The following is a 57,671-nucleotide window of genomic DNA, read 5'->3' on the forward strand; positions in this document are numbered from 1 at the left end:
GCCAGCAGGTGATCATAGATGTACTTGGCACATTATACCAAGAGATTTATTCCTGAATTTGATGCGGAATGTCGGTTGTAGCGCTGAGAATAGTCGATTTCTCTGTCTAATACTGTGATCGGTTGAGCTAAACGTTGTTGTTCTAGCTGAGCTGCAAGATTAGTGGGAATAAGCACATGTCGAATCAAGCCTCCTTTACCAACTACTGTGTAAAGATCACCATTTCGGCCATGCCATTTTGACTCTAGAGTAGGGCGTTTATCGGGATCTCGTTCATCAGATTTGGCAAGTGTTAGTAGCTCATGGGCTCGTAGACCGGCCGCATAAGCGATTTGTGTTGCGAGTTGATTTCTTTCCGTTTGTCTAAGTGAAATAGCTTTGGCTTGTTCTGTGGTGTTGTAAACCTCCAACATAAATTGCAGCTCCTCCCTTGACAAACCGCTTAACTCTTACTAGTTATATTATGCCGCGTGGTATGACAATGGAAGTTGTTACGTAGTATTTAGCACATTGAACATGGCTTAGATCTAAAACTACGGAGACAAAAATGGAAATTAAAAAATACAGCACTTTTCAAAAAGAAGCGGCGGAAGACTTAAGACTTACCCACAACTCTTCCCAATTACCAACAATTTTTAAAAATGAAAGTTATAACGAAACTGGTGTTGCCGTCACAGGATACGGTAAAGGACAAGTGACGGGAACAGTTTACACCATTCCTGCTCATGGTGAGATAACTGTGGACTTCAAATTAAGGTTGATGTGCGTAACACCTGAAAATGTTCAGAACCTCACCGACCTAATTAAATCGATGCTAGACGCTTCAAGACAGGAATACTTCAGAGAGTTTGAGCGGACTCACGTATCTGGAGGAGCCAGCTTTTTTGGAATGTTTGGTTGGGGTGGCGGCAGAGCATCATACACAAAAACAAAGGAAGTAATGGAGTCAATGGGTCTGAGCGAAGAAAATCAAAGGACTATTGTAGGTAAAATGGTTGAATTAGCTAATGAGTGGTCAGAGTTTAATTACAGTGGAACGATCTACAATAAAAATAATTCATACAGCGTATATGGAAGTCTATTCGGTATAGTTATGGATGCTGACATAAAACAAGACAGCTACAATAATCAATTACGATTTCTTGCTCCTAATGTTCATATGCAAACTAACGAAGGACAAATACTAGAGTCTCGTGGAAAATTATATGAACTGAATAACTAGAAATGAAAATGACCGCTATAATTAATAGGTGCATCATATATTTTTTTTTCTTGGTTAGTCTTTTTGGTTGCACATCTACTAAGTATAGCGGTCAAACTCCCAAGCCTTCTGAGTTAGAAGTAATAGAAGTAATAGAAATTGAAAAAGATAGTAGAATTGGCTCTAATAACAGTAGATACTCTTTTAAAAACTTATCACCAAATAGCAGTTACAAATTTATCGACGGAAAAAAAACAAGTGCATCTGTAGATTTTGAACTGGACGGCGGCGGCGAGGTAGAAATATACCTATCGATAAATAGAAATACACTGGAACCCTATACCTTTAAAAATATCGGAACAATACAAAGTATACAAACAAAAGTTAGACCAACTTGGGAAGTAACACCAAGAGGCAACTCCATAGAAATCTCGTCATCATTATTTGTTATTTCCAGAAACGATAAAAAAACAACGAAAACCTTGTTAAAAAAAATAAAACAAGCCCACCCCGTCTATTGTAACAATGATGATTTTTTTTTGGTTCTTTGGTTAAAGAGAACATTTAACTACTGTCTATTCGAAAAACCTATAGATTAATTTGCTATTAAAAATAATGGGCTGCAAAGCAGCCCTAAAGTAACTCAACCTGCTCAGCCCACTCATCAATGGCTTCGGCTGAAAAGTAGCGATTTTTCGTTACACCGAAAACATTTTCAAACTCTGCATCATCAACTTCATCTGAACTGATGAAACCAAAGATCTGAAGCTCAAATAGTAAGAACAATAAGCACCTCTCAGATGGCTCGAAATATTTCTTCCTGAACTCTTCTGGAAACTGATTAGCGAGACCATCGGAGATAACGAACCCATTCGTAACAAATTGCTCGTTCTTATGTTCGTACACATAGTCCAGAGTTTCTGGATTGAAATACCAGCAAACACGAAATTTGTCGGGCCATTCAGTTCGTGTACTGCGTTTGAATTGATGAATAAACGTGATTTGCAGATCAGTGTTATTTGTCTTCTTAGTCATAGTTAAGTCCTCAGTTTGTAAACCTCAGAGATAACTAGTTTCGTATCAGGAGAACTTTGCTATTTCAGACCTGCATAAATCTTGCGTACCTGCAAAATAGAACTATTGAATTGCATGTTGAAGCAATAAAACAATGATGTGAATCGTAAGACTAACGACTACTGTATATTATGACAATTATGGGACAGTTTTGGGACGCTCTTTACAAGAGCAATCAATGATTAGGGCAAGTCATTGAAAAATATGAGAAGTTGGTCGGTGTGAGAGGATTTGAACCTCCGACCCCTGACACCCCATGACAGTGCGCTACCAGGCTGCGCTACACACCGACCGAAAGAGCGAGTAATACTACTCATATTTGTTCACAATGCAACGGAATTTAGCAATAAGCCTGTTTAAGCGCTCAATTGCTAACCATCTTCGCAAATTTCTGCATTAAAACACTTAGTTGCAGGCAAGTTAACATCAAGCCAAGGTAACGTAGCACACCGCAGTCACGACTAGCGCCACCAGCAGGTTCAACATTATTCCTTCTCTTGCCATGGTTTTAATATCGAACTTTTCCGTGGAATAGGCAATGGCGTTAGGTGCTGTTGCTACAGGCAGCATAAAAGCACAACTTGCGCTAATGGCCGCCGGTATCATAAGTAGTTTAGGGTCAACGCCTACCGCTAAACCTGCCGCGGCCAATATTGGCATTAGCAATGTAGATGTTGCTGTGTTTGAAGTAATTTCCGTAAGGAAAGTCACGAACAAGCAAATACCCAGTACTAGTAATAACACCGGCAAGGTAGCGAGCCCAGTTAACCACGAGCCCATAAGAACACTTAAGCCTGATGACATAAATGCTTTGGCAATACAAATGCCGCCAGCAAACAATAACAACATGCCCCACGGAATATCGTTTGCGGTTTTCCAATCAAGCAGTTTGTCGTTGTTTCCTTTTTCGTCTACTTCACCGTTATCGTTTCCGCTGTTGGTAAAGAACATAGCCGCAACACCCGCCACGGCAATAGTACTGTCACTTATCGTGCTTATGCCTATCCAAGCAGTCCAAAAAGGTCTGAAAATCCAAGCTAAAGCGACAGTGCCAAAAATAGCAAGAACACGCTTCTCGGCTCTTGTCCATGTGCCTGGGACAGGTAAATCGATGTTCCCCACTTGTTTAATACCGCGCGCTAACCATAAGGCCATAATAGGTACGCCTAGTATTACGATTGGTACGCCTGTTTTCATCCAGTCGATAAAGCTGTATTCAATACCTTGGGTTTCTTCATACACGCTCATAAAGATAATATTAGGTGGCGTCCCAATCGGTGTCCCTACCCCACCTAAGCTTGCCGAATAAGCGATACCAAGTATAAGCGCCACGCCAAATCGGGGATTGTCTACTGCGTTGATAATAGCGATAGCCATTGGCAACATCATTAGGATTGTTGCCGTATTACTAATCCACATACTGAGTACTGCGGTTGTTAACATGAAGCCCAGTACCAGTTTGAGCGGGCTGCCGCTGCCCGTTATACGCAACATGTAAATGGCGAAACGCTTGTGTAAGTTAGCGCGCTCCAACCCTTTTGAAAGCATGAAAGCAGCCATTAATAGAATGATAACGTGGCTTCCGAGAGCAGAGGCAGCTTCGCTGTGAGACAACACACCAAATAGCGGGAATAGCGCGAAGGGTAAAAGTGAGGTAGCGGGAATGGGGAGCGCTTCAGTCACCCAGAGCACAGCGACAAACAGCGTAATTGCTGCGGTAAAAATGATCTCGCTGGGCTGATCAATGGCCCACAATCCCAAGCCACATAGTACTGAAGCGATAAAGGCAAATAGAATTATACTGTTTTTACGTGTTGGCTTTCGTTGTAGAGTTTCTGAAGAAGGTTCAGAGTTTGTGTGCATTGCGCTTCCCGTTACTAATAGCTTTATTATAAGTGCTAGTTATTGCTCTTATATTTTCTATCAGTAATTAGCGGGAAACGCACTACGCTTTTGCGAAAAAACGTGTTTTTAAGACGGTTTCTTTTATTTACTCTCGTCGTCTGACGAGATTCGGCTTGCAACTGCGCCTGCTTGGCCTTTGTATTTAGCGTCCACTCTTGCGTTGTACGGTTTTTCAGCTGGCGCTGACAACACTTCGAAGCTAAGCGCCCCTATTTTCATTTTAGGGCGAAGCGCCAGCGGTAACTTACCACTGTTGTAAAACTCAAGAACGATGTTGCCCGACCAGCCTGGATCTATTCGATGCGCGGTCACGTGAACCATTAAGCCCAAACGCGCAAGCGAAGAACGCCCGTCTAACCAACCTACGATGTTGTCAGGCAAGGTTACTGACTCGTGGGTAATGGCAAGCGCTAGCTCCCCAGGGTGTAGAAAGAAGGCTTTACCCTCTTCTAGTTCAATTTCATCGCTCATAACATGGTCGAGCGCTTCTTGAACCTGTGCTTTCGGCCCACTTAAATCGATAAACGGCGCTTGGTGATCTTCAAACACGCGAAATTTATTACCTAGGCGGATATCTACCGTTACACCACTTATTTGATCGTAGCTGGGTGTAGGGTCAATTTTAATTTTTCCATCTTGCAGATGTTGGTAGATATCGCGGTCGCACAAGCGCATGGTGTATTCCTCATTTCGTTAGGCCGCTATTATGCGTATGTCGCCGCATGCATTCAACTGCTCAAAGGCTTGTTTTATCTGCTTTTGCGCAATTTTCGTATAGTTTTATCAAATTTTAAATTTAAGCAATCGAACCTGGCTATAATTCACCTTTACTACACCTGTCTGAATTTACCTATCCGTCGGGCATTCCTGATATTTGTTACCTAGGTATTTCAAGCTAGTTACTCTTTACCAACAATGCCAATAGGGTTGCCCTTAATGTGTTTTACTGCCCCTTTGCGTGGCGCAACAGTAAGGGCCAGTTGCATAGACAGAGCGCGAGCAGCCTCGCGATAACTTTCACTCAATGCACTTTCGGGCGAGGTAATTAACAAAGGCGTGCCGGCATCGCCATGCTCGCGAATATGGATATCAAGCGGTAGCTGACCTAAAAGTGGCAGTCCATGGCGTTCGGCAAGCGCCTCGCCCCCGTCTTTTGAAAACACATAGTCTTTGGTACCACAGGCTCTGCACTGGTAATAACTCATGTTTTCAATAAGCCCTAATACAGGTACGTTCACTTTTTCAAACATGCTTATGCCTTTTTGGGCGTCGGCTAGCGCTAAGTCTTGCGGCGTTGTAACTACCACAGAAGCAGTAAGTGGTACCTGTTGCGCCATCGTCAGTTGGATATCGCCTGTTCCTGGTGGCATATCTACAATTAAGTAGTCCAGCACGGGCCATAGGGTTTCATCTAGCAACTGCTTTAACGCCCTGCTTGCCATTGGCCCTCGCCATACGGCCGCGTCTTCCTGAGGCACTAAATAGCCAATTGAGTTCGCCACCAGCCCATGTGCAGTTAGCGGCTGCATGTGCTTATTATCTTCGCTTTCAGGGTGTGCATCGGGGTTGCCCAGCATAATGGGAATAGACGGCCCATAAATATCGGCATCTAAAATCCCAACTTTCGCGCCTTCTTGCATAAGCGCAAACGCTAAATTGATACTGGTTGTCGACTTACCTACACCGCCCTTGCCAGAGGCCACTGCTATGATGTTTTTAATGTTGGTGACCGGTGCTACTTCAGTTTCTCCACTCGCTACGTTTTGTTTAAACGTAAGCTGGTCATCGCCTAGCTTTCCTTTTAGCTGTTTAAGCACTTCTTGTTTAAGCGCGTCTAGCTGTGTAGCTATACAAAATGGCAAGGTAACTGTTACACCGGCATCTTCATTTTCTGGCTGGCTAAAAGCACACCATGGCAAGGTATCTTCAACATCTAAAGAAAAATACTTGGCCAAAATTACAGCAACTTTTTGAGTTACCGGCTCTGCTTTGCGAGAAAAGAACATAAAATGCCTTACTAGTAGTAGAATTGTGTGAATTACGTAATGCAAAAAACGCGGTTTTCCGCTAGTATTTGCAGCCATTTTGAAACGCAAAGAATCAATAACGTCATTATGTCAGAAAAACGCCGAATTCTGGTAACCAGTGCGTTGCCATACGCAAATGGCTCTATTCACTTAGGTCATTTGCTAGAACACATTCAAACCGACATCTGGACTCGTTTTCAGCGCCTTCGCGGAAACGAATGTTACAGTGTTTGCGCCGACGATGCACACGGTACGCCGGTTATGCTTAAAGCCCAAGAGCTTGGCATTACACCAGAAGAAATGGTGGCAAGAACGCGTGCTGAACATCACCAAGACCTTGTTGATTTCCACGTAGATTACGACAACTACTATGTAACCCATTCGCCAGAAAACAAGGCGCTGTGTGAAGAAATTTACACCCGTTTAGATAATGCGGGCTACATCAGCAAACGCACCATTAATCAGCTGTTCGACCCTGAAAAAGAAATGTTCTTGCCAGACCGTTTCGTTAAGGGTACCTGCCCTAGCTGTGGTGCAGAAGATCAAAACGGCGACAGCTGTGACGTATGTGGCGCAACGTATAGCCCAACAGAAGTAAAGAACCCGCGCAGCGTAGTATCGGGTGCTACACCAGTGCTACGTGAGTCTGAGCACTTCTTCTTTGACCTGCCAAAATTTGAAGGCATGTTAAAAGAGTGGATCCGCTCAGGTGCCCTGCAGGAAGAAATGGCTAACAAGCTGCAAGAATGGTTTACTGAAGGTCTTCAACAGTGGGACATCAGCCGTGACGCGCCTTACTTCGGCTTTGAAATTCCAGGTGCGCCGAACAAGTTCTTCTACGTGTGGGTAGATGCGCCTGTTGGCTATATGGCTAGTTTCAAAAACTTCTGCGACCAAAACAACTTAGAGTTTGATGATTTCTGGAAAGCAGACTCAGAGGCTGAGCTTTATCACTTTATTGGTAAAGATATTACCTACTTCCACTGCCTATTTTGGCCTGCCATGCTAGAAGGTGCGGGATACCGTAAGCCTACTGGCGTAAACATTCACGGTTTCGTAACCGTAAACGGTGCGAAAATGTCAAAGTCGCGCGGCACGTTTATAAAAGGCCGTACTTACCTTGACCACCTGAACCCAGAATATCTGCGTTACTACTTTGCGTCTAAGTTAGGCGACGGTGTTACCGACATCGACCTTAACTTTACTGACTTCGCACAAAAAGTGAATTCAGACCTGGTAGGTAAAGTGGTTAACATTGCAAGCCGCTGTGCAAGCTTTATCACTAAGCGTTTCGACGGCAAATTGTCTGACAATGTGATTGAGCCAGAGCTTATTGCAGAGTTCCAAAACGCATCTGAAAGCATTGCCGCACTTTTCGAGAAGCGTAAATACCACCAAGCCGTGCGCGAAATCATGGCCCTTGCTGACAAAGCAAACCAGTTCATTGATAACAATGCACCTTGGGTAACCATTAAAGACGAGACTAAGCAGCAGTTCACACACGATGTGTGCTCGCTAGGTATTAACATGTTCCGTCTGTTGGTGATTTACTTAAAGCCTGTACTGCCAGTACTTGCAGAAAAAGCAGAAGAGTTCCTAAACGACAAGTTCGACTGGAATTCACTGCAAACCCTATTGAAAGGCCACGCCATCAACAAATTTAAGCCGATGATGCAGCGTGTAGAAATGGAGAAAATCGACGCCATGGTTGAAGATTCAAAAGAAAGCCTAGCGCCAGCAGCACCGGCAATCGACCCAGACAGCCCGCTTGCTAAAGACCCTATTAGCGACACTATCTCGTTTGATGAGTTCGCCAAAGTAGATTTACGTATTGCGCGCATCGCTAAAGCTGAACACGTGGAAAAAGCCGATAAGCTTCTACGCTTAGAGCTAGATTTAGGCGGCGAAACCAAGCAAGTTTTTGCAGGTATTAAGTCGGCCTACTCGCCTGAAGCCCTAATTGGTAAGCACACAGTAATGGTGGCGAACCTCACCCCTCGTAAAATGCGTTTTGGCATGAGTGAAGGCATGGTATTAGCCGCGGGCCCTGGCGGCGACGAGCTATACATTCTTGAGCCGCATGAAGGTGCAAAGCCGGGTATGCGTGTTAAGTAAGCTGTAAAGCGCCACCTTAAAGTAAGGTGACATTCAGCGCTATAACGCGACGGGATGTCACCTTTTTATTGGGCGGTTAAAGCGGCGCTTAGATTTATAAAGCAAAAACCATATAACCAGAGTCAAAGTGCAAGCACGTAACTTGGTATGCTAATAAGCCTTATCATCTTACACTCCCCACTCACTAATTACTTACCCACTCACTAACCTTATCTGCCTAAGGCAAATCGGCTAGAAAATTCTTGTCAAAAAACAGCGCAGTTCCGTTCGGTTTGATTCAAGGCGATCTAACCCTCTTTTTTTAACGTAATCAACGTGGTTAATTAATAAAAGAGGTATTTATGGAAGATTTCTTCGGGACTAATATCGATTTATCGGAATTAACCGAAAAAGCTATTTCACTGGTGATGACTTACACCCCCAAATTATTATTGGCTATTCTTACTTTGGTGGTGGGTCTCTGGTTAGTGAATCGTTTTGTAAACCTATTAGATCATCGGCTAGGTAAAAAGGACCCCACGTTAAATAAGTTTCTGTGCGGACTTATTAGTGCGGTGCTAAAAGTAATGCTGTTGATTTCAGTTGCCTCAATGATAGGTATTGAAACCACCTCATTTATTGCCGTCGTGGGTGCTGCAGGTTTGGCCATTGGTCTGGCACTACAAGGCAGCCTGGCGAACTTTGCTGGCGGTGTGCTAATACTGATTTTTAAACCCTTTAAAGTGGGTGACACCATTGAAGCAGAGGGTCATTTAGGCTCAGTGTCAGAGATACAAATTCTTTATACTGTACTTAACACTTTTGACAATAAGCGCATTGTTATTCCCAATGGCAGCCTGTCTAATGCTACGTTAATTAACGTTAGCGTATATGATAAACGCCGTTGCGACATGACATTTGGCATAGGTTACGATGACGATATCGATAAAGCGAAGAAGGTGTTGCAGCGTCTATTTGAAGAAGATGAGCGCTCGTTGACCGACCCTGCACCAAGAATTTGTGTAGGCGGATTAGGCGATAACTCAGTCGATTTAATGTTTAGACCGTGGGTCGCCACAGATGACTTGTGGCCTTACTACTGGGATATGCAGGAAAAAGTTAAAAAAGCTTTTGACGAAGAAGGCATTAGCATCCCATATCCACAACGAGATGTGCACCTCTATAAAACGAGTAACGACTAACGTCTCAGTTAGGAGATAGCAGTCTATGCTATCTCCTATTCCCCTTTCAAACTTGCGTAAAAATGCGAAAGCCATCCGTTTTAGTTACAACATCTTGGTAAATATAGAAGATGGTAAGCGTCTGTCGCTGCTTTCAAGTTAAGAGCTTGGCGTGCTCTCTCTGCACATGGCATACTCATTAACAATACTAGCGCAGCGTGCGATTCATCGTAGAGGTCCTTACACTGGCGCCCACCGCCGAAAAACGCGGCTTCAAATTGCGTTTGGGTTTTATTGCGGTCATGGGTATAACCCGCTTTTTCGCGAGTATTACGTACACCGCACTGCACCATGGCAAATAAGATGCTAAATAGTCTTGAAGCTTAACCGCCCCTTTCCATTTTTGTTGAAAAAAGAGCGTTGAAAACATCACTTGACGTTGTTCAACAATTTCAAATCCCAGCAGCTGAAGCCAATCTTTAATGCGATAGGACGTAAAAAAGCGTGCATCGTGTAGGATATTTCCGCGCTTAACAGGTAGAAATTTGGCAATGCCGGCGAGGCTTAAGGGGTTAAAGCCACTTATGATCACATAACCGTTTTGTGTAATAACGCGGTCTACTTCTCTTAATATTTCGTGAGGGTCTTGTGCAAAATCTAATTCATTAGCAAGTAGAAAGCCATCAATGCTGTTTTCGGCGAAGGGTAAGCAGTGCGACTGCCCCACTACCGTGTTTTCTCTACTTATTTTCGGTTCGCGTTTATCACCGCCTAACGATATACCCGATGCATTGTGATTGGGAAAGCCCTCTTTCGCTTCATTGTGGTGTGGCTGCTCGCTAGCTAGGTCATTAAACGGAACGTGATTGATGTGGTGTCGGATTGGACTAGTGTCGAGATTTATATCGGCACTTAGCGAGCCTAGTTTGGCAAAGTGATACCCAAAAATTCGCTCAGCATAATCGCTACAAACTGCATTGACCGCATGTCTAATGTGCTCTCCCGCGGGGAAATCATTCCAATTTGTAGGGTAGCGTGGCGGTTTGGCTTTAAACGCCGATCTCATTAACACTGCGCGCTCTTAGGTTGCTCTGCTCTTCACAAGTCCCTATAGTAACGCATAATTCTACCTACACAAGCAGGTACTCTTATGACGGCAGAAACACTTCCTTCAGGCGTAGCCATTCATCCTATTCCCGCTTTTACCGACAATTACATTTGGTGTATTTATAACGAGAGTAGCGCTATTGTTGTCGACCCAGGTGATGCTGAGCCAGTGCTGGCCTTTATCAAAGCCAAAGGATTAACGCTAAGTGCAGTTCTCATCACTCATCACCACAGAGACCACACAGGTGGTATTGCTAAATTAGTATCTGCAGTACCAGATTTGCCAGTTATTGGCCCAAGAGGCAATCACATAAGAGGAATAACTAAATCTGTTTCTCAAGGCGATACTGTCTCGCTACCTGTTTTTAAAATGGCGCTGCAAGTAATGGAAGTGCCAGGTCATACCCTTGATCACATTGCTTTCTTCGGGCATGGCGCATTGTTTTGCGGCGACACGTTATTTTCAGCAGGTTGCGGACGATTGTTTGAAGGTTCGCCAGAGCAAATGCATCATTCACTGAATAAGTTAAAGCGACTGCCCGACACCACGAAAGTGTTCTGTACACATGAGTATACTCAGGCTAATGTCCAGTTTGCTTTAGCCGTAGAGCCAGACAATAAGGCGCTGTGTGACTACGCACAGTGGGTGGCAGAAAAACGCGCTCAAGGTCAGCCTACACTACCTAGTAATCTCAAAGAGCAAAAAAACATAAACCCATTTTTACGGGCTCATGAACTTTCTGTGAAAACTGCTGCCGAAGCCTATTGCGAAAATAACCTGGCTGACGATGTAGCGGTATTTGCTGCAGTTCGCCGCTGGAAAGATGAGTTTTGATGCAAAAGTAAGCCGATTATCGTAACATGGTCGGTTTGCAGTGCTCCACGAGGTTTCTTCATATATGCAGTTGAAGTTTTTCCCACTGTCGCCACTGATATTGGCGCTAGGTTTAACGGGTTGTCAGTCAACCGATAATAATAACGACAATGCACAATTAGAAAGTAACGAAACCGCTTCACTAGAAGCGTGCAGTGAAATTCATAACAACGAAGAAGCCATTTCTGATTGTGAAGTTGCAAGAGACGGCGTTATTGATGTTGTTCACCCCAATGATGATACGCTAGAAGAAGGCGCTGAGCTTACCGATACACCGGATATGCATACGCAGGCGGTCGTTACTGACGTATGGGAACGTGCAAGTGCGAATTTTGCCTTACCTATCCCTGACGACAAACGCATTAGCGCACAGCGTAAATGGTACCTGAAGCACCCAGAGTATATGGCTCGCGTTGTAAAACGCGCCAAGCCTTTTCTTTATTACATTACCGAAGAAATTGAAAAGCGCGACATGCCGATGGAGCTTGTGCTTTTACCAATAGTTGAAAGTGCTTTCGATCCCTTTGCTTATTCCCATGGCCGAGCGGCTGGTATGTGGCAGTTTATTCCTGGCACAGGCAAGCGCTTTGGTATGCAACAGAATTGGTGGTATGACGGACGTCGAGACGTTGTTGCGTCTACTCAAGGTGCACTTGACTATCTAACCTATCTAAACGAAATGTTTGATGGTAATTGGCTGCACGCACTTGCCGCCTATAATAGTGGCGAAGGCCGCGTTCAAAGGGCTATTAAAGCTAACAAACGCGCGGGTAAACCTACCGACTTTTGGAACTTAAATTTACCCAAAGAGACACGTGCTTACGTGCCTAAATTGCTTGCGCTGGCTGATATTCTAAAAAATAAAGATGAATATGCGTATGCGTGGCCTGAAGTTGAGAATGTAGCGGTTATCGAAGTTGTTGATATCGGCTCACAGGTCGATTTAGCGTTTGCCGCCGAACTTGCTGGTATGTCTTTAAAAGAGCTACACGGGTTAAACCCAGGGTTCAATCGTTGGGCAACGTCACCAGAAGGACCACATAGATTAATACTTCCCCTTGATAAGGCTGCTGCGTTCTCTCAAGCACTGGCTAAAATTGATCAAAAAGAGCGATTGAACTGGGTGCGCCACTCGGTGAAGCCCGGCGACAGCTTAGGTAAAATCGCTAAGCAGTATCACACCACAGTGAAAGTTCTTAAAAAAGTGAATGAGCTAGACTCGTCCATGATCCGCGTGGGTCAAGCGATAATGGTACCAGTAGCACTTCAAGAACTGGACAGCTACACATTATCTCAGGAACAGCGTCTAGCCAGCTTGCAGAACGGCAACACGTCTAAGCAAAAAGTACGTCATACCGTACAATCTGGTGATACGCTTTGGGATATTGCCCGTAAGTACAATATAGGCACTAAACAGTTAGCTAAATGGAACGGTATGGCCCCTGGCGATATGCTTCACCCTGGCAAAACCTTAGTTATCTGGCAGGAAGGTAAAGCGCAAGACGGTGTTACCAAAAAAGTGACCTACACAGTAAGAAATGGCGATTCGTTGTCTCGTATCGCCAGCAAGTTCAATGTTAGAGTAAGCGACATAGGCAAGTGGAATTCACTTAATACCAAGCGTTATCTACAACCTGGTCAGAAGCTAAAACTTTATGTAGACGTAACAAGGTTAAACGCATCAAGCTAACCTTTAATACTTAAAGTTCAATACTGTTCATGCCTAACTGCATTTACGTTACGCTTTAAGTCAGAATACAGGATAAGGAAATGCTAAGAATTAACCGAGAAAATTTGCGAAACAGTCATGAAACGCCTTGGTTAATCTTAGATTTAGTCATGTTAGGTATACTTTTTGTAAACCTAACATGGCTCATTTTCGATGCTTTATACGCCACCGACTTTGTCTATGGTCTATTGGGCACGTATTTTCCCGCTTTTCTTAGTGCTTACGATCCCGTTCACAACAACTTTCTGTTGGTCGACTTGGTGTTTATCGCCATTTTCTTCAGCGAATTTTGCTTCCGGTGGGTTGTAGCTATTGTGCGTAAAGAACACTTACGCTGGTACTTTTTTCCGTTTTTGCATTGGTACGATATCATAGGTCTAATCCCTACTGGACCTACCCGCCTATTTCGTTTCTTGCGCATATTTTCTATTTTGCACCGCCTGCACAAATTCGAAATCATCGACTTAAATCAAACCGCGGTCTTTCGCTTTTTTGCGTTTTACTACGATGTATTTGTTGAAGAGTTAAGCGACCGGATTGTTGTAAAAGTGCTCAGCGATGCGCAAAAAGACATCTCAGCAGGTTCGCCTTTATTAGACGATATCAACGCACAGGTACTGGCCCCCCGCCGTCCTGTCATTACCCAATGGATGGCTGGCGTTATCAACCATTTAGGCCAGTCAATTCAAAGCGAAGAGCACGGCGAGGTGATACGGGAGCACGTGCGCAAGAGCGTGGGTAAAGCGGTGAGAAGTAATGCACAAGTTTCTTCCCTGCATTACCTACCTGTTATCGGCAAAACCATTGAAAATACGTTGGAAGAGTCAGTCACCGATATCGTGACCACATCGCTAGTTAATCTGTTAAGCGACTTAGACGCAGAGCGCATCGACCATTTCATTTCAGTCGGCATGCACGACTATACCCCTACCGCCGATGCACTTGATAAAGAAGTACTTAACGTTGTAAACGAATGCTTAGAACTGGTGAAAGCGCACGTTGCACAGCAGCGTTGGAAGTCACATCTCACCGAAAAAGAATCGGCTATTCCCACTGGCAAGCCCGAAATTTAATTAATTTGCAAAGCGGTAGAGTCAAGGTGAACGCTAGCCAGTATTCTGTTCAGCCATTGTTCATACAAATAAGCTAATATAAAGTCCTTACGAATATAATTATAACGATTAGAGGGACTTATGATGAAAAGTAAACGCTGCCGAACGTTCAGCCGCTCATTTAACCACGCAATACTAGTAATTTGTATAGCGGCATTTGCTTCAGGCTGCATGGTGATCTTGCCGACCTCTTCTATTTCCACCAACCAAGAACCTGAAAAAATAGTTGAGCGCATTGAATACAATGCAAACCGATGCTGGTCCACACTGCATCAGCCAATCCATAGCGATATAGTCGTAAACACGTATACAATACAAAACGGCTACAAACTCACGGCCAGTCGTAAAGAAGGGAGCACCCCGCAATATCCTTTTTTACACGTCACCGTTACCCACTCAACCTACGGCAGCGAGGTATCTGTTCGAGAAGGTGAGTTTAACTTGGGCACAGACTTAAATTTAAGTGATGATGTAAATCGATGGATAAATGGCGACAATAGCTGCTAAAACTGATAAGGCGTACACACTATTTTTCAGTAGTAGACAGAATAATACTCGTCTCACTATTAAGCACGCCTTTAACGCCGCGCACTTCTTTTAAAATGCCATCTAAGTGCGCGAGACTTTCGGCGGTTATAACAATAAGTAAATCCCAATTTCCGTTTGTAGTATGAAACCGCTCAACACCATTCACCTGCCTAAGCTTACTAATAAGCTGTGTTGTACTAAGCCCTTCAAGCTCGACTGACATAAGAGCTTTTATTTTGTCTGGTTGCAGCTGCTCGTTAACACGAATAGTAAAACCGTCGATCACCCCCGAATTTACTAACCTGTCGATTCGTTTTTGCACCGTATTTCGCGATAACGAGAGGACTTCAGCTAGCACGGTTACAGGTGTTCGCGCATCGCGCTTCAATATATCGAGAAGCTCGCGATCTTTCGCATCTAAATCTACATACATGGTCGTTTCCCCAATAGATAAACAAATCGTCGAGTCATTAACTCGTTCTCCAAGACTAATTAGCGAAAAGCATAATGATAAAACAATTGAGCAATATGCTTAAACTAAATAACAACTTGCAACACCTTGAGCATGGTTAAGTGAATTCGCCAGAGAATAAAATACACGCTCTTTTCAGTGGAAATATTTCAGCTAAGGGCTGTAGGACGTTATATGCAAGCCAGTCACATCAAAAACTCACGATTAACTACACCAAATTCCGTTTTAATGGTACGCCCCTGTGCCTTTCGCCCCAACGAACAAACAGCCAAAGACAATAGTTTTCAGAAGCCCCTTGTATCGACGGGAAAAAATAGAGCGAAAATATCAAAGAATGCGTGTACGGAATTTGATGAGATGGTTCGCACTTTACGTATGAACCACATAACGGTAGAGGTGTTTGAAACAGAAGGGGAAAACACGCCCGATGCCGTATTTCCAAATAATTGGTTAAGTACACATCCCAACGGTTTGCTTGTCACCTACCCTATGTACTGTGAAAACCGCCGAGCGGAGCGTCGTGACGATATTGTCAGTTATCTGCAGCAACACTATATCGTACAGCAAGCTAAAGATTTATCTTTCCATGAAGATGACGGAGATATTGTTGAAGGTACAGGGGCTATGGTGATCGACCATGTAAACGCGCTAGCCTATGTTTGCCTATCCCAACGAGCCAATAAGAGAGCTGTAATGTCGGCGTGTAAAGCTATTGGTTTAACGCCTATATGTTTTAGCGCCTTTGATACTGCTGGTACGGCGATTTACCACACCAACGTAATGATGTGTGTGGGCAGTGATTTTGCCATTGTTGCTACTAGCATGATAGAAGAAAGCGACAAAAATGTGGTGCTTTCAACACTTAAGGAGACAGGTAAAAACGTCATCGAAATTAGCGAAGAACAAGTGAATAGTTTTGCCGGAAACTGCCTAGAGCTTTTGAATAGCAATGGAAAACGTTTATTACTTATATCAGACACTGCTTTTAGTTCAATGAACGAAGAGCAACTAGCTTTACTACCCAGCGATCTTACTTTACTTCCCATCGCAGTGCCTACTATTGAAATGGGAGGAGGCTCCGTTCGCTGCATGGTCGCGGGTATTCACCTTGAGTGTAAAACGATTGGCGCTGAACAAACTACGACTAATAACATCAGCTTTGACACCCGCGTGAGACTAGCAAAAGGTGATGACTTTGAAGGCTTGCTTGCGTTAGCTGAAGCTGCATCGCCAGGTATGACAACCTTCCCACCGGATAGAGCAACGCTTGACAACAAATTAAAGCGTTCCATTAGAGAAGAACAAAAACTTATGCGTCAAGAGCGTCCAGACTACCTTTTGTTTGTATTAGAGGACCTTCGAACTGGCAAGCTTATTGGTACATCTGCAATTTTTGGTGAATTAGGAAAAGAAGACAGTTTTTATAGTTACAAACGAGAAAAAGTCGCACAGCGAAATAAATCACTAGGCGCACACTACACCCATGACATACTGCACCTAAGTCACCATTTTGAGGGTTACGCGGAAGTGGCATCGCTCTACTTACTGCCTGAATACAGAAAACACTTCAACGGAAAACTACTTTCAAAAGTACGCTACCTTTTTATGGGCTTACATCAGCATGTATTTCCAAAGCAGGTCATGGCTGATCTACGAGGCTATGTAAATACGCATGGGGACTCGCCTTTCTGGAATGCCGTCGGACGTCACTTTTTTCCTATGACATACGCTGAAGCGGATTTATATGGCGCCGTAAACGGAAATCAATTTATTGCTGATTTAATGCCTAAACTTCCGCTGTATGTAAATATGTTACCCAAAGAGGCTCAGTTGGCTATTGGTAAACCACATAACGACGGCCAACCCGCTATGGCAATGCTTGAAAAAGAAGGGTTTAAATTCACGAACTACATCGATATTTTTGATGGTGCGCCAAGTATGGAAGCTGAAGTTTTAAGCCTAAAAACTGTCAAATCAACAAAGCAAGTAAGAATAAAAGTTGGCGAAGGTACAAGGCGCGGCACCGAGAGTAAAATGACGCTTGTCGCCACGTTGAGCCAGCCTTTTTATGCAATGATGGCAGAAACCGAAGAACAAGACGAAATAGCTGTTATCTCTCGCAAAACAGCACAAGCATTAAACGTTAGCTCGGGAGATACCATCTTACTTTCAGATGTTTAGTCTCGTGCGTATATCCAAAAACCGCTGTTCAATGACGAAAGCTCGGTGTGCGCTTTACGCTTAACTAAAAAGAAAGCCCGCAAATGCGGGCCTTCATTCTGTTAAAAAGTATTGGCTGCTAATTACGCTTTACGCCACGTAGTACCGCTTGGGCCGTCTTCTAACACTACGCCTTTTGCGTTTAACGCATCGCGCGCGGCATCTGCCGCTGCCCAGTCTTTGGAGGCACGGGCATCGTTACGCTGTTTAATTAACGCTTCAATTTCAGCCGCTTCGTCGTCATTGCCTTCACCGCCTTTAAGGTAAGTATCTGGGTCACTTTGAAGCATACCTAAAATTGCGCCTAGGCCTTTAAGAACAGCAGCCAGTTTACCTGCTTCTTCTACATTATCTTTTTGGCGGTTAAGCTCACGTGCCACATCGAACAACACCGAAAAGGCTTCAGGTACGTTTAAATCGTCGTTCATTGCCGCTTCAAAGCGCGTTAGGTAGCCACCGTGGCTAAGGTCAGTGCTTTCGTCTACTGTTACACCACGCAGCGCAGTGTACAAACGCTCTAGGGCGGCCTTCGCTTGAGTAATATTGTCTTGAGAGTAACTTAACTGGCTACGGTAATGCGCCGACATCAGGAAGAAACGCAATGTTTCTGAGTCGTGCTCTTTAAGCACATCGCGCAAGGTAAAAAAGTTACCCAATGACTTAGACATTTTTTCGTCATTAACCTGTACCATACCCGCGTGCATCCACACGTTTACGTATGGTGTGTCATACGCACAGCACGACTGAGCCACTTCGTTTTCGTGATGTGGGAACGTTAAATCTGAGCCACCGCCGTGAATATCAAAGTGCGCACCAAGATGCTTATGATTCATTGCAGAACATTCAATGTGCCATCCCGGACGTCCCTCGCCCCATGGCGATTGCCATGCCGGCTCACCAGGCTTGGTGGTTTTCCACAGTACGAAGTCTAGCGGGTCGTCTTTTCCTGCCGCCACTTCAACACGAGCACCCGCTTTAAGCTGATCTAAGTCTTGTTTGCTTAACTTGCCATAATCTTCGTACTTGCTTACGTCGAATAGTACATCGCCGCTTTTGGCTTGATAGGCGTAGCCTTTGTCCATTAGTCGCTGGATAATTTCAATGATCTCATCCATATGTCCACTTACTGTCGGCTCGACGTCTGGCTCTAGTAAGTTAATCGCCGCAAAGTCTTCGTGCATCATGGCAATAGTGCGTGCAGTTAGCGCCTTAAAGCTTTCGCCATTTTCATTGGCGCGAGCAATAATCTTATCGTCGATATCGGTGATATTGCGCACGTACTTCACATCTAAACCAAGGTGGCGCATGTAGCGTACTAAGACATCGAAACTCAGGTAAGTACGGGCATGACCCATATGACTTAGGTCATAAACGGTAATACCACAAACATACAAACCCACTTTCCCTTCTTGAAGCGGTACAAACTTCGCTTTTTCACGGGTTCGGGTGTTGTAAAGATGTAGCATGTCTATATTTCCTATATGTCATAATTTTTCGGCCGCAAAGTTTAGCACTGTCACGATTTAAATGGTACAAGCCTTTTGCAACGATATTGCTGGGTTTTGCGATAACCGTCTCTTTGCGCTAACGACTCGTTTTGCGCTAAAATGCCGCCACTTTATATGTATGCTAACACACAGGACAAACCACAATGGTTACGTTAAAAACAAATTTCGGTGACATCACCCTAGAGCTTTTTGAAGATAAAGCGCCTAAAACGGTAGCTAACTTCATTTCTTACGTTGAAGACGGTTTTTTTGATAACACTATTTTTCACCGTGTAATCAACAACTTCATGATCCAAGGTGGTGGTTTTACGCCAGATATGGATCAGAAAGACACAAAAGACCCTATTGAAAACGAAGCGGACAACGGCGTAGCAAACGAAGTGGGTACAATCGCGATGGCGCGTACCCAAGATCCACACTCTGCGACGGCTCAGTTTTTTATTAATGTAAATAACAACGACTTCCTTAACCACTCTAGCAAGTCTGTCAATGGTTGGGGCTACTGTGCATTCGGTAAAGTAACTGAAGGTATGGATGTTGTTGAAAAAATTAAAGCCGTTAAAACCGGTAACAGCGGCTATCACCAGGATGTTCCTGTTGAGCCTGTTATCATTGAGAAAGCGACTATTTCTTAAATAGCCGCTGACATCTATGCTTGAATAGCTGTCTCAATAACGCCTTGGCCAATATGATTTTCAAGACATACTCAAGGCCTTGAGTTAAAAACAAGCCGCGTTACTTTAACGCGGCTTTTTAAACCACAATAAGAAGATTTATGTCGTTCACCTACTTCATTGCCGACTTGCACCTAAGTGCCGACCGCCCTGACATTACAGAATGCTTAATGCGCTTTTTAAAAGAAGATGCGATTAATGCTGATGCACTTTACGTTCTTGGTGACTTGTTTGAAGTTTGGATTGGCGACGACAACGTTACTCCATTTAACACTGCCATAGCATCAGCTTTCAAGGCAGTGAGTCAGCATTGCCCTATATACTTCATTCACGGTAATCGCGATTTCGCCATACGTGAAAAGTGGCTATCAAAAGCCGGCATGACGTTATTAAACGAACAAGAAGTTGTAGACTTATACGGCACACCTACCCTGCTTACTCATGGTGACGAACTATGCACTCGCGATGTTGCTTATCAAAAGTTTCGCAAGAAATCCCGCGGTTGGTGGTGGCCACGTTTAATGCTTGCGCTTCCGTTATGGTATCGACAGCGTGTTGCCGATAACGGTCGTAAGGAAAGTAAGGCTAAGCAGCAAAATCTTAAGCCAGATATTATGGATGTCACGCCTGAAGAAGTGGTGAAAGTCATGGAAAAATGGGACGTGCAGCGCATGATACATGGCCACACACACAGACCCAACATTCATAGCCTTACAGCAAACGGCAAGCCTGCAACTCGTATTGTACTTGGCGATTGGTATGATCAAGGCAGTGTATTGAAGGTTACTGAAAATGATGTGATGCTGCAGAAACATAACTTCAGTTAGTCACCATCATTATTTGTTACAAACTAGCCGAAAGTACATGTGTTAGACGCTGGCTTAATTTTTGTTCTGTGGTATAAAGAATAAAAGCAAGTTAGTCATCATGGATGGTGTAAATGACAGATGTTCTTCTTTCCCCTACAAACTTCTGGTTTAGCATTTCGCTCATAGCCGTTTTCTTTATTTTCATACTAGAACTTGTTAGCACTATTTTTGGTATAAGCCTGTTGGGGTTAGGCGATGATTTTGCAGAGTTTGATGGCGATGGGTTTCTTAATACCTCGTTTGCCAACTGGCTTAATATCAATAAAGTTCCCTTTCTTATTTACCTGGTAGTACTTCTTACTCTATTCGGTTTAGTTGGCTTGATGGTTAACGGCTTAACAGCGAGTGCACTCGGCTATACCTTGCCAGCTTTCCTATCCGTTCCTCTTGCATTTGTTATTGGCGCATTCGTAACAGCTAAAACCGTAAAGGTAATTTCAGGCTTGTTGCCTAGTGTAGAGTCTAGCGCGGTTAACAGCGATGACTTCATTGGGTCTGTGGCCGAAATCACGATTGGAAAAGCAAGCCGAGGCAACCCAGCTGAAGCAAAGTTTACCGACCATTATTCACAGCCTCATTTTGTGTTAGTAGAGCCTTTCGAAGATGAAGAGTTGTTCGCACAGGGAGAGCGCGTCATTTTAGTTCAGAAAAAACAACACAGCTGGTTAGCAACCCGCTACCTATAACCTAAAAGAGATAAAAGTATGGATACAATTCAACCATCTAGCTTGCCGTCAATACTCTTTATTGCCGGTGCTATTGTTGTAGGGCTTATCGTTATTGGCCTTATCTTTGCCAAACTTTACACCCGCGCGACGAAAGAAACAGCGTTCGTAAGAACCGGTTTAGGCGGTGAAAAAGTCATTAAGGACGGTGGCGCTATCGTGCTTCCTGTCGTTCACGAAATCATTCCAGTAAATATGAACACCCTTCGTATAGAAGTGGAAAAAATTCAAAAAGACGCGCTTATTACCAAAGATCGCATGCGTGTTGATGTTAAGGCAGACTTCTATTTACGCGTGGCCCCCAATGCCAATGGCATATCAATGGCTGCGCAAACGCTAGGAACGCGCACCACTCGCGCTGAAGAAGTTAAGAAACTAATGGAGTCTAAGTTTGTTGACGTACTACGTGCCGTAGCTGCTGAAATGAGCATGACCGAAATGCATGAACAGCGTGCTGACTTTGTACAAAAAGTTCAGCAAAGCGTAGCTAACGACCTTGAAAAGAACGGTCTTGAGTTAGAATCGGTGAGCTTGACTGGTTTTGACCAAACCGACCTACAGTTTTTCAATGAGAACAACGCTTTCGATGCAGAGGGGCGTGCACGCTTAACGAAGATCATTGAAGAGAAACGCAAAGAAACCAACGATATTCAACAAGAAAACCGCATTTTCATTGAACAGCGTAATTTGGCTGCTGAGAAACAATCACTAGAGGTGAAACGAGACGAAGAAGAAGCTCGCTTAGCCCAAGAGCAAATTCTAGCCTTTAAACGTCAGGAACAAAAAGCAGAAATTGCTAAGCAGCGCGAAATGAAAGAACGGGAAGAGCGCGAAGCAGAGATCGCGAAAAACCGTGCTATCGAGGCTGCGGAGATCGAAAAATCACGGGAAATTGAAACCCAAGAAATTGCTAAGCGTCAGGCATTAGAGCAAGCGCGCATTCGTCAGCAGCAAGAAGTTGAGGTTTCTGAGCAAATTAAACAAATTGCCGTTGCGACAAAATCTGAGGAAGAGTCGGCCGCACGTGCTAAAGCTGCTGAAGCGGAAAAAGCTAAAGTGGAAAAAGTGGAAGCAGTAACCACAGCGAAAATGGTGGCAGAAGCTGAGCGTAAGAAACAAATTGAAGTTATAGACGCGCGCAAAGAGGCAGAGCGTGAGGCTGTAGGCATTACCGTAGAAGCACAAGCTAAGAAAGAAGCAGCTGAAAACTCTGCTGCCGCTATTCTTACGGAAGCTAAGGCCGCTGCCGATGCAAAAATGCTTCAGGCTGAAGCTGATGAGAAAGTGCTTGCTGTTGAAGCACAAGGTAAACAAGCGCTTTATGAGGCTGAAAATACGCTTAAGACCGAGCAAATTGAGCTGCAAAAAGCCCTTGCCATGCTCAAAATATTGCCTGAGCTTGTGGCACACGCCGTTAAGCCACTTGAAAACATAGAAGGTATTAAAATTCTTCAAGGCTACGGCCAAGGGAGTGGCGTGAAAGGCGATCACACCGTTGCTACTGCTGGTAGTGGTTTAGCTGAACAAGTAACGCAAGCCGCACTAAGCTATCGTGCTAACGCCCCACTGGTAGACTCTATGTTGCGTGAAGTGGGCTTGGTCGATGCGGAAAAAGGCACATTAGATGATTTGGTAACAGGCAACAGCGACATACTGACCAAGGCCAATGCCGTAAAACCTAAACCTATTGTGGCAGCACCAGAAAACCTAAATGGTAATAAAGCGTCGGAAGAGCTTCCAGCTGATTAATGCTCATTGAGCTAGTATTTAGCTAGCTAATACGACACAACATCCTAAGCCCTGTAATTCAACAGGGCTTTTTGTTTTCACGTAATTTATCAACTAACCATTCTGAAAATACTTTTAATCGAAGTGGCATTTGTCTTCTAGAGGGGTACAGGAGATTTACCGGCATCGCCTGGGCCTCAAATTCAGGAAGCACACGAATTAGCTTTCCTTCTTTCAGCTCTGACTCAACCCCCACACTTGGAATTTGCGCAATACCTAATCCACTTGCGCACGCCGCAAAGTAGGCCTGGGTACTGTTAACACTTAACAAGCTTTGCATTTCGACACCATGGAGTTCTCCGCCTTTCATAAATTCAAATTCTGGTGTTTTATGGCTTAGGGTATGGGAATAATCAATAAGCTTGTGATTAGCTAAATCTTCCAGCGACTGCGGTATGCCCCACTTCGTCGCATAATCAGGACTTACACAGTTATAAATTGGATAAGTTAAAAGGCGACGGGCAACCAAACTGCTATCCGCTAATGCACCAACCCTAATCACACAGTCAAACCCTTCTTTAATAAGGTCAACTTTGCGATCGACACTGCTCACTCGCAACGTAATCTTGGGGTAAGTAGAAATAAACTCACCTAAAATGGGAAGCAGAATATTGGTTGCAAATCGGCTTGGCATATCGATACGAAGCTCGCCACTTACGCTGTCTGCTGAGGTTAAGAACTGTGATTGTAAGGCGTCCCATTCACTCAATAAGGCAATACTTTGCGGCAAAAACGTTTCTCCATCAGAGGTGAGAGAAACGCTTCGCGTGCTTCGGTTAAAAAGGCGTGTGCCCAACTGCTTTTCGAGACTTGTTACCGCTTGAGAAATACTCGATTTCGGTAAACCTAGAAGTGCAGCCGCCGCACTGAAGCTTCCCAATCTCGCGGTTTCTACAAACCGTGTAAGCATATCGAACCTGTCCATCTTTCGCCTATTGTTCACCAAATAAGAACAATGTTATCGCTTTAGGTAGGTTTTTCATACCAATTTTAGTCAATATAATCGTCTACGAATTAATCAACAAAGAGAGATAACAATGGCGATTGCATTAATAACAGGTGGAAGTCGAGGTCTTGGGCGCGCTGGCGCATTAGCACTGGCGAAAAAAGGGATAGACGTTGTTATCACGTATAACACTAATGAAGCAGCAGCCGATGAGGTTGTTAAAGAGATTCAGAGCATTGGAAGAAAAGCCTGTGCCCTGCCCCTTAACACCGCCGCCTCGCATTATTCGTTCCCGGAATTTCTAGTTACGCTTAAAGACGTGCTGAACAATCAATTTGGCAAACAGGCTATTACCTATCTGGTAAACAACGCCGGCGTTGGTCTAAATGCTTCTTTTAAAGAAACAAGTATAAAACAGTTCGATACGCTATTTGATATGCATGTGAAGGGACCTTATTTTTTAACCCAAACACTGTTACCTATTATTGAGGATGGCGGAGCAATACTGAATGTTTCCTCTGGTTTGGCAAGATTTTGCTTCCCGGGATACAGCGCCTACGGTATGGCTAAAGGAGCCATAGAGGTAATGAGTCGTTACCTGGCTGCAGAGTTAGGAGCCCGTAAAATTAGAGTAAACACCCTGGCTCCAGGTGCCATTGAGACTGACTTTAGCGGTGGCTATGTTCGCGATAATAGCGAAGTCAATAATGCTATAGCCTCTCAGACCGCTTTGGGCCGCGTTGGCCAACCCGAAGATATAGGTGGTGTTATTGCAGCGCTATTAAGTAATGATAGTTATTGGATTAACGGCCAAAGGATTGAGGCATCTGGTGGTATGAAGTTGTAACACCATAAGCATGATGGCGTTGATGTCAGCTTTCACTTATTAACGAAAATAGCTTAAACGCCTTTGTAACCTTTCAAGCTGCAAAGGCGAATCATAAGGAGTAACATACACAGGCAAAGTTGTATTCTCTGCGCTTAAACATTAGGTTTGCACGTGAGGATATTGTTAAGCCTTGAAAATATTATCTGAGATTTAGATATTTTTAAGGAAGAAAGTCGAGGATAAGTGCTATGAAGTCGCTACCCGAAGAACCAGAGAAACCTTTAAGAGACGATTGTTGCGGCGGAGGTTCGTGTTGCCCATGTATTTGGGACGTATACTACGAGAAGCTCGCTAAGTGGAAAGAAGCAAAGCGAGAATTTGACGAGTTAGCGAATAATGAGTCATCAGACACAAGATCTTCAGACTAGCGATCCGAACTCGTATTTAGAATACCGTGTTCGCTATTTCCTACTAGTGAACAGCCCTTGAACGAGCTACCCTGCCTTAGAACTTGCCTAATTGAAACCGCCGCATGAGCGTTTGACAGTTCCATTTTTTAAACTTCTCATTTACAAATTTCTATTCTACTGCTATTTTATCTTAATCGATTAAGATTTTGATTTTCTGTGAGTCTCAACCAAATTTGGTCAGTCAATAGCAGAAGATTAAGAATTAAGCTAAACCCGTTACATGGTTAATTTTAAATCTGCCAGACTGGTAGTGCTTAATTCGTAGTAATGTGTGCTCGCGATACACAAGAGAAGTACGAGCAAGCGCATGCTGAATTTTGGAGAGTTATCATGTCTATACGCAATGGCGTTCAACTAATCACCTATGCAGACCGACTGGGCGATGGCAACATCGAGAGTCTAACAAGCATACTTCAGGGCCCGTTAGGTGGCCTGTTTACGGGTGTTCACATCCTTCCTTTTTACTACCCTTACGATGGTGAAGACGCGGGTTTCGATCCTATCGATCATACCTTGGTCGATGAGCGCTTGGGCGATTGGGAGAACGTCAAAAAGCTTGGCGAATCGGTAGATATCATGGCCGACCTCATTGTTAACCATATGTCGGGGCAAAGTGAAGCGTTCAAAGACGTGCTGAAAAACGGGCGCGAATCGAGTTATTGGCCGCTGTTCTTAACCAAGGAAGATATTTTTAAGGGCAACGATCAAACGCAAATTGACGAACAAATAGCACAAGTGTTCCGCCCTCGACCCACACCGTTTTTCAGCGATTACGAGGTGGGCACAGAGACTGGTAACCCTGAAACCGTGCCGTTCTGGACAACTTTTACCTCTAATCAAATTGATATTGATGTGGAGTCACAGTTAGGCAAAGACTACCTATCTTCTATTCTTCAGTCGTTTACTGAAAGTAATGTTGATCTTATTCGCTTAGATGCGGCGGGCTATGCAATTAAACGCGCGGGTTCGAACTGCTTTATGCTTGAAGAAACCTTCGAATTTATCGAAGAATTATCAAACCGCGCACGTGGTATGGGCATGCAGTGTTTGGTCGAAATACACAGTCACTATCAAACTCAAATTGATATTGCTGCGCGTTGCGACAGTGTTTACGACTTCGCTTTACCTCCGCTTGTACTACACACCTTGTTCTCTAAAAATGCAGAGGCATTGGCATACTGGCTTTCAATTTCGCCACGTAACTGCTTTACCGTGCTAGATACTCACGATGGCATCGGCATTGTTGACGTGGGCGCGAATGGTGACAAACCAGGCCTGCTTACCGCAGATGCGATTAATTCGCTCGTTGACCAAATACATGAAAATTCCAATGGCGAGTCTAAAAAAGCCACCGGTGCCGCTGCAAATAATGTAGACCTTTACCAGGTAAACTGCACATATTACGATGCGTTAGGTAAAGATGACTTCGCTTATTTGGTTGCACGCGCCATTCAATTTTTTAGCCCGGGTATCCCTCAAGTTTATTACGGTGGCTTGCTTGCTGCGCACAATGACATGGCGTTACTTGCTAAAACCAATGTTGGCCGCGACATCAACCGCCCATACTTGTCTACTGCCATGGTAAAAGAAGCCGTTGAGAAGCCAGTGGTTAAAGGCCTGATGCAGCTTATTAGGCTAAGAAACGAAAGCGATGCTTTTAACGGTGTATTTGACGTGAGTTACGTCAACAACGTATTCGTACTTTCGTGGAAAAACGGCAACCATGCGGCGTCACTAAACGTGAACTTCAGCACAATGGATGCAACTATTCATACGGTGGATAATGGTGAAGAAAGCGTATTGTCAATCAACACGCTACTTGCTTAAAGCGCAATCTTTAGCGATAGTTTAGCTACTTAGCGCTCAGCTATTCAGGAATTAACACGTGTCGTCAATGCGCTTAAACGCATTAGCGGCACGTAAACCTTGGATTAGCCATTACGATTTAAGTATTACAAGCCCCACCAGAAGAACTGGTATTGTTGTGAATTAACTCAGTACTCGTTTACCTAAACGACGTATTAGTTTGTGTTGGTGTCTTATCTGTAGTCGTCGTTATACGCCCTACCCCAGTCACATAGCTGACGTAAAGTTGGCTCTAGTGTACGGCCTAAATCGGTCAGAGAATACTCTACACGAGGGGGCACTTCTGCATACACTTTCCTGTTTACCAACCCATCACGCTCTAACTCTCTTAACTGCTGTGTAAGCATTTTTTGGGTAACGCCTTGCAATCGTCTACGCAACTGACTGAAGCGTAGCGTTTTATGGCAAAGGTGCCACAAAATAACCCCTTTCCATTTACCGCCTATTATCTCAAGAGATACTGCTACGCCACAAATGTATTGATTTGAGTCGTTCTTATTTTCTGCAGCATTGGGCGCATTATCTTGTTTCTGGCTTTTTAGGACGGCGTTATTATCAACGTCTGATGTCACATCACTTTCCTCTGCCATTACACTGTTCAAAGTTGCAGTCATACTACTCCCTCTTAGAGTAATTACGTTCATATTCACTACGTAAAAGGCTTTATCATTAATGTCAGCATTGATGTCAGTGGTCTTTGTTAAATCGAGCAAAGGGTTTACATCACGCCAATAGTATCTTTTAGGGTACTACCCTACTAAAAAGTGCATACTTGCGCAAAGTTTATATATCGTCACAATGGGTAGCGTAATCATTCGGCTAACGGAGACAGGTATGACATCGTTTAAAGCTTTGCTTGTAGAAAAGCAGGAAGATAAATCCTTTACGCGTAAAGTAACGCAGCGTTCACTTGATGACTTGCCTGAAGGCACGCTACTCATTAAGGTGCATTATTCATCGCTTAACTACAAAGATGCACTGTCAGCCACCGGCAATCCAGGTGTGAGCAGAAACTTTCCTCATACCCCAGGAATTGATGCAGCAGGCACGGTGGTATCGTGTGGTGACAATCGCTTTAAAGAAGGAGACGAAGTTATTGTCACCGGATTTGACCTCGGCATGAACACCGCTGGAGGCTTTGGCGAATACATCAGAATTCCAAGTGAATGGGCGGTAGCTAAGCCAAATGGACTTACGTTGAGAGAGTCAATGATCATTGGTACCGCAGGTTTTACTGCAGGACTATCGGTACAAGGCTTGGTTGAACACGGCGTGACTCCTGACAAAGGCGATATTCTAGTCACTGGCGCTACAGGAGGCGTGGGCTCTGTCGCTGTTGCCCTGTTGGCAAAAGCTGGCTTTTCGGTTGTGGCATGCACCGGAAAAAAGGAGCATGAGGCATTCTTAAAAGCACTGGGGGCCAGCAAAGTGATAACCCGCGACGAGTTATTGGAAAATAAAGAACGCCCTATGTTAAAAGAGCTATACGCTGGCGCTATTGATACGGTAGGCGGTGAATATCTAGCGCAGGCAATTAAAGCGACACAATATGGCGGCACAGTAACGTGCTGTGGCCTAACCGCATCTGCTGAACTTAACGTAAGCGTATTTCCTTTTATCTTACGAGGCGTGTCGCTTCTCGGTATCGACTCTGTGCAGTGCCCTATGCCACCCCGTTTGAGGTTGTGGGACAAGCTTGCTAGCGAATGGAAGCTAAACCGCCTTGATGACCTTACCGAGGAAGTGACCCTTGATGCGGTAAATGAAAAAATAGACGCAATCTTAAAAGGGCAGATTTCTGGCCGTACTTTGGTTAATGTTCAAGGTTAAGTACATAAAAAGAAGGCACCGCAAGATGGTGCCTTCTGTCTACCTGCTCAGACCCCTTCAAATTACTGGTTACCGTCGCTACTCATTTTTTTAGCCAAGTGAATGGTGCTGACCTGCTTTGCTCTTCGCGAGCGAACCTTAATATTCAGCATTTCTACAATAAACGAGAACGCCATCGCAAAATAAACATACCCCTTAGGTACATGAACATCAAAGCCTTCTGTTATTAAAGTAAAGCCCACTAAAATCAAAAACGACAAAGCCAGCATTTTGATGGTTGGGTTTGCATCCACAAAGTCGCCAATCGGCTTTGCAGCTACTAGCATCACTGCTACTGACGCAACAATAGCAATAACCATGATGCTCAAATGTTCAACTAACCCTACTGCTGTGATAACAGAGTCGAGAGAAAAGATAACATCGAGCACCGCAATTTGAACCAAAATTGAGAAAAAACCAGAAGCTGCTACTTCCGTAGTTGATGCTTCGGTCACCTCGAAACTGGCATGTATTTCGTGGGTTGATTTTGCAATAAGAAAGAGGCCGCCCAACACTAAAATAATGTCACGGCCAGATATTTCATTCCCAAAGAGGCTAAATAACGGATTAACTAAGCCCATTACCCAAGCCAAACTAAATAGCAATAACAGTCGCGAGCCCATGGCTAAACCAAGGCCTATTTGACGTGCTTTATTTCTTTGATGTTCAGGTAGCCTGCCCACCAATATTGAAATAAAGATTATGTTATCAATACCAAGCACTATCTCTAATGCCATTAAGGTGCCTAATGCCACCCAAGCTTCTGGACTCGCAAGCCATTCAAACATTTGCGCTATAAACCTTAGCCAAAACCACCTAATTTAGCGCATAGTATTACGGAATATCATCTCAAGCACGCTTTCTTTAGAAGCCCTCTAGAACCAACTTACCGATAGCTCGCCCTTCTTCTAAAATTTTGTGCGCGTCGATTAAGTTAGCAGCGTTAATTTTACCTAAGTGTTTGCCAACGGTAGTTCTAATTTTGCCTTCGTCAATAAGCGATGCTACATGAGTAAGCAGACGGCTTTGCTCTGCCATATCGTCGGTCTCAAACATTGAACGCGTAAACATAAACTCCCAATGAAGTGACAAGCTCTTTTGCTTAAGCTTGGCTACATCAAGACTTTCTGGGTCGTCAATTAGCGCCAGTTTGCCCTTCGGCTTCATAACTTCAACAAAGCTATCAATGTACTGGTGTGTGTTATTTAAACTTGCGACATGCGTCACTTCACCAATGTTTAAGGCCTTGATTTGCTCAGCCATAGGCTTGCTGTGATCCACTACGTAGTCGGCACCTAACTCCTGAACCCAGCTTTTTGAGCTTTCACGCGAGGCAGTGGCGATCACGGTAGCCCCCGTTAGTACTTTAAGCAATTGCAGCATAATAGAACCCACGCCACCAGCTGCGCCTACCACAAGCACAACCTCATCGCTCTTTTCACTTTGTTGCCTTAGAGCAAGATGATCAAACAACAATTCGTATGCTGTGATTGTGGTTAGAGGAAGTGCCGCAGCATCGCTGTCTGACAGAGACTTAGGCGCTTTACCGACAATACGTTCATCAACTAATTGAAACTCTGCGTTTGAGCCGGCTCTGGTAAGGTCGCCAGCGTAGTAAACTCTGTCACCAACTGCGAACTCGGTAACATCAGCGCCTATATCAACGATTTCACCTACTGCATCCCACCCCAGAATTTTGGGATCACCTCCATTAGGATTAACGCGATGACGAATTTTATAATCGACCGGGTTGACTGCTATCGCACTTATTTTTACAAGTAAATCTCGACCCGACGCGCTGGGCTTTTCGATGTCAATATCCACCAGTGCATTAGGCTCATTAATACCAATTGAGTGGGTATAACCAATAGCTTTCATCATTTGTCTCTCCTTTGAGTAATATCATCATCATACTCTTGATTAAATTTGGATAAACAGCACAATAAAAGAAACATTATCAAATAGTTTTTGAAAGCCATGTTACTCGACGACTTGAATGTAGTAATAAAAGTTGCTGAATTTAGAAACATTACTGCAGCAGCGACACATTTGAATATGCGTACAGCAACCGCAAGTGCTGCGGTAAAACGCGTAGAACAGGCCCTTGGTGCCGAATTATTTGTTCGTACTACACGCTCACTACGCCTGTCGTCTGCGGGTGAAAGGTTTTTGCCAACGTGCCAAGAAGCCATGTCAATGCTGGCTAATGCCAAGCAGAACTTAAAGGGCGATACAGGCGTGATTGAGGGCGAGCTTAGGTTAGGTTTATCGTCTGATTTAGGCCGAAATGTGATTGCGCCGTGGCTAGATGACTTTATGGATTTACATGACAAAATAACCGTAAAGCTCAACCTGAGTGACAGCAACATTGACTTTTATCGCGATCCCGTCGATTTAGCGCTAAGGTACGGTACTCCAACCGATGCGAATGTATACGGTTTCAAAATTTGTGATGTACCAAGTTTACTTGTTGCCTCCCCTTCTTATATCAGCTCTCATGGTGCCCCTGAAAAATTTGAAGACTTGCAAACACACAACGGGCTTTTTTACCAACTACACGACAAGGTATATAACGAATGGGAGTTTTTTCACAAAGGGACACCGCTGAAGATAAAAATGCGAGGCAACAGAACCGCAAACGACGGAGAGATAGTAAAGCGTTGGGCCGTTGCGGGTAAAGGTATTGCTGTTAAATCTGGCTTAGATGCGTGCGACGACATTTTAAAGGGTCGACTTGTAACCTTGTTGCCCGAATATCAACCTAAACCGAAACAGCTTTGGCTGATTTGCCCTAGCCGCCAATCTATTACTCCAGCAGTTAGACTATTCAGAGATATGCTGAAAGAGCGCTGCGCTGAATGTTTAGCGCAGCTAGCCACATTCAGCGTGTCAAAATATCAAAAATAGACGAGTATCTGTGCATTTACTTTTGAATACTTTTATTTAGCTGTACGTAAGCTTCCTCAAAACCTGTCAATGATATGGGTAAGGTAACTTGCTGGTTTTCAGATTTTTGAAACGCTATTAGCATAGTCTGTCCATTGTGCATTTGTTTCAAAAGTTCATTGTCGATTTTCACTATACTTTGGCAAGACTTCTCGTCACAGCCTGAGAATGGCACTTGTATGGATGCAAAATCGTCGATTTTTACTCCTACACCATTTTTTGTGAGTGTATTTTTTGGAAGCTTTATTTTCAATACTGGAAAATCTTGCGAATAGGAGTAGTCAACGTTGACGCCCAATAGCACTTTTTTTGCTTCTTTGTCTTTGGCAACGAGCTGGCTAAGCGTACACACAGACGAATCATTACATAGCAAACTCCAACTACCAAAGTCACTTGTGGTTACAGCCCATGAAAAAAACGATGCAAGTACTAAACTAACTGCTACTAAATATTTCACTTTCACCTCTTAGCAAAACGGGGAGCGCACGCTCCCCCTCTTTTATGACAACTTTATTGCTTCCGCTTTCTTATAACAAGCGTAGCAAACATTGCACTTAGCATTAGAAATAGAGTATTGGGAGTTGGCACAGATACAGGATCAGGTACAAACACAGTAACGGCATTCTGGTTCATGTTAACAACGCCAGAACCATCGAAAGTGAGACCGGTTACAAATGCGTCCGGCGTAGGCTCGAGCATATTCGAAACATCAATTCCCATAATTCTGAAGCGGTCAACTGGGGTATTGAAGTCGTACTCCTCACCACCAGTGATATCTGTGCCTGTATCGAACCAATCCATCAGAACATTGTCCCAAAGAAATAGGTCAAACATGTTGTCGTCGTAACCTTCAGGCAAAAGTACTGACGCGATGTTTGGACCACTATTTACAATATAGTCATAGCCTACTGCTACATCTGGGTCGATGAATACAAGTTCATCTGGATCATCGATAGAGAATTCAAATTCATAGTCTGTCGGTGTTTCTGGATTAACAATTGGCAATATAGGGTTTTCTGGAGTATCACCCGGTAGTACGCCATCGCGAATAGCAAACTTCCAAATACCAGGCGTGCCCGTGTTGCTGTTACTTTCGTCTATATCAGCGATAGCGGCGGTTTGAGACCCCGGCACAGTGAAAAAGTTTTCCCCATCTCCCGCGTCATAACCCGCTTGTGCTGGAACGCCGTCTGACGCACTACCTGAAGTCCAGCCGATATCTTCATATCTAAACTCAACGTCGAAATTTCCCGCACCTGTGTCTTCCCGATCAATTAACACTAATTGGAACGTGTTTGTAGGGTTACTGTTTTGACTGTAGTAACCAACATCGTTCCATGTCACTACCAGCGTGTTTTCATTCGGTGAACCGATAAACACGTCGCCACACTCTGCACAGCGCGTATCTACATCGCCCCAAAATGGCGCGATCATTGGCTGGTTGCTTATGGGGAAGGGTCTTGGCGTAAAGGAGCTCACGGTGCCATTGAAGGTAATATTACCGTTATTGTTTATGAAGAATCTATCGTATGAAGTACCAAAGAAATTTACGCCACTATCGAAGGCAAGCGATTCAAATGCGTCAAATACGATAGCGCCCGATGAACCGTCGTCGTTACCATTCATCGCTAAGTTACCAAATCCACTTTCAGTAGAGCCTTCCCAGCCGGAAAGGAGCACTGAAGCATTGGCTGTGGTGCTTGAGATTGAGAATGCTAGCGCTGCGCTCGCCAGCAGGGATAATGAAAAACGCGAAGACTTTTTCATGTATACGTCCTTGTAGTTTATGTTAATAAGAATTTCATTATTTAGCAGACCCGATTTAGCAAAGTGTAAGCCAAATCTAAAATAACTTTTAAATACAGAAGCTTAAAAAATAAATAATGAATTAGTTTAATATAATGTAAAAAAACCTGACATCCTTGTCTTTAGATTTTCAGACGTACTATCGCTTGTATTCAGCAGGTATGCCTTTGCCTGGTGTGCTCATTTTAATAAACTCGCGTAGGTCTTGGTTGGACTGTTTTAAGTCGTCGCGACGCAGATACATCATGTGGCCACTGCGATATCCCTTAAAGCTCAAACGGTCTTTTAAATTGCCACTTTGATCGAGCTGCCACATCGTATACTTTGCATCAAAGTAATTCGTTGCGCCGTCGTAATAGCCAGCTTGAATCATCACATTCAGATACGGGTTTTGCGCCATGGCCAATCGCAAGTTCTCACCGGTTTGATTATTGCTTCTATCCCATGGGTGCACGTTTCCAAACATGTTGTACTTAATATCAGTTTTGTAGTTTAACTCTTCACGCAAATAGTAATTAATAGCGGGCGTGAACGAATGAAGCCATGATGTTAGCTCAGCCCAATAGTCAGGGCGGTCGCCGCTTTGCTTAGCATCTATACCCAAATAGCGGCTGTCTAAACGACCTAGCGTCTTCCCTTCCTCGCGCAGTAAGTCTTTCCAGAAAAATGCAGTGCTCACGTCTAAGTTGTTTTGCGCAATAGACGCTTCACTTAACCCAGAATAGCGCGCCATTTGCTTTAACACATCGTGCTTTTCCGATTCACCAATGAAGCCACCTTTGGCCAGAGCAGGAATAAGCGTATTGATGGTGAAGTCTTCAACTTCAGGCAATAGCTCAGTAAGATCTTTGTTTTGCAACGCGGGTTCAAGCTTATTGTGATACCACGCCGCGGCAGCAAAATAAGGCAGTCGATTAGCGGCTTTTACCGGCCCGTTGCGCTCTATACCAATATCGGTTGGCGATACAAGCACAACGCCGTTTAAGTACATCCATTGGCGATTTTGAAGCTCTAATGCTAATCCTGACACACGCGTCGTGCCGTAACTTTCACCGATAAGATATTTAGGTGAACGCCAGCGATTATTACGCGTTACAAAAGTATTCACCCAGTCTGCCAAATAGCTAATATCGGCGTTTACACCAAAGAACATTTTCTGCTGTTCATCTTGCGATGGCATGCTGCCGTCAGCTTTAGGCAGCACACGGCTGTGCCCTGTATTCACTGGGTTAACAAACACAATGTCTGCCACATCCAAAATGGAGTAAGGATTGGTTTGAACACCATAGGGCTGAACTGGATAGCCTTCATCGTCAATATTAAGAATACGAGGGCCTGTGTAGGCTACATGCATCCACACTGACGCAGAGCCTGGACCACCGTTAAAAGAAATAATAAGCGGGCGCTCAGTATTCTCTTTTACGTCAGTGCGCTGATAGTAAGTGTAAAACAAAGTGGCAACCGCTTCGTCTTTACTGTTCCAAACCGGTTGAGTACCCGTGGTAGCACTGTACTTTACGCGCTTGCCTAGGATTTTAGTTTCGTGCTCTGTCACTACACTGCTATCAATTTTTATTGAACGAGCATGGGCAGATGCGCTTTCTTCTTGCGCTGAAGCACTGGTAGTTAAGCTTACAAAAGCAATTAAGGCTGCCGTTAACCATGCTAGGGTCGCGTGCGATTGCGCTTTGTGTTTATTTTTACCCAGACTTAATAATACGGGCGATGTATTTCTAACTAAGGATTGAATATTCATCATTATTATCTTTGAGTGTCGTTAATTTTATCTTTTTTGTGTTGTCTTTGTATTGCACGCTTTACTATATCGCTGTTCACATGACAGCTTAGCAATGAACGACAAAACGACCAATTTCTTCGATACATTTCTGTAACACGGTTAAGCCTTTCAAATATTCTCAGGGCCATTGATTTTTATGTGTGTAATGAGTTCAGGGAAAAACGTTAAGAATCTCGCTTCAATCTCGTCTCTGTTCGTATTAATATCATCCACAGCATGATGAAACGTGTTGGGGAAACGAATACGTTTAGCAACCACAGCAATCGCCTTAGCAATGCCCTCTTCCTTAGCATAATCTTCAAACCAGTCATGGATTATCATATGCCCAACACTGTGCTGCATCGTTCTTGGCATAGTGGGCAATCGCTGTTCTAACAATGCGAAACTCTGTTCCCTGAAGTCGTCAAAACCCTGTGCTGTAAACGACGCCCAATGTTTAATTAGCAAGTGATCGAAGTAGATATCCAGCGCCACAGGTGCAAAGCGCCGACGACTTTTATGAAATAACGCCTTTGCTGCTAAGACGCTGGTATGACTGTCGGTGAACCTATCCACTTCATAGTGGTTTTTAAGACCTAGCTGTACCGCTTGTCCAAACTCTTTAATATCAACACCCCGCCTGAAGTCACCGAGTAAGTTACCGAATTGAGAATCGGCAGTTGGTCGGGCTAAGAAAAGATGGGCAAGATAATTCATTTTGTAATTTATTGGCCTCTATTTTAAGTTGTAAGGGCTTGTTGGTATCAAGTAAAATTGCGGTCCAATTCAGATACGCTAAATTTGTACTTTTATAAACCGAACTGCCGAAACTAGCGTTGGCAGCAGCCAAATTCAAATGTAACTGAAAAACCATAGCACTTAAAATTGAGTTTCAACATGTCTGTAATATCCACTTCTGAAGTCACGTCTCTACTTTCACCAATCAATGCCTTTTTACATTGCGAGACGCCTCAGTCATGGATAGACGAAGCGCAGAAAGAGGAAAACCTTCGCGTTATCCTTACTGACCACCTAATTTGCGAGCTTAAAGCAGCTCAGTCTGCTATGTACCTACTTCGCCGCTATGTGGCCGATGAAGAAACCAGTAAGGTATTGCTGGGATGGTTGAAACCTTACGAAGACTTCACTTACCGCCACGAAGGCGATTGGCAATCGCTTAATACTAAGCACCTTTCCAAAAATGTATTTAACACTGAAGGGCTAGACCCTTTTAAAAAAGACATGCTTGATAAAATGGTCATGCTAATTAAAGAAGAGCTTCATCATTTTTACCAAGTGCTAGAAATTATGCACGAGTTGGGGTTTGAATATAAGTCGGTAACATCCAGTCGTTACGCCAATGGCTTGTTGCGTCACGTACGCACTTACGAACCTGAAAAGCTTGTCGACAAGCTCATTTGTGGTGCCTACATTGAAGCGCGCTCCTGCGAACGCTTTGCCAAACTTGCGCCGTATGTTTCCGAAGATTTAGGCAAGTTCTATGTGTCGCTGTTGCGCTCTGAGGCCAGACACTTTGAAGACTACCTAACGCTGGCTGGGCAAATCGCTAAAACTGATATTTCAGAGCGCGTTGCCCACTTCGGAGACGTTGAAAGGTCATTGATTGAAAGCGACGATGACGAATTGCGTTTCCACTCAGGCGCACCACGCTAAAGTTAACGCTTTGCATCCGTTTATAAATTAATCAATTTATATTGACGGCTTAGTAATTCTGCTGCACACTCAATTTGTAAACATATTGTTAACGGCAGTGTTTAGCGCTTTGCGCTGTGTTTGTGTTTCCTTGGTTTTACGGTTAGTCCGTGTGTTCTCCCTGCCTCACAACAATATTTTTTAAAATAATAACGTTGGTGAACAAGGCAGGACTTTATGATTTTGAATCATTTAATTGGTATTTACACTCATCCAAAAGAAGAGTGGCAAACCATTGATACCAAACACGAAACCTATTTTTACGCGCTTACCCATATCGCTTTTATATCTCTCATTCCATCACTCGTGGCCTATTATTCCAGTGCCCATACTGGCTGGAGTATCGGCGCAGGTGACATAATTCGCCTTAGCGAAAATACCGCCATAATGATGGGTATAGGCATGTATTTTGGATTAATTGCAGGCGTGGTCGCATTGGCTGTACTTATTCATGAGTTGGCTAAAGCGTTTGATGCGACGCCAACTTATACGCAGTCGCTAGAACTTGCGGCCTACACGGCTACACCGTTGTTTATGGTGGGCTTCGCAGGTCTTTACCCAGAACTCTGGGTAGTGATGACGGCGCTGTTAGTCGGTATTAGCTATTCGGTATACCTGCTCTACTCTGGCGTGCCAATTTTGATGCATATGCCAGAAGATAAAGGGTTCATTTACTCAAGCTCGGTAGTGACATGTGGGCTAGTATTGCTCGTTATTCTAATGACAGGTTCGGTATTGGTGTGGGGACTGTCCGGCGGACCAGTATTTGTTCACTAGCCTCTTTCATTGAAATAAAGCATTAAAAAAGCCGCTTTAAAAAGCGGCTTTTTGTTATATCAAAGAGCGTCTTACATTAATCAGCAGCATCAATATTATGCACATCAAGGTTGCTAAGCTCTGCTTGCACCACTGGCGCTTTTCTTGACGCTTCACCGCGCGACATATCAATTCTCTCAAGGTACTCTTGGTCGATATCCGCAGTAATATAGTTACCATCAAAAACAGACGTTTCAAAACGCTGAATGGTCTCGTTCTCTTCGCGAACGGCATCCACTAAGTCAGAAATGTCTTGGAAGATAAGGCCATCTGCTTGGATAAGCTCTGCAATTTGATCGATTTCACGACCATAAGCAATCAGTTCGTTTGCCGATGGCATATCAATACCATACACATTTGGGAAACGAATTTCTGGAGCAGCTGACGCAAAGTATACTTTCTTCGCACCTGACTCACGCGCCATCTCAATGATTTGACCTGATGTAGTACCGCGCACGATAGAGTCATCGACAAGTAGTACACTCTTACCTTTGAACTCAGATGAGATTGCGTTTAGCTTACGGCGTACTGATTTTTTACGCATGGTTTGGCCAGGCATAATGAAAGTACGACCAATGTAGCGGTTTTTAACGAAGCCTTGGCGATATGGCAAATCCAGTGTGTTCGCGATTTGAAGCGCCACATCCATCGACGTTTCAGGAATAGGAATAACCACGTCGATATCCAGATCTGCCCATTCGCGCTTAATTTTTTCACCTAGCTTACGGCCCATGTTTACACGCGATGCATAAACTGAAATGCCATCTATAAAGCTATCTGGGCGAGCAAAGTAAACAAACTCAAAGATACACGGAGAGGTTACTGGATTCTCGGCGCACTGTCTGGTGTGCAGTTGACCCTCTTCGGTAATGAATACCGCTTCACCTGGCATTACATCGCGTACAAACTGGAAGCCAACAGCATCAAGCGCCACGCTTTCAGATGCCACCATCCATTCCTCACCCAGCTCGCTCATACGCTTACCGAGTGCTAGAGGACGAATACCGTGCGGGTCGCGAAACGCTACAATACCTTGGCCGATGATGGCCGCAACAACTGCGTAGGCACCACGAATTTTCTTATGAACTTTCGTTACCACTTCAAAAATGTGTTCGGCACTTACGCTTAAACCTGCTACCTGCTGCAGTTCATGCGCAAGAATGTTAAGCAATAATTCTGAATCTGAGGTGGTGTTGATGTGGCGGCGTGCAATGCGGAATACTTCTTCCTGTAGCTCATGAGCGTTGGTAAGGTTGCCGTTATGAGCAAAGGCAATACCAAACGGCGAGTTCACATAAAACGGTTGCGCCTCTGCAGAGCTTGATGTACCCGCGGTAGGATAGCGAACATGGCCAATACCCATGTTGCCAGACAGCCTCTTCATATGACGCGTATGGAAAACATCTCGAACCAAACCATTTGCCTTACGCAAATTAAACATATTTTGGTCGATAGTCATTATGCCTGCGGCATCCTGTCCACGGTGTTGAATAACCGTTAGACCGTCGTACAGTGACTGAGCTACGGGCGTTTTACCAACTATTCCGACTATACCACACATGTGCGTTACCTATTTCAAGCGGGATTTAAGAAACTGGAGGAGTCTTTCACATAGCTGAAAAACCACTCAATGATGACACCAAACTCTGGAATGAGTACCGATGCTTGCCACCAATCTGAGGAAGCTGCACCAGTAAAGGTATCCATAAAAAAGAGCAATGCGCTAACTATAAGCACGCCACGCAGTGCGCCAAAAACTATACCGAGGGCCCTATCTGTTCCAGACAGCCCTGTTGCCTGAACCAATTGGCTAATCACGTAATTGATCATGCCGCCAAGAATGAGCGTGGTGACAAACAATGCTGCAATTGCAGCACCGTTTTTTAAGTAAGGATCGTCAATGGCTGTGAAGTAAACGGCGAGGTCAGCGTAGAAATTGCTTGAAATAAAGAGTGCAGCAAACCATACCACTAACGAGATGGCTTCTTTAACAAACCCTCTGATCAGGCTTATTAAGGTAGATACCGCAATGATACCCAGTATGGAAAAGTCTACCCAGTTCATCGTCTCTTTATTGCGTTGATGTTGCTTTTTATCGTAAAGCAACGAGCCTTTGGCGAGATGGCGCGCATTCTAACAGAAGATAAAAATATTACTAGTCTGTAATACCAATCCCTGTTGCTCTGTCCGTGCTTAATTCGACTAGCACCAGGAACAATGCGCACTATTCAACTTTGAACGTAGTGACCTTACCTTTAAGACTCGTGAGTTCCTTTAAGTGAGGTAGTGCCGATTCCAGTTTCTTCTTGTCTAAATCCGGGCCAACGAAAACTTTATTAAGCGGGCCAGAACTGGTCTGAATTTTGCGACTAAACGCACGATATCCAGCCTTTTCTAGCTTAGCTAACAGCGCTTTTACGTTTTTCTCGTGGCGGAAGCTACCAAGTTGAATAACCCAACCAGCGTCATCGTCTGCGGCACTTTTTGTATTAACCACCGTTTGGCTTGCTAAATTGTCCTCTTCTTCAAAGGTTTTCACCGCTGGCGCTTTTGCGGTAGTGGCTTCACCTGCACGACCACTTTCCCCTGCGCCAGAAGAATCCAGATCATCATCTAATGCCGTTTCATCTTGAATTTCAACCGCTGGCACCGCAGCTTTCGCCACGCGCTCTGATGGAAAAGATTCTGGCTCTACGATGGGCTTTTTAGGCGGATTAGCAGGTACAGAGACAAAAGGTTCTCTGTTTGTTTGCTTTTTGCCATCAAGAAAGTCTGGTAAAAAGATTACCGCTAGGGCGACAACAATAATTGTCCCCACCAGTCTATTCTTTAATGCCGATGTCACTGTGCTCTCCTGCTTGAATACACGGTTTTACTCTACAAGGCGCGTGTAAGTTTTGCTCAGCAAGCACGTCTGCTACGGTAACAAAAGAACCAAAAACGAGAATAAGTTCACCAGTTTGATAATCTGCAAGCGCGCGCTGATATGCCGAGGTCACGTCCTGAAACGTGTCTATATTCTCTATGGTTGTGCCGGCATTAACAAGTGCATTTTCAAGTACTTCTGCCTTGCAGCCCCGAGGACCACTCGTTGACGCTACGTACCACTTGGCATTAAGTGTCGCCAGTGGCGCTAAGGTCTCTGCAATAGACTTATCTTTTAGCATGCCCACCACAACGCGCATTTGGCTTACATCGTAACGGTTTAGCCAATCTTGCATAGCTGTCGTCGCTTGTGGATTATGGGCAACGTCTACAACTACTAACGGGGAATCACTGATAGTCTGCTGGCGCCCCGGCATGGTGGTGTTCTCAATAATATCTCTTACCACGCTTTCTTCGGGCAGCAAATCTAGTAGCTCCAGCGCGGCCAACGCTGTACTCGCATTTTGAAGTGGAATTTTAGGATAAGGTAGCGACGTATAACTATTGCTCTTCCCTTTCCAGCTCCACTCACTGTAATCACTTGCTACCACTGTTTCGAAATCTTGTGTAGCCCAACGTACGTTAGCTTGTAGCTCGTTAGCCACATCGTAAAGCGATGATGGAGGAAACAGCTCACCAACTACTGCATTGCCGCTTTTGCGCATAATGCCCGCTTTTTCCCGAGCAATTTTTTCGCGGGTATTACCAAGCCAATCTTGATGGTCAAGATCGATAGTCGTAATAACAGCCAGATTGGGATCAATAATGTTGGTGGCATCCAAACGTCCGCCTAGGCCTACTTCAAGAATGACCACATCAACAGCCCATGACTGCATCATTTTCATGGCAGCCAGTGTACCGAACTCAAAGTAAGTTAGAGTAATAGGTTCGCCACCCGTGTCTTTTCGCGCGCTTTCAACAAACTCAAATGCATTTACAAATTCATCGGCAGGCGGTAATTCGCCGTTGTAACGCACGCGTTCACGATAGTCGGTTAAATGGGGTGAACTGTATACCGCAACACTTTTGCCTTGCGAAAGCATGGCCTGCTCAAGTAAGCGGCACGTTGTGCCTTTACCGTTTGTGCCTGCTACAGTAATAACCAAAGACTGGCTGAGTGAAAGTGCCATGGCATTGGCCACTTCTTTCACTCTGTCTAGCCCCATATCGATGGCGCTAGGATGAATAGATTCTAGGTAGGATAACCACTGGCTCAGGCTTTTTTGCGAAGATGAAGACGCTGAAGCGTTTTCTGCGTGTGGCGCTGAGCCAGTATTTAGATTGTTTTCGTTATTCACTAATTCTTATAATGCAACTTAACCAACAGGCTGTGTAATCTATCACGCATATCTCTGCGGTCAACAATCATATCAATTGCACCTTTCTCAACAAGGAACTCACTGCGTTGGAAACCTTCAGGCAGCTTTTCTCTTACTGTTTGTTCGATTACGCGAGGACCCGCAAAGCCGATTAGCGCTTTTGGCTCGGCTACGTTTACGTCACCAAGCATCGCCAAACTTGCAGATACACCACCCATTGTAGGGTCTGTAAGTACACTAATATAAGGCAGGCCTTTCTTACTCATTTTAGCAAGCGCTGCAGATGTTTTAGCCATTTGCATTAGCGACATCAGTGCTTCTTGCATACGCGCACCGCCACTAGCACTAAAGCAAATAAGCGGCATATCGTTTTCTAAGCATGCATTAACAGCAGCAACGAAGCGAGCACCTACAACCGATGCCATTGAGCCGCCCATAAACGCAAACTCAAAACACGCAACCACTACCGGCATACCTTTTAGCTTGCCCTGCATTACCACTAGCGCGTCTTTCTCGTTCGTTGCCTTTTGTGCAGCAACGATACGGTCTTTATAGCGCTTAGAGTCTTTGAATTTAAGTACGTCTTGTGGCTCGTGCTCTGCACCTAACTCAACGCGATCGCCATCATCTAGGAACGCATCGATACGGCGGCGTGCCGTAATACGCATGTGATGGTCACATTTAGGGCAAACTTCCTGAAGTTTTTCCAGTTCGCTCTTATACAGCACTGCTTGGCATGAACCACACTTCGTCCAGATACCCTCTGGTACGTTACCTTTGGTTGATGTTTGCGTGCGAGGAAGAATTTTTTGAATCCAGCTCATGGAAATTGAATCCTTTGTTTTTTGTTTGCCGACCATGACGATTGATGTTTGTTCATACTTGTGCTCGACAACACATTAATTTTTTAAGTTTCATACTGTATTACAAAGAAAAAATACGTAACACAATAGAACAGCTACCTAATATAGCGCGCTATTAGACCACAATACAACGAAATGGAAAAAACAAAACTGGTCTTAGAAGTTGGCAGGGGATGATTTGAAGATACACGCTTCAATACAACCTGAGTTAACTGCTAGCCGATGTGCAGCTAACTCAGATTGAAAAATTTAAAGGCGAAGGTAGATAGATTAGGCTTCTGGAAGGAATAGTGGTCCTAAAGGCGGCTTAGGTAAACCATGTTCGTCAGGGTAAGTGACGTCGACCAAGTACAACCCATTTGGCTTCGCCGTAGCTGCAGATTTACTTCTGTCTTTCAGGCTTAACAAGTGAGCTATCCAATTTACGTCTTGCTCCCCTGCCCCAATCTCAACAAGCGCGCCCGTGATATTGCGAACCATATGATGCAAGAAAGCATTGGCGCGAATATCAATTATAACGTATCGCCCTTGGCGATATACGCTTACATCAGTAACGTTTCGAAATGGCGTTTTACTTTGGCAAAGCGCTGCGCGGAACGAGGTAAAGTCTTGCTCGCCTAGCAAGGCTTGTGCGGCAACATGCATTTTTTTCTCATCTAATTCGCGGTGAATATGGGTAACACCGGAATGGAGAATAGCTGGGCGCATTTTCGCATTATGAATAACGTAACGATAGCGGCGATGGGTAGCAGAAAAACGTGCATGGAAGTCATCGCTGACGTTCTTTGCCCAGGTAACAGCAACAGAGTTAGGCAGATTCGCATTTACGCCGAGTGTCCAAGCGCGCTCTGAGCGTGGTGCATCACAGTTAAAGTGAACCACTTGCCCAGTAGCATGTACACCAGCATCGGTACGTCCAGCGCATTGCACTTCAATGGGTTCGTTGGCTACTGTCGATAGTGCCTTTTCAAGATGTTCCTGAACACTTGGTACTTCACGCTGGCGTTGCCATCCGTATACAGCAGCACCGTCGTATTCAATCCCTAAGGCAATTCGCCCCATATCTGTATTACCCCGTTTCTGAAAAGGCGCTAAGTGTAGTCATGTCGCTTGCAACATGCAATGCCGCTAATACGCAAAACTCTTTTAGGTCATAGAAAATAAATGTACATCACCTAAAACAAAAACGGCCTGTATATCTTGTAAATATACTGGCCGTCCAAAATCTCAAACGAGAGCGCGGTTATGCGCATAAGAGCAAACTACTTAAGCAATATTCGCTAAAATCGATGCGGCTTCCTGTTTTTGCTCTTCGCTACCCTCTTTCATTACTTCTTCAAGCAACTCTTTTGCAGCGTCCACATCGTCCATTTCAATATAAGCGCGAGCTAAGTCCAGGTTAGCGTTCTGCCCTGCGTCTTTATCTATATCAATCACCGTATCTTCATCAGATACACCTGTGAAGTCAGATAAACTTACATCAAGATCTAGCGCTTGGCTATCCGGGTCAATAGCGTCTGCATCATCGCCATCGTCCATTAAAGCCTCTACATCAAGGAAGTCTTCTGGTGGCGTTTGCGCGTCACTTTCACCATCGACATCACTAAGTAAGGCGGCAAGATCTAAATCAGGGTTATCGAGTTTAAGATCATCCTCTTGAGCCTTTTCAGTCTCAACGGATTGAGCCTCTTGTTCGTCCTCTTCAATTTCAGTTGGCGTGGCAATATCCAATTCCACATCATCTGGAATTTCAAGGTCGTCTAATGCAAGTTCCGAATCATCTTCTACAAGGGCGAAAGTATCTTCGTCGTCTTCTTGCTCAGACTCAAAAGCACCATCTTCGTCTAGCTCAAAGGTTTCATCTTCTTCGTCTAGTTCAAACGTATCATCGCTTTCGTCGAATCCAAAGTTGTCGTCACTCCCTTCTAACTCGAATGTGGCTTCATCATCTTCCTGCTCAAGTTCGAAAGTTTCTTCACTCTCTGCTGAAGATGCTTCCGGATCCTGACCGTCGTCATCACTTTCAATTTCACTGGTGTCGACATCACTTGTATCAACAATAGCGTCTGACTCAAGACTTTGAAGAAGCTCATCGAATTCCGCACTGTCAAGATCGTCAAGAATCTCGTTGTCGTCTACATGATCGTCGTAATCGGAAGCAGACAGCCAGTCGTCAAGGCCAGGAACATCGTCAAGTTCGTTAAAGTCTTCTTCGCTGTTCTTATCTGAATCGCTTTGGTTTAAATCAGTTTCTTCAGGTGAACTCGATTCTTCAGCAGCACTAGATTCTGATGATATTTCGTCACCTTCATCTTCACCGTCTACTACACCGTCAATTTCTTGCTCTAATTCAAAGCTTTCTACTTCGTCATACGCAGCGTTTAACAGGCTGTCGTCGTATTCATCACTGTCTTCTGCTGAAGCATCTTCCGCTGGCTTTGTTGGCGCTGAGGGCTTTTCCTGCGCTGATGGCTCTTCTCCCGCTAAAGGCTCTTCCGTATCCATCTGACTGAACGAAGGAATATCATCCATCATCTGTCTTTCAAACGCCTCAATAGCGTCATCTAGTGGATCGTCTGACGTTTGCCCTGCCTTTTCTTCAGCGTCTTCATCGACAGCGTCGAGCTCTGGCTCTACGTCTGTTTCTGGCTGTAGTTCTGCCTCGGCTTCCGTTTCTAGCTCTACTTCATCTTCCGAGTCGGCTTCAGGCTCAGCTTCGAATTCTAGCTCTGATTCTGGCTCTGGCTCAGATTCAAGTTCCGCCTCTAATTCAGGCTCAATCTCAGTGTCTTGTTCTGCATCTACTTCAGTGCCAAACTCTAGCTCTGAATCTAGTTCTGACTCTGGTTCGCCTTCGGCTTCCGCCTCTAGCTCTACTTCATCTTCCAAGTCGGCTTCAGGTTCAGGTTCAACTTTTTCTTCTGGTTCCTGGTCTTGTTCTGTTTCAGAATCGATATCCTGTTCCAATTCAGATTCAAGCTCAAGCTCAGGCTCAGCTTCAAATTCAAGCTCTGACTCCGTCGCTGGTTCAGACTCAAGTTCCGTTTCTAGTTCAGGCTCAATATCAGCGTCTTGTTCTGCTTCTACCTCAGTGCCAAACTCCGGCTCTGAATCTAGTTCTGACTCCGTTTTACCCTCGGCTTCCGTCTCTAACTCTACTGCATCTTCCGAGGCGGCTTCAGGCTCAGCTTTTTCTTCTGCTTCTTGGTCTAGTTCTGTTTCAGAATCGAAATCCTGTTCGAATTCAGATTCAGCTTCAAATTCTAGCTCTGATTCCGGCTCCGGCTCAGACTCAAATTCCGCTTCTAGTTCAGGCTCAATCTCAGCGTCTTGCTCTGCTTCTACTTCAGTGCCAAGCTCTGATTCTAGTTCTGACTGCGGTTCACCTTCGGCTTCCGTCTCAAGTTCTACTTCATCTTCAAAGTCAGCTTCTCGCTCAGCTTCTGCTTCTGACTCGCTCAAAGCTTCAGGTTCGAACTCTGAATCTGTTTCATCATCAGGTTCTATTTCAGACTCAAGCTCAGAAAGTAGCTCGTCTGTCAGCAAATCTACATCTTCACTGCTTTTAGATTCTTCAGCTTCTAGTTCAGCAAGTAACTCATCAGTTAGCGGGTCGCTAAAATCATCTTCGCTTGCATCTTCTTCATCGCCTTCAGGCGTTTCAAGATCTACGTCTTCTTCGTGAGCTTCAGGACTAACTTCAGGCTCGCCATCTAACTCTGCTTCAAGCTCTGCAAGTAGTTCATCAGTAAACGGATCGTCAAAATCACCTTCCTCATCGGATTGAGTAGGTAAATCGCTAGAAGCGCTTTCATCGAGCTCTTCATCAGCTGAAGGCTGTTGATCCGCTGAGGGCATTTGATCCGCTGAAGGCTCTTCAGCAAGCTCATCTTCCGCCTGTAGCTCAGCAATAAGCTCATCGGAAAGAGGGTCACTGAAATCCGCGTTAGTTTCGATTTCGTCGGTGACTATTTCGTCTAAATCGTCGGTAATGGCATCAAGACTCTGAATAGACTGCGGCGACGGCGAAGAAGTTGTTATTTCTTCCTCAAGATCATCCTCGTCTTCGTCATCTTCTTCACCTAGGCCACCCATCATTTCGATTTGCTCAATTTCATTTAACAAATCGTCGGTGATTTTATCTATTTCTTTATTTTGCTGATTAATCTCGTCGTCGAGCTTGCTCAACATATCCTCATTGATAAGGTCGTCATTGCTGTCTAGCTCATCAGTAAGACCTGCATCAACGCCGTGCTCTTCTAGCAAATCGTCAATACTGATTTCAGGCTTATCGTCCTCATCTTCTACGGTTGGCAAAGAAGAAACACTTTCTGTTTCTTCGCCAGCGTCAGATAAATCATCAACCGAGCTGGCAAGCAACGCGTCGATATCGTCTTCATCAACATTGTCAGATTCAGCGGTACCGTTGACCTCAGCCAGTATGTCGTCAGGGTCTATGTCGCCCGACTCATCTAGCTCATCACTCTCAAGTTCTGCCGCGTCTTGGCTTTGTACATCATCAAGCAAGTCATCAATGTCAAAATCATCGTCATCTGTCGAGGCCGCCTCGTCAGCAACTTCCGTCTTTGGCTCGCTTTCATCGGCAGAATCTTCATCAAAGATGTCGTCATCCCCTGACAGGTCGAAGCCTTCAAGGTCGTCAGTGTCGTTTTCGTTTAATACTTTATCTGACAGGTCATCGTCATCAAACAGACTATCTAGTTCACTTTGATCAAGCTCATCATCGCCAGCTTCAAACAAGTCATCACTGCCATCGTCTGGCACCAACATGTCGTCTTCAAGGTCAGCGAAGGTTTCTAGTTCGTCATCTAGGCTTTCTTCTAAATCTGAGGTAAGTACGTCATCAAGTAGGTCGTCGTCATTGAACAAGTCATCATCTGACAACTCTGCTTTATCATCAAAGTCAGGGGCCAGTGCACTTGAAAGATCGCCAATGTCAGAATCAGGTACCGGCACTTCATCGTTATCGGCTGTAATCGTAGGTCCAGCCGCAGGCGCTTCGTCAGGCTTACTATTACGTTTTAGCAGCCACATGATAAGACCACCAACTAACAATAGTGACAGAATTGCAGAGCCTATGATTAGACTGAGTGGGCTGGTAAGTGCGCTTAAAAACGAAGACTGCTTTTCTGCTTCGCGCTGTGCTTGCTCGGCCTTGATCATGTCGAGCAATTCTTGCTGAAGCGCCACTTGCATATCTAGCTGGCTCTTAACATCTCCTTCGACTTGCCCACGCAAGGTTTCTAGTTCGCCATTAACGGCCTCAACACGCTCGTACAAGCGTCTGTTTTCGTTAAGAATTGCTTCAACATTTTCCAATGAGGCTGCAAACTGCATACGCAGTTCGTCGAATTGTCGGGTTTGCTCCTGATCCAAGCGAGTGATTTTCTGCTCAATATCAGTTTGGGTTTGAGTTAAGTCTTGTTGATTGACTAAAGGCGATGCAGGCTTGATATTTCTTACGCTACTGCCGGGCTTATTAAGCAATTCAGCAAATGCTCTATCATCCTGCTCAGCGCGCATCTGGGCTTTTTGCTTATCAATTCTGGCAATATAGCGCTCTGATGGTAGCTTTAATACCGCACCATCAACTAATAAATTTAAATTGCCGTTTTCAAATGCGTTTGGATTGAGCTCGTAAATGGCGGTCATAACCTGATATACGCTCAGGTTATTGTTTTGGCGATAGCGCTCAGCAATACGCCATAGAGTATCGTTGGCGTCGATAGGGCCATATTCTAGGCCCGAATACTGGTCAGTTGCGTCTTTGGGACCTTTTAAGAAGGTAGCGCGTTCTTGTGCATCAACAGTGATGATAGGGCCAGACAAACAAAGTGTTAGTAAAAGTAAGCCCGTCAAATGCAATTTCATAGCAGTCCTATATGCCCTCAAGCGTCTTTACCACCCGAGACGTATGGGCGGATTTTCTAGCCAATCAGTACGGAAGAAAATATTGGCTTTTATTTTTATTCTTAAGCCACCTTGAAACCATTAATAATCAAGCTAGCGTTTTACAGTCTTTTTGAACTTAGCAGTAAGATTTATTTGCGCTTTATAGAGTTCTTACCCTTCGCCTAAGTATCTGACTGAGTATTGTTTTTAACGTTGTTCTATTCCTAACTTTACAAACTATAAACCAGTTATTAAGGGTGATCTAGTTAGACAGTAGTATTGAAGCGCTCTAATGCTCAAATTTTCGCTAAAAACCGTCATTCAGTAGCTTCGAGTGCTGTCTTTCTATCCCGTTGAACAGTGCTGCTTCATTGCAACAGGCATTGCCCTTTCATTGCGTATCGGCAAGCACAGAAAAATGTTTACCTTTTCCTGTGCTTATCCGATTAATCAGAGGCTGTGTCTCTGTAGAATACTTATAAGTAGTCGCGAATAAGTGTCTCAGCAATTTGAATGCTGTTTGTCGCTGCACCTTTGCGAATGTTGTCTGACACCACCCACAAATTTAAACCACAAGGGTGAGTAATATCATTCCTGATACGCCCTACATGCACAATGTCGTTGCCGCTAGCACTGCTTACTTGCGTTGGGAATTGCTCATTGCCGTCGTAAACTGTTACGCCTGGCGCATCGGCTAAAAGCTCTTTAACATGCTGCGCATCTATTGGCGAACGCGTTTCAAGGTGAATGGCCTCAGCATGTCCGTAGAAAACCGGCACGCGCACAGCCGTCGCGTTTACCAAAATACTTTGATCGCCCATGATTTTTTGGGTTTCCCACAGCATTTTCATTTCTTCTTTGGTGTAGTCGTTGTCTTGGAATACGTCGATTTGAGGTATGACATTAAAGGCAATTTGGCGACTAAACGACTCTGGCTTTACTTCACGTGCGTTTAGCAAACCTGCGGTTTGTTTAGCCAGTTCTTCCATGGCTTCTTTACCTGCACCAGAAACTGACTGGTATGTGCACACGTTAATACGGTCAATACCAACAGCGTCTTGAATAGGTTTAAGTGCAACCAACATTTGAATGGTTGAGCAATTTGGGTTCGCAATAATGTTTCTATTGCGAAACTCTGCCAGTGCATGGGCGTTAACTTCTGGCACCACAAGTGGGATATCTGGCTCGTAACGAAACTCTGAAGTATTGTCGATAACAATACAGCCTTCCTCTGCCGCTAACGGCGCAAATTTTGCAGAAATGCTGCCTCCAGCTGAGAAAAAGCCAAATTGCACTAATGACCAATCGAAATCATCAGCATCTAATACTTCAATGTCTTCGCCTTTAAACGACACGGTACTACCTGCTGAACGTTTACTGGCAAGCGGATACAAACGGTTTACCGGAAAGTCTCGCTCTTCTAATAGTTCAATCATGGTTTGGCCCACTAAACCTGTGGCGCCAAGTACCGCTACGTCAAACGCTTGCGACATAATGCTTTATGCTCCTAATATTAAAATAACTAAACCAGACTTACGTGAAAGCCCAATTTGGTGAATGTGTCTTGGATTTGCTTACTGGTGTTTTTTGGCAAGTGTAACGCATAGGCGCTGCACTCGCGACGCACTCTGTATTGCTTGCGCAATGTAGAGAACGTATTTGCTATGTGTGTCTCTGGCGTTTCATTATGGCCTGACGCAAACGCGTTTCGCGTTATCTCATCGTCAATAGCTACATCATACACATTGTGGAATACGGCAATGAGATCCTCAACCGACAACCGCACCGCCTCAGGCGAATTTAACGCAACTTTGATCGGATTGGTTTTCTCTAAAAAGTCGCTAAGCACTTTGTCTGGGGCTTTGCCCACTACGTCACAAATTTGCTCGTAAATCATTTGCGTACCGCGCACTTTGCCTTCTACAGAGTGCCCCGCGATATGTGGTGTAACGAACCAAACATAGTCAAATAATGCTGTATTTATGGCAGGCTCATTGTCGAATACGTCGAGTACCACCGTTGGCGGTTTTTCCCCTTGAAGTACGCTAAGTAGTGCCACTTCATCAATAACCTCCCCCCGGCATGCATTTATAAGCAGCTGGTTTGACGTTAATCCTTTCAGAAACGCCTTGTCTATCATCTGATATGTAGGATATTCGCCGCCGTTAATAAAAGGCACGTGCAGCGAGATAACATCGCACTTTGCTATTTGCGCTAAGTCTACAAATGACTGACCGTTATGCTCCTTCTTACCAGATTTTGCTAGCGCTTGCTGTAGCGGTGGGTCATACAGACAGTGTTTAACGCCAATTGCCATTAAAATTCTTGATAATGCAGTTCCCACATTACCCGCACCTACTATTCCCATTGTCGCATTATATAAATCGAGCTTTTGGGCTTTTTGCGCGTGCAGCAAAACACTTAACACGTACTCGGCAACCGCAACAGCATTGCAGCCTGCCGCACTGCTATGCATAATACCCACGCTATCTAAATGCGTTTTATCTAGATGATTGGTTCCCGCCGTTGCCGTAGTAACAAACTTGAGCTTGTTAGCCTTGGTTAGCAGTTCAGGGGTAACCTTGGTAGTAGAACGTAGCGCAAGAATATCTACATCGCGCAGCATTTCAGGCACAAGAGATTGCCATGCATAGGTTTCAACCTCACCTACGCTATTAAGGTAATCGGTGCCAAACGGAATGGTGTCTTCAAGAAGTATTTTCATGGCGCTAAGTGTACCTTAACTTAGGCTTTTAGTAACCCAGCGCCCTTGATTTATCTTGTCGGTGATTCGTTTAATTTACGTCATTTTGATGCACGTTTGGCCGCAACATTAAAGAGACCGCCGAAGTTCATACAATCCTTTAACACGGGAACGCTTGAAGCAAACCGCTTTAGCTCACGTTTTTTGTCCACCTCACCCTTTGCGAACGTGGTATTGGATAACGTTAACTTTAAATAGTTACTTGTCGTAACCAGGGAAACGGCGTTCAACGCGTCGTTTAATACCCGGCCATGCTAACGAACCACCAGCCTGCCGGGTGACTTGATCGGCTTGTGTACGAATGCCATCTAGAATTGCCGAATGAATTGGAATAAGCGGCTTGCCTGTGGCCTGCGCTTTTAACTGTATTTCACAGGCGCGCTGCATAATAAACATAAACAAGAATGCATCGGGAATATTGTCTGCACAGGTTAAAAGCCCGTGATTGCGCAAAATCATAAATTGGGTATCGCCAAGGTCGCGAACCAATCGTACTTTTTCTTCTGGGTTTAGCGCCACGCCTTCGTAGGCATGATAGGAAAGCGACGCCAGCGGAAAAAGCGATTGCTGCGAGTATGGCTGCAACCCTTCTTCTAAAATGGATACCGCCACACCTTCTGCTGTATGCAAATGCAACACACATTTGGCATCGTCTCTAGCCTCATGAACAGCGCTATGAATGGTAAAACCTGCTGGGTTAATGTCGTACTCACTTTCCATTACCTTGTTACCGTGAAGATCAACTTTAACCAAGTTTGACGCAGTAACTTCATCAAACATTAAACCGTAGGGATTAATCAAGAAATGATGGTCAGGCCCAGGAACACGAGCAGAAATGTGAGTAAAAATGAGGTCGTCCCAACCATACATAGCGACTGCACGATAACATGCGGCTAGATCAACACGGGTTTGCCATTCTTCACTGCTAACTTTCGACTTTACTGAATCTGTCATAGCTTTACTCTTTTAACGTACAAATTAATTTCATTTGAGGCGGGTGCCCTAGGTGGAAGGCTCGATACCTTGAACGTTTCAATGAAACTTCCACTTACTTTCTCTTACCGCCTACATTACGCGCAGTAATTGCTATACACTGTCGGATATACGACAGTGTAAGAAATTTGTTAAATGGAAAAATTTAAACCTGTTCTCGCTAGCTCTACTTGGTTTAGCGCGCTTCCACCCTATTTGCAGGAAGCCATGTTCGACAAGATGCGTCTAAAACACTTAAAAGCCGGGCAGCAACTGCATGCCAAAGGTGAAGACGGTGTCGGTTTTTATGGCGTATGCGAAGGCCGTTTAAGAGTTGTCACTGTGGGCGTGGATGGTCGAGAAATGCTATTTGCGCTACTGGGCCCCGGCACCTGGTTTGGTGAGATATCGATGTTTGACGACCTCCCTCGTACTCACGACAACTTCTGCGAGACAAATTGCACGGTGGCGATTATTCAAAAGAACGCGTTTAAAGCACTGCTTGAGCAATATCCTGAACTCTACCCGCATTTTACTCGCCTTTTATGCACGCGAGTGCGCAGCGCTTTTCAGTTTATTGACTCAAGCGCAGGGCTTAGCCTTAAGCACCAGCTCGTAAAACGGCTTTTAATGCTTACCACCAGTTACGGTCAGCATTTGCCCAAACACAACGCGATTACACTTACGCTTTCGCAAGAGTCTTTAGCGCAAATGATAAATAGCAGTAGGCAAACGGTGAACCAGTTATTAGGTGAACTTCAACAAGAAGGTTTGGTAAAACGGCATTACGGGAAAATCACTATTCCCGAGCCAGATACCTTGTTTAGTCGTTATCAGTTTATTTAACCGAAATAACTAGCTGAATTGCTAAAGAACTTGTGGAATATTAATAAAGTCGTGGAAACGCAAAGAAAAGGAAAGTTCGCGTTGAAAATTTTATCTGCCAGCATAGTTTTGCTTTTATTAGTCGGTTTTCTATATCAGTCATATTCAAGCTATGTCGATTCCACCTCTTTTGACAAGCGTGGAGAAATGATAGATATCGGTGAGTATAGCCTGTATGTCGAGGACATTGGAACAGGAAAAGTTACCGTAATTTTTGATGCTGGTATGGGTGATGACTCATCAGTCTGGAACAAAGTAGCAGAGGAAGTCTCACAGTTTTCTCGGGTCATTACCTATGACAGAGCTGGACTTGGGTGGAGTGAGGAAAGCCCGCACGATAGAGACAGTAAAGTCATTGTCGCTGAACTTCACTCGGTTCTAAAAGACAAAGATATTACTGGACCAATTATCCTTGTAGGCCATTCATTTGGTGGGGTTAACATGCAGCGCTATGCCCTTACCTATCCTGAATATATAGCCGCTTTGGTGTTGGTAGACTCTGCCCATGAAGATCAGATAGAGGAGATGCCTCAAACGAATTATCTTCAAAAATACCTTTTCAAATTTGGAATGTGGGCAGCCCCTGTCGGTATTCCCAGATTGTACCTTTCCAACACTAATCCAGAAGAAAAAGCTAAAAAAAGTACAACCAAACATCAATATACCAGCTTAGATGAAGCCGAATACTTTCCAAGAAGCCTTAGTGAATTAAATGAATTAACGCCTAACTTTGGCAATTTGCCTTTGGTTGTTGTTGCGCGAAATAAAGCATCTTCTGAAATCGATAATACAAAAACCAGAGATTTGGTATGGGCGACTTTGCAGGAAGACATTGCCACTCGCTCTACCAATAGCACAATCATTTTTTCAGGGGAACGTCAGCATTCTATTCAGAAAAGGCAGCCAGAAATAGTTGTTGAAGCAATTCAAAAGTTAGCTGAAAAGCTTTAACTAATACTAGAATTCCGCTATGGAATGCCTTGTAGTAATTTTCCGAAAACTTAGTAATAACACAGTAGCCCTCTATTAATATTAGGGTGAGCTTAGGGTTTTACTTAGTCAGATATGGATTTGTACGTGACGAAATGTATTGAGCGGTGCAACTTCGTTTCCGTCTTTAAGGTCTGCCCAAAAAAAGAGCGGACACCGAGTTTTGTTTGTTGGCTTGATTTAGAGCCATTCAACGATGTCTTGCCCACCCAGAATTGCCATTATCTCAACTTCAATACCATTGTATCGATAGTAAATACTGTCTGAACCATAAGCGCAGCGTCTATACCCCTGTCGAATATGGTCAACTGATTGGTATGCGGATGGATTACTTGCAATTCTTTCAAATGTCTGAAAAAAACCTTCGAAATACTTATCTGCTTGGAGTTCGCCAAATTCTACAAATCCAAATGTATAAATACGCCTGAGATCCTCTTTGGCATTCAGCGATAACTTGTAGCTTTCCATTTATCTTTTTAATTCAGCCTTAAATTCTTTCAGCATATCTTCAGGCGATTGTTCAATGAATCCGCTTCTCTCTGCACTGACGAGCTTTTGATTTATTTCCTCAGCGCGTCTGGCCCGGCGAATTAAATCATTCACGAGTTCACTTTTGTTTGCATATTCTCGCGTATCTTCAATATGACTTTTGAGCCACGCATCATTTTTTTCAGTCAGAGTGATACTTTGACGAGGCATGACATTTACTCCAATAAATCTTATCTGGTGCAATATTACACCAGACTTGGTTAAACATCAGCATTTTTTAATTTAGAGAAGACAAGAGCCAAAATTATCACAGGCAGCTTGAGTGACGGGTAAATGTACGCAGCCGAAGAATAGTCTTTTCTGGCAACTACAGACAAACATGGTGGCTAGCAATGGTAACGACATGAGATAACCGTAATTGATGTATCTTCCATCACATATACCAAACGGTTGGGTCATCTAGGGTCATAGAGCATCTAGAAAACTAGCAATTGAAGATTTTAACTCTTCGTCATCTTGATTTATCAAATTCAAAGCTTCTTGTCCGTATTTTTTTGCAAGATCCACCTGCTCACGTTGCTCGTAACCTTTGGCTAAGTTAAAAATAACCCACGCAGAGTCTGGATATAATGATGCATTGTATTTTAATAACTTCATACCTTTCTCTGGAGAGTGAACACCATTGGTCATGTAGTCTGCGGCGAAGTTAATTGACCCCTTACGAGGTTGAATTTCTTGATAAAGGTCGGAAGATAGCTTTTCGTAGTGTTCAGAAATGGCTTCAGGCCCTCCTTCTATTGCATCAAATGGTAAAACCCAATTCCTGTAGAGTTCGTTTGTTGCATTGACCAAACCGGATATATTCGTTGCAGCATGGGGAAGTTTTTTTAAAATTTCACTTTTCACCCTTAACCCTGGAACACTGTGTTCTTTGAAAAAGGTTTGTAACCTTAAAAAAGAAGCGGCCATTGTATTAGTTGTTTCATACTCACTTTTTACTATTTCATTACCTAAATTCATATATATGAATTGCTTTAAGGATTTACGAGATGAAAGGTAAGTAATAATTTTTTCTACTGTTTTATTATCTCCCCAGTAAAGGGATGGGCTGAAAGCATAATGCGCTGTAAAGAGTTCAGGCCGAGCTTGAACGGCATATAACGAAAGTAATCCTCCAAGAGAGTGACCTTCGAAAATTCTAAATTCAGAAGTCTGATAATTACTGTCTACAAAAGGGATAAGCTCTTTTTCGATATAGTCTAGGAAAACATCTGCTTTACCGCTAAGTACATCAGCTGTTGCGTGTGGAGTAGGTGTATAATCTCTGATGCGGTTTTCATTATCTATAGTAACCACAATAGTCTCAGGAATTAGCCAGTCATCATAAAAGCGTGCAATTACCGCACTTACCATTTGTTTATAATACTTGCCGTCCAAAGCATATATTACTGGGTATCTGTGAGTGGGATCTTCTCCATACTTCTCAGGAAGGTAAACACTTATTTTCTGTTCTTCGTTGAGTACTTTTGAATTTAACACATGCTCTTCTAAAGTAAGCTGTTGCGCTAATATCGAATTTGAAAAACAAAATGATAAGAATAAGCCAAACAAAAACTTCCCTGCTACATTCATGATTTCCTATCTTTTTTTGAATTGATTTATTGCTCACTATATAAATGTACCTGTTAATATTCAAGCTGACCGATGCATTAGCTTAAGTAGAGAATTATAAAGTAATTGCTATTGTCTTCTCTATAATACCTAGGCACTTTTCATAGAAAAATGGAAAAAAAAGGGCGTAAACACAAGCACCCACGGTGCTCAGGTTTACGCCCTTTTGTTTTTTTGAAACTTCTTAACTGAAGCAAAAAAGCTTTCTGGTTTAAGCGGTTTTAATTAACCGTTATAACGCTGCATAACAAGCGTTGCGTTAGTGCCGCCGAAACCAAAACTGTTAGACATAATTGTGTTTAACGTTGCTTCACGTGCTTGGGTAACAATATCTAGCCCTTGTGCCGCGTCGTCCAGTGTGTCGATGTTAATTGATGGCGCAATAAAGTTATTCTCCATCATCAACAAGCTGTAAATAGCTTCGTTTACACCCGCTGCACCTAGTGCGTGACCTGTCAGTGACTTAGTTGCACTAATTGGTACGCCCGCTTGGCCAAACACTTCTTGAATAGCGGCAAGTTCTTTCACGTCACCTACAGGCGTAGATGTGCCGTGGGTATTCAAGTAATCGATTGGAGCATCGATATTTTGCATTGCCATTTTCATACAGCGAATTGCGCCTTCACCCGACGGTGCAACCATGTCGAAACCATCTGATGTAGCGCCGTAACCTACAACTTCGCCGTAGATTTTTGCGCCGCGTGCAAGCGCGTGCTCAAGTTCTTCAACAACAACCATACCGCCGCCGCCAGAA

At 44.1% G+C, this 57,671-nt stretch carries 52 protein-coding genes and 1 tRNA gene (1 of these 53 running past the window's edge); 22 read left to right on the plus strand and 31 right to left on the minus strand.

The annotated features are described in order from the left end of the window. Positions 1 to 32: 32 nt before the first annotated feature. Entirely contained in the window at positions 33 to 413 is a 381-nt protein-coding gene (locus WA381_RS08710) for a hypothetical protein (protein WP_197044414.1), read from the minus strand. A gap of 134 nt (positions 414 to 547) precedes the next feature. On the opposite strand from WA381_RS08710, the gene WA381_RS08715 reads away from it, so the two are divergent. Both WA381_RS08715 and WA381_RS08720 read left to right on the plus strand, forming a co-directional pair. Further along, entirely contained in the window at positions 548 to 1,222 is a 675-nt protein-coding gene (locus WA381_RS08715) for a hypothetical protein (RefSeq protein ID WP_156086559.1), read from the plus strand. A gap of 8 nt (positions 1,223 to 1,230) precedes the next feature. Further along, positions 1,231 to 1,800 (plus strand): hypothetical protein, encoded by a 570-nt coding sequence (locus tag WA381_RS08720; protein WP_156086560.1) that lies wholly within the window; start codon positions 1,231 to 1,233, stop codon positions 1,798 to 1,800. 34 nt (positions 1,801 to 1,834) lie between these two features. Here WA381_RS08720 and WA381_RS08725 read toward each other — a convergent pair whose 3' ends face one another. The 5 genes from WA381_RS08725 to apbC form a co-directional block, all read right to left on the minus strand. Beyond that, entirely contained in the window at positions 1,835 to 2,236 is a 402-nt protein-coding gene (locus tag WA381_RS08725) for a hypothetical protein (RefSeq protein WP_156086561.1), read from the minus strand. A 252-nt stretch (positions 2,237 to 2,488) separates the two neighbouring features. Continuing rightward, a tRNA-Pro gene (locus tag WA381_RS08730) sits at positions 2,489 to 2,565 on the minus strand. 136 nt (positions 2,566 to 2,701) lie between these two features. Further along, positions 2,702 to 4,138 (minus strand): SLC13 family permease, encoded by a 1,437-nt coding sequence (locus tag WA381_RS08735; RefSeq protein ID WP_156086562.1) that lies wholly within the window; start codon positions 4,136 to 4,138, stop codon positions 2,702 to 2,704. A gap of 123 nt (positions 4,139 to 4,261) precedes the next feature. Next, complete coding sequence (gene dcd, locus WA381_RS08740) at positions 4,262 to 4,855, minus strand: dCTP deaminase (protein WP_014976864.1); 594 nt, start codon at positions 4,853 to 4,855, stop codon at positions 4,262 to 4,264. A 224-nt stretch (positions 4,856 to 5,079) separates the two neighbouring features. After that, a complete protein-coding gene (apbC, locus tag WA381_RS08745) occupies positions 5,080 to 6,186 on the minus strand; it encodes an iron-sulfur cluster carrier protein ApbC (RefSeq protein ID WP_156086563.1) in 1,107 nt (368 codons plus the stop codon). A gap of 108 nt (positions 6,187 to 6,294) precedes the next feature. On the opposite strand from apbC, the gene metG reads away from it, so the two are divergent. Together metG and WA381_RS08755 are read left to right on the plus strand one after the other, a co-directional pair. Next, complete coding sequence (gene metG, locus WA381_RS08750; RefSeq protein WP_156086564.1) at positions 6,295 to 8,322, plus strand: methionine--tRNA ligase; 2,028 nt, start codon at positions 6,295 to 6,297, stop codon at positions 8,320 to 8,322. Between the two features lie 341 nt (positions 8,323 to 8,663). Continuing rightward, the gene (locus WA381_RS08755) at positions 8,664 to 9,503 is read left to right on the plus strand and encodes a mechanosensitive ion channel family protein (RefSeq protein WP_039225292.1); all 840 of its coding nucleotides are present in this window, start codon (positions 8,664 to 8,666) and stop codon (positions 9,501 to 9,503) included. A 187-nt stretch (positions 9,504 to 9,690) separates the two neighbouring features. On the opposite strand, the gene WA381_RS08760 is transcribed toward WA381_RS08755, so the two are convergent. Continuing rightward, the gene (locus WA381_RS08760) at positions 9,691 to 10,548 is read right to left on the minus strand and encodes a class I SAM-dependent methyltransferase (RefSeq protein ID WP_014976867.1); all 858 of its coding nucleotides are present in this window, start codon (positions 10,546 to 10,548) and stop codon (positions 9,691 to 9,693) included. Positions 10,549 to 10,632: 84 nt separating this feature from the next. Here WA381_RS08760 and gloB point away from each other — a divergent pair, with 84 nt between their 5' ends. From gloB to WA381_RS08780, 4 genes are all read left to right on the plus strand, one after another. Continuing rightward, positions 10,633 to 11,424 (plus strand): hydroxyacylglutathione hydrolase, encoded by a 792-nt coding sequence (gene gloB, locus WA381_RS08765; RefSeq protein WP_039225290.1) that lies wholly within the window; start codon positions 10,633 to 10,635, stop codon positions 11,422 to 11,424. A gap of 64 nt (positions 11,425 to 11,488) precedes the next feature. Beyond that, a complete protein-coding gene (locus WA381_RS08770) occupies positions 11,489 to 13,153 on the plus strand; it encodes a lytic transglycosylase (RefSeq protein ID WP_156086565.1) in 1,665 nt (554 codons plus the stop codon). 80 nt (positions 13,154 to 13,233) lie between these two features. Continuing rightward, complete coding sequence (locus WA381_RS08775) at positions 13,234 to 14,265, plus strand: hypothetical protein (RefSeq protein WP_014976870.1); 1,032 nt, start codon at positions 13,234 to 13,236, stop codon at positions 14,263 to 14,265. 120 nt (positions 14,266 to 14,385) lie between these two features. Continuing rightward, the gene (locus WA381_RS08780) at positions 14,386 to 14,811 is read left to right on the plus strand and encodes a halomucin (RefSeq protein ID WP_231506506.1); all 426 of its coding nucleotides are present in this window, start codon (positions 14,386 to 14,388) and stop codon (positions 14,809 to 14,811) included. A 19-nt stretch (positions 14,812 to 14,830) separates the two neighbouring features. Here the strand turns inward: WA381_RS08780 and WA381_RS08785 are convergent, their stop codons facing one another. Beyond that, the gene (locus tag WA381_RS08785; protein ID WP_014949919.1) at positions 14,831 to 15,265 is read right to left on the minus strand and encodes an Lrp/AsnC family transcriptional regulator; all 435 of its coding nucleotides are present in this window, start codon (positions 15,263 to 15,265) and stop codon (positions 14,831 to 14,833) included. A 213-nt stretch (positions 15,266 to 15,478) separates the two neighbouring features. Here WA381_RS08785 and ctlX point away from each other — a divergent pair, with 213 nt between their 5' ends. Then, positions 15,479 to 17,485 (plus strand): citrulline utilization hydrolase CtlX, encoded by a 2,007-nt coding sequence (gene ctlX / locus WA381_RS08790; protein ID WP_156086566.1) that lies wholly within the window; start codon positions 15,479 to 15,481, stop codon positions 17,483 to 17,485. Positions 17,486 to 17,607: 122 nt separating this feature from the next. On the opposite strand, the gene cysS is transcribed toward ctlX, so the two are convergent. Then, positions 17,608 to 18,990, minus strand: coding sequence for a cysteine--tRNA ligase (cysS, locus tag WA381_RS08795; protein ID WP_156086567.1), 1,383 nt, complete (start codon positions 18,988 to 18,990; stop codon positions 17,608 to 17,610). A 185-nt stretch (positions 18,991 to 19,175) separates the two neighbouring features. Here cysS and WA381_RS08800 point away from each other — a divergent pair, with 185 nt between their 5' ends. The 4 genes from WA381_RS08800 (at position 19,176) to WA381_RS08815 (ending at position 23,049) form a co-directional block, all read left to right on the plus strand. After that, entirely contained in the window at positions 19,176 to 19,667 is a 492-nt protein-coding gene (locus WA381_RS08800; RefSeq protein ID WP_014949922.1) for a peptidylprolyl isomerase, read from the plus strand. A gap of 140 nt (positions 19,668 to 19,807) precedes the next feature. After that, positions 19,808 to 20,533, plus strand: coding sequence for a UDP-2,3-diacylglucosamine diphosphatase (gene lpxH, locus WA381_RS08805; protein WP_156086568.1), 726 nt, complete (start codon positions 19,808 to 19,810; stop codon positions 20,531 to 20,533). A 113-nt stretch (positions 20,534 to 20,646) separates the two neighbouring features. Then, the gene (locus tag WA381_RS08810; protein ID WP_014949924.1) at positions 20,647 to 21,261 is read left to right on the plus strand and encodes an OB-fold-containig protein; all 615 of its coding nucleotides are present in this window, start codon (positions 20,647 to 20,649) and stop codon (positions 21,259 to 21,261) included. 18 nt (positions 21,262 to 21,279) lie between these two features. Beyond that, the gene (locus WA381_RS08815; RefSeq protein WP_039236487.1) at positions 21,280 to 23,049 is read left to right on the plus strand and encodes a flotillin family protein; all 1,770 of its coding nucleotides are present in this window, start codon (positions 21,280 to 21,282) and stop codon (positions 23,047 to 23,049) included. Positions 23,050 to 23,107: 58 nt separating this feature from the next. On the opposite strand, the gene WA381_RS08820 is transcribed toward WA381_RS08815, so the two are convergent. Further along, positions 23,108 to 24,013, minus strand: coding sequence for a LysR family transcriptional regulator (locus WA381_RS08820; protein ID WP_156086569.1), 906 nt, complete (start codon positions 24,011 to 24,013; stop codon positions 23,108 to 23,110). Positions 24,014 to 24,125: 112 nt separating this feature from the next. Here WA381_RS08820 and WA381_RS08825 point away from each other — a divergent pair, with 112 nt between their 5' ends. From WA381_RS08825 to gtfA, 3 genes are all read left to right on the plus strand, one after another. Continuing rightward, entirely contained in the window at positions 24,126 to 24,881 is a 756-nt protein-coding gene (locus tag WA381_RS08825; RefSeq protein WP_039225284.1) for an SDR family NAD(P)-dependent oxidoreductase, read from the plus strand. A 230-nt stretch (positions 24,882 to 25,111) separates the two neighbouring features. Further along, the gene (locus WA381_RS08830) at positions 25,112 to 25,291 is read left to right on the plus strand and encodes an oxidoreductase-like domain-containing protein (protein ID WP_156086570.1); all 180 of its coding nucleotides are present in this window, start codon (positions 25,112 to 25,114) and stop codon (positions 25,289 to 25,291) included. A 372-nt stretch (positions 25,292 to 25,663) separates the two neighbouring features. Beyond that, the gene (gene gtfA, locus WA381_RS08835; RefSeq protein ID WP_131136549.1) at positions 25,664 to 27,160 is read left to right on the plus strand and encodes a sucrose phosphorylase; all 1,497 of its coding nucleotides are present in this window, start codon (positions 25,664 to 25,666) and stop codon (positions 27,158 to 27,160) included. Between the two features lie 212 nt (positions 27,161 to 27,372). Here gtfA and WA381_RS08840 read toward each other — a convergent pair whose 3' ends face one another. Beyond that, entirely contained in the window at positions 27,373 to 27,813 is a 441-nt protein-coding gene (locus tag WA381_RS08840) for a winged helix-turn-helix transcriptional regulator (protein ID WP_156086571.1), read from the minus strand. Between the two features lie 220 nt (positions 27,814 to 28,033). On the opposite strand from WA381_RS08840, the gene WA381_RS08845 reads away from it, so the two are divergent. Next, positions 28,034 to 29,029, plus strand: a complete 996-nt coding sequence (locus WA381_RS08845; protein WP_156086572.1) for a YhdH/YhfP family quinone oxidoreductase — start codon at positions 28,034 to 28,036, stop codon at positions 29,027 to 29,029. A gap of 62 nt (positions 29,030 to 29,091) precedes the next feature. Here the strand turns inward: WA381_RS08845 and WA381_RS08850 are convergent, their stop codons facing one another. Both WA381_RS08850 and WA381_RS08855 read right to left on the minus strand, forming a co-directional pair. Next, the gene (locus WA381_RS08850; protein ID WP_156086573.1) at positions 29,092 to 29,856 is read right to left on the minus strand and encodes a TerC family protein; all 765 of its coding nucleotides are present in this window, start codon (positions 29,854 to 29,856) and stop codon (positions 29,092 to 29,094) included. Positions 29,857 to 29,932: 76 nt separating this feature from the next. Beyond that, the gene (locus WA381_RS08855; RefSeq protein WP_156087347.1) at positions 29,933 to 30,946 is read right to left on the minus strand and encodes a zinc-binding alcohol dehydrogenase family protein; all 1,014 of its coding nucleotides are present in this window, start codon (positions 30,944 to 30,946) and stop codon (positions 29,933 to 29,935) included. A gap of 99 nt (positions 30,947 to 31,045) precedes the next feature. On the opposite strand from WA381_RS08855, the gene WA381_RS08860 reads away from it, so the two are divergent. Continuing rightward, positions 31,046 to 31,975 (plus strand): LysR family transcriptional regulator, encoded by a 930-nt coding sequence (locus WA381_RS08860; RefSeq protein WP_197044443.1) that lies wholly within the window; start codon positions 31,046 to 31,048, stop codon positions 31,973 to 31,975. A gap of 16 nt (positions 31,976 to 31,991) precedes the next feature. On the opposite strand, the gene WA381_RS08865 is transcribed toward WA381_RS08860, so the two are convergent. The 4 genes from WA381_RS08865 to WA381_RS08880 form a co-directional block, all read right to left on the minus strand. Then, positions 31,992 to 32,471 (minus strand): invasion associated locus B family protein, encoded by a 480-nt coding sequence (locus WA381_RS08865; protein ID WP_156086575.1) that lies wholly within the window; start codon positions 32,469 to 32,471, stop codon positions 31,992 to 31,994. Positions 32,472 to 32,524: 53 nt separating this feature from the next. Next, on the minus strand, positions 32,525 to 33,781 hold the full coding sequence (locus WA381_RS08870) for a nidogen-like domain-containing protein (protein ID WP_101565064.1): 1,257 nt from the start codon (positions 33,779 to 33,781) through the stop codon (positions 32,525 to 32,527). Positions 33,782 to 33,959: 178 nt separating this feature from the next. After that, positions 33,960 to 35,576 carry a S10 family peptidase gene (locus tag WA381_RS08875; RefSeq protein WP_156087348.1) on the minus strand — a complete coding sequence of 539 codons (1,617 nt, stop codon included), beginning with the start codon at positions 35,574 to 35,576 and terminating at the stop codon, positions 33,960 to 33,962. Between the two features lie 150 nt (positions 35,577 to 35,726). After that, on the minus strand, positions 35,727 to 36,314 hold the full coding sequence (locus tag WA381_RS08880; RefSeq protein WP_156086576.1) for an acyl carrier protein phosphodiesterase: 588 nt from the start codon (positions 36,312 to 36,314) through the stop codon (positions 35,727 to 35,729). Between the two features lie 180 nt (positions 36,315 to 36,494). Between WA381_RS08880 and miaE the strand changes: the two genes are divergently transcribed. Next, complete coding sequence (gene miaE / locus WA381_RS08885) at positions 36,495 to 37,271, plus strand: tRNA isopentenyl-2-thiomethyl-A-37 hydroxylase MiaE (protein WP_039225276.1); 777 nt, start codon at positions 36,495 to 36,497, stop codon at positions 37,269 to 37,271. A 216-nt stretch (positions 37,272 to 37,487) separates the two neighbouring features. After that, positions 37,488 to 38,087, plus strand: a complete 600-nt coding sequence (locus tag WA381_RS08890; protein WP_014949940.1) for a Yip1 family protein — start codon at positions 37,488 to 37,490, stop codon at positions 38,085 to 38,087. 76 nt (positions 38,088 to 38,163) lie between these two features. On the opposite strand, the gene purF is transcribed toward WA381_RS08890, so the two are convergent. The 10 genes from purF to WA381_RS08940 form a co-directional block, all read right to left on the minus strand. After that, on the minus strand, positions 38,164 to 39,687 hold the full coding sequence (gene purF, locus WA381_RS08895; protein WP_014949941.1) for an amidophosphoribosyltransferase: 1,524 nt from the start codon (positions 39,685 to 39,687) through the stop codon (positions 38,164 to 38,166). A 14-nt stretch (positions 39,688 to 39,701) separates the two neighbouring features. Next, positions 39,702 to 40,190 carry a CvpA family protein gene (locus WA381_RS08900; protein WP_014949942.1) on the minus strand — a complete coding sequence of 163 codons (489 nt, stop codon included), beginning with the start codon at positions 40,188 to 40,190 and terminating at the stop codon, positions 39,702 to 39,704. Between the two features lie 160 nt (positions 40,191 to 40,350). After that, complete coding sequence (locus tag WA381_RS08905) at positions 40,351 to 40,971, minus strand: SPOR domain-containing protein (RefSeq protein WP_014949943.1); 621 nt, start codon at positions 40,969 to 40,971, stop codon at positions 40,351 to 40,353. Continuing rightward, complete coding sequence (folC, locus tag WA381_RS08910) at positions 40,949 to 42,349, minus strand: bifunctional tetrahydrofolate synthase/dihydrofolate synthase (RefSeq protein WP_231506508.1); 1,401 nt, start codon at positions 42,347 to 42,349, stop codon at positions 40,949 to 40,951. The genes WA381_RS08905 and folC overlap by 23 nt, the downstream gene beginning before the upstream one ends. Then, positions 42,349 to 43,194 carry an acetyl-CoA carboxylase, carboxyltransferase subunit beta gene (accD, locus tag WA381_RS08915; protein ID WP_014949945.1) on the minus strand — a complete coding sequence of 282 codons (846 nt, stop codon included), beginning with the start codon at positions 43,192 to 43,194 and terminating at the stop codon, positions 42,349 to 42,351. The genes folC and accD overlap by 1 nt, the downstream gene beginning before the upstream one ends. A 309-nt stretch (positions 43,195 to 43,503) precedes the next feature. Further along, positions 43,504 to 44,295 carry a tRNA pseudouridine(38-40) synthase TruA gene (gene truA / locus WA381_RS08920; protein WP_014949946.1) on the minus strand — a complete coding sequence of 264 codons (792 nt, stop codon included), beginning with the start codon at positions 44,293 to 44,295 and terminating at the stop codon, positions 43,504 to 43,506. Positions 44,296 to 44,499: 204 nt separating this feature from the next. Then, positions 44,500 to 49,125 (minus strand): FimV/HubP family polar landmark protein, encoded by a 4,626-nt coding sequence (locus tag WA381_RS08925; protein WP_156086577.1) that lies wholly within the window; start codon positions 49,123 to 49,125, stop codon positions 44,500 to 44,502. Positions 49,126 to 49,622: 497 nt separating this feature from the next. After that, on the minus strand, positions 49,623 to 50,639 hold the full coding sequence (locus WA381_RS08930; RefSeq protein WP_014979671.1) for an aspartate-semialdehyde dehydrogenase: 1,017 nt from the start codon (positions 50,637 to 50,639) through the stop codon (positions 49,623 to 49,625). Between the two features lie 29 nt (positions 50,640 to 50,668). Continuing rightward, positions 50,669 to 51,871 (minus strand): 4-phosphoerythronate dehydrogenase, encoded by a 1,203-nt coding sequence (locus WA381_RS08935; protein ID WP_156086578.1) that lies wholly within the window; start codon positions 51,869 to 51,871, stop codon positions 50,669 to 50,671. Positions 51,872 to 52,108: 237 nt separating this feature from the next. Next, complete coding sequence (locus WA381_RS08940) at positions 52,109 to 52,864, minus strand: class II aldolase/adducin family protein (RefSeq protein ID WP_014949950.1); 756 nt, start codon at positions 52,862 to 52,864, stop codon at positions 52,109 to 52,111. A gap of 174 nt (positions 52,865 to 53,038) precedes the next feature. On the opposite strand from WA381_RS08940, the gene WA381_RS08945 reads away from it, so the two are divergent. Further along, positions 53,039 to 53,728 carry a Crp/Fnr family transcriptional regulator gene (locus WA381_RS08945; protein ID WP_069944556.1) on the plus strand — a complete coding sequence of 230 codons (690 nt, stop codon included), beginning with the start codon at positions 53,039 to 53,041 and terminating at the stop codon, positions 53,726 to 53,728. 81 nt (positions 53,729 to 53,809) lie between these two features. Then, entirely contained in the window at positions 53,810 to 54,718 is a 909-nt protein-coding gene (locus WA381_RS08950) for an alpha/beta fold hydrolase (RefSeq protein WP_156086579.1), read from the plus strand. A gap of 219 nt (positions 54,719 to 54,937) precedes the next feature. On the opposite strand, the gene WA381_RS08955 is transcribed toward WA381_RS08950, so the two are convergent. The 4 genes from WA381_RS08955 to fabB form a co-directional block, all read right to left on the minus strand. Then, a complete protein-coding gene (locus WA381_RS08955; protein WP_156086580.1) occupies positions 54,938 to 55,225 on the minus strand; it encodes a type II toxin-antitoxin system RelE/ParE family toxin in 288 nt (95 codons plus the stop codon). Further along, a complete protein-coding gene (locus WA381_RS08960) occupies positions 55,226 to 55,456 on the minus strand; it encodes a ribbon-helix-helix domain-containing protein (RefSeq protein WP_110288631.1) in 231 nt (76 codons plus the stop codon). Between the two features lie 255 nt (positions 55,457 to 55,711). Next, positions 55,712 to 56,878, minus strand: coding sequence for an alpha/beta hydrolase (locus WA381_RS08965; protein ID WP_156086581.1), 1,167 nt, complete (start codon positions 56,876 to 56,878; stop codon positions 55,712 to 55,714). Between the two features lie 264 nt (positions 56,879 to 57,142). Continuing rightward, positions 57,143 to 57,671, minus strand: partial view of a beta-ketoacyl-ACP synthase I gene (fabB, locus tag WA381_RS08970; RefSeq protein WP_014949953.1) — the 3' end only. 686 nt of this gene lie beyond the right edge of the window; 529 of the gene's 1,215 nt are visible here — the last part of the coding sequence; the start codon falls outside the window, past its right edge — the gene reads right to left on this strand; its stop codon occupies positions 57,143 to 57,145.

The organism is Alteromonas sp. CH_MED4-4 (assembly GCF_037029575.1).
Classification (GTDB): Bacteria; Pseudomonadota; Gammaproteobacteria; order Enterobacterales; family Alteromonadaceae; genus Alteromonas; species Alteromonas macleodii.

Bases quoted from the DNA above. Each gene is read 5' to 3' on its own strand.
- WA381_RS08785 (WP_014949919.1), bottom strand. From the start codon at position 15,265: ATGTATGTAGATTTAGATGCGAAAGATCGCGAGCTTCTCGATATATTG.
- WA381_RS08965 (WP_156086581.1), bottom strand. From the start codon at position 56,878: ATGAATGTAGCAGGGAAGTTTTTGTTTGGCTTATTCTTATCATTTTGT.
- WA381_RS08775 (WP_014976870.1), top strand. From the start codon at position 13,234: ATGCTAAGAATTAACCGAGAAAATTTGCGAAACAGTCATGAAACGCCT.
- gloB (WP_039225290.1), top strand. From the start codon at position 10,633: ATGACGGCAGAAACACTTCCTTCAGGCGTAGCCATTCATCCTATTCCC.
- WA381_RS08855 (WP_156087347.1), bottom strand. From the start codon at position 30,946: ATGAAAGCTATTGGTTATACCCACTCAATTGGTATTAATGAGCCTAAT.
- miaE (WP_039225276.1), top strand. From the start codon at position 36,495: ATGTCTGTAATATCCACTTCTGAAGTCACGTCTCTACTTTCACCAATC.
- WA381_RS08815 (WP_039236487.1), top strand. From the start codon at position 21,280: ATGGATACAATTCAACCATCTAGCTTGCCGTCAATACTCTTTATTGCC.
- apbC (WP_156086563.1), bottom strand. From the start codon at position 6,186: ATGTTCTTTTCTCGCAAAGCAGAGCCGGTAACTCAAAAAGTTGCTGTA.
- WA381_RS08850 (WP_156086573.1), bottom strand. From the start codon at position 29,856: ATGTTTGAATGGCTTGCGAGTCCAGAAGCTTGGGTGGCATTAGGCACC.
- WA381_RS08945 (WP_069944556.1), top strand. From the start codon at position 53,039: ATGGAAAAATTTAAACCTGTTCTCGCTAGCTCTACTTGGTTTAGCGCG.
- WA381_RS08840 (WP_156086571.1), bottom strand. From the start codon at position 27,813: ATGACTGCAACTTTGAACAGTGTAATGGCAGAGGAAAGTGATGTGACA.
- WA381_RS08720 (WP_156086560.1), top strand. From the start codon at position 1,231: ATGACCGCTATAATTAATAGGTGCATCATATATTTTTTTTTCTTGGTT.
- lpxH (WP_156086568.1), top strand. From the start codon at position 19,808: ATGTCGTTCACCTACTTCATTGCCGACTTGCACCTAAGTGCCGACCGC.
- gtfA (WP_131136549.1), top strand. From the start codon at position 25,664: ATGTCTATACGCAATGGCGTTCAACTAATCACCTATGCAGACCGACTG.
- WA381_RS08955 (WP_156086580.1), bottom strand. From the start codon at position 55,225: ATGGAAAGCTACAAGTTATCGCTGAATGCCAAAGAGGATCTCAGGCGT.
- truA (WP_014949946.1), bottom strand. From the start codon at position 44,295: ATGGGGCGAATTGCCTTAGGGATTGAATACGACGGTGCTGCTGTATAC.
- WA381_RS08880 (WP_156086576.1), bottom strand. From the start codon at position 36,314: ATGAATTATCTTGCCCATCTTTTCTTAGCCCGACCAACTGCCGATTCT.
- WA381_RS08800 (WP_014949922.1), top strand. From the start codon at position 19,176: ATGGTTACGTTAAAAACAAATTTCGGTGACATCACCCTAGAGCTTTTT.
- ctlX (WP_156086566.1), top strand. From the start codon at position 15,479: ATGCAAGCCAGTCACATCAAAAACTCACGATTAACTACACCAAATTCC.
- WA381_RS08725 (WP_156086561.1), bottom strand. From the start codon at position 2,236: ATGACTAAGAAGACAAATAACACTGATCTGCAAATCACGTTTATTCAT.
- WA381_RS08960 (WP_110288631.1), bottom strand. From the start codon at position 55,456: ATGCCTCGTCAAAGTATCACTCTGACTGAAAAAAATGATGCGTGGCTC.
- purF (WP_014949941.1), bottom strand. From the start codon at position 39,687: ATGTGTGGTATAGTCGGAATAGTTGGTAAAACGCCCGTAGCTCAGTCA.
- WA381_RS08890 (WP_014949940.1), top strand. From the start codon at position 37,488: ATGATTTTGAATCATTTAATTGGTATTTACACTCATCCAAAAGAAGAG.
- WA381_RS08760 (WP_014976867.1), bottom strand. From the start codon at position 10,548: ATGAGATCGGCGTTTAAAGCCAAACCGCCACGCTACCCTACAAATTGG.
- WA381_RS08755 (WP_039225292.1), top strand. From the start codon at position 8,664: ATGGAAGATTTCTTCGGGACTAATATCGATTTATCGGAATTAACCGAA.
- WA381_RS08900 (WP_014949942.1), bottom strand. From the start codon at position 40,190: ATGAACTGGGTAGACTTTTCCATACTGGGTATCATTGCGGTATCTACC.
- WA381_RS08935 (WP_156086578.1), bottom strand. From the start codon at position 51,871: ATGAAAATACTTCTTGAAGACACCATTCCGTTTGGCACCGATTACCTT.
- WA381_RS08780 (WP_231506506.1), top strand. From the start codon at position 14,386: ATGATGAAAAGTAAACGCTGCCGAACGTTCAGCCGCTCATTTAACCAC.
- WA381_RS08875 (WP_156087348.1), bottom strand. From the start codon at position 35,576: ATGAATATTCAATCCTTAGTTAGAAATACATCGCCCGTATTATTAAGT.
- accD (WP_014949945.1), bottom strand. From the start codon at position 43,194: ATGAGCTGGATTCAAAAAATTCTTCCTCGCACGCAAACATCAACCAAA.
- WA381_RS08735 (WP_156086562.1), bottom strand. From the start codon at position 4,138: ATGCACACAAACTCTGAACCTTCTTCAGAAACTCTACAACGAAAGCCA.
- WA381_RS08710 (WP_197044414.1), bottom strand. From the start codon at position 413: ATGTTGGAGGTTTACAACACCACAGAACAAGCCAAAGCTATTTCACTT.
- WA381_RS08845 (WP_156086572.1), top strand. From the start codon at position 28,034: ATGACATCGTTTAAAGCTTTGCTTGTAGAAAAGCAGGAAGATAAATCC.
- WA381_RS08930 (WP_014979671.1), bottom strand. From the start codon at position 50,639: ATGTCGCAAGCGTTTGACGTAGCGGTACTTGGCGCCACAGGTTTAGTG.
- WA381_RS08825 (WP_039225284.1), top strand. From the start codon at position 24,126: ATGGCGATTGCATTAATAACAGGTGGAAGTCGAGGTCTTGGGCGCGCT.
- metG (WP_156086564.1), top strand. From the start codon at position 6,295: ATGTCAGAAAAACGCCGAATTCTGGTAACCAGTGCGTTGCCATACGCA.
- WA381_RS08940 (WP_014949950.1), bottom strand. From the start codon at position 52,864: ATGACAGATTCAGTAAAGTCGAAAGTTAGCAGTGAAGAATGGCAAACC.
- WA381_RS08870 (WP_101565064.1), bottom strand. From the start codon at position 33,781: ATGAAAAAGTCTTCGCGTTTTTCATTATCCCTGCTGGCGAGCGCAGCG.
- WA381_RS08715 (WP_156086559.1), top strand. From the start codon at position 548: ATGGAAATTAAAAAATACAGCACTTTTCAAAAAGAAGCGGCGGAAGAC.
- WA381_RS08820 (WP_156086569.1), bottom strand. From the start codon at position 24,013: ATGGACAGGTTCGATATGCTTACACGGTTTGTAGAAACCGCGAGATTG.
- WA381_RS08925 (WP_156086577.1), bottom strand. From the start codon at position 49,125: ATGAAATTGCATTTGACGGGCTTACTTTTACTAACACTTTGTTTGTCT.
- WA381_RS08810 (WP_014949924.1), top strand. From the start codon at position 20,647: ATGACAGATGTTCTTCTTTCCCCTACAAACTTCTGGTTTAGCATTTCG.
- WA381_RS08770 (WP_156086565.1), top strand. From the start codon at position 11,489: ATGCAGTTGAAGTTTTTCCCACTGTCGCCACTGATATTGGCGCTAGGT.
- dcd (WP_014976864.1), bottom strand. From the start codon at position 4,855: ATGCGCTTGTGCGACCGCGATATCTACCAACATCTGCAAGATGGAAAA.
- WA381_RS08860 (WP_197044443.1), top strand. From the start codon at position 31,046: ATGTTACTCGACGACTTGAATGTAGTAATAAAAGTTGCTGAATTTAGA.
- cysS (WP_156086567.1), bottom strand. From the start codon at position 18,990: ATGCTACATCTTTACAACACCCGAACCCGTGAAAAAGCGAAGTTTGTA.
- WA381_RS08830 (WP_156086570.1), top strand. From the start codon at position 25,112: ATGAAGTCGCTACCCGAAGAACCAGAGAAACCTTTAAGAGACGATTGT.